The 57,671-nt window shown below is 40.1% G+C and carries 54 protein-coding genes (1 of these 54 cut by a window edge); 32 read left to right on the plus strand and 22 right to left on the minus strand.

The annotated features are described in order from the left end of the window. Positions 1 to 63: 63 nt before the first annotated feature. Positions 64 to 1,473, plus strand: coding sequence for an MATE family efflux transporter (locus WKV44_01755; GenBank protein ID MEM5947259.1), 1,410 nt, complete (start codon positions 64 to 66; stop codon positions 1,471 to 1,473). Between the two features lie 193 nt (positions 1,474 to 1,666). Here WKV44_01755 and WKV44_01760 read toward each other — a convergent pair whose 3' ends face one another. Then, positions 1,667 to 2,683, minus strand: a complete 1,017-nt coding sequence (locus WKV44_01760; protein MEM5947260.1) for a potassium channel protein — start codon at positions 2,681 to 2,683, stop codon at positions 1,667 to 1,669. Positions 2,684 to 2,955: 272 nt separating this feature from the next. After that, positions 2,956 to 4,095, minus strand: a complete 1,140-nt coding sequence (locus tag WKV44_01765) for a M23 family metallopeptidase (protein ID MEM5947261.1) — start codon at positions 4,093 to 4,095, stop codon at positions 2,956 to 2,958. Between the two features lie 94 nt (positions 4,096 to 4,189). Here WKV44_01765 and WKV44_01770 point away from each other — a divergent pair, with 94 nt between their 5' ends. Beyond that, positions 4,190 to 5,320 carry a CapA family protein gene (locus WKV44_01770; GenBank protein ID MEM5947262.1) on the plus strand — a complete coding sequence of 377 codons (1,131 nt, stop codon included), beginning with the start codon at positions 4,190 to 4,192 and terminating at the stop codon, positions 5,318 to 5,320. A gap of 54 nt (positions 5,321 to 5,374) precedes the next feature. Here WKV44_01770 and WKV44_01775 read toward each other — a convergent pair whose 3' ends face one another. Beyond that, complete coding sequence (locus WKV44_01775) at positions 5,375 to 7,699, minus strand: Tex family protein (GenBank protein ID MEM5947263.1); 2,325 nt, start codon at positions 7,697 to 7,699, stop codon at positions 5,375 to 5,377. Between the two features lie 257 nt (positions 7,700 to 7,956). Between WKV44_01775 and thyX the strand changes: the two genes are divergently transcribed. Together thyX and WKV44_01785 are read left to right on the plus strand one after the other, a co-directional pair. Next, positions 7,957 to 8,808 (plus strand): FAD-dependent thymidylate synthase, encoded by an 852-nt coding sequence (gene thyX, locus WKV44_01780; protein ID MEM5947264.1) that lies wholly within the window; start codon positions 7,957 to 7,959, stop codon positions 8,806 to 8,808. A gap of 210 nt (positions 8,809 to 9,018) precedes the next feature. Further along, entirely contained in the window at positions 9,019 to 9,456 is a 438-nt protein-coding gene (locus tag WKV44_01785) for a histidine phosphatase family protein (GenBank protein MEM5947265.1), read from the plus strand. A 115-nt stretch (positions 9,457 to 9,571) separates the two neighbouring features. On the opposite strand, the gene WKV44_01790 is transcribed toward WKV44_01785, so the two are convergent. Both WKV44_01790 and WKV44_01795 read right to left on the minus strand, forming a co-directional pair. After that, positions 9,572 to 12,583, minus strand: coding sequence for a tetratricopeptide repeat protein (locus WKV44_01790; protein ID MEM5947266.1), 3,012 nt, complete (start codon positions 12,581 to 12,583; stop codon positions 9,572 to 9,574). Continuing rightward, positions 12,584 to 14,062 (minus strand): fibronectin type III domain-containing protein, encoded by a 1,479-nt coding sequence (locus WKV44_01795; protein ID MEM5947267.1) that lies wholly within the window; start codon positions 14,060 to 14,062, stop codon positions 12,584 to 12,586. 23 nt (positions 14,063 to 14,085) lie between these two features. Between WKV44_01795 and uvrC the strand changes: the two genes are divergently transcribed. Beyond that, positions 14,086 to 15,897 (plus strand): excinuclease ABC subunit UvrC, encoded by a 1,812-nt coding sequence (gene uvrC / locus WKV44_01800; GenBank protein MEM5947268.1) that lies wholly within the window; start codon positions 14,086 to 14,088, stop codon positions 15,895 to 15,897. Here the strand turns inward: uvrC and holA are convergent. From holA to WKV44_01820, 4 genes are read right to left on the minus strand one after another with little or no spacing between them, the layout of a single operon-like run. Then, positions 15,866 to 16,846: a DNA polymerase III subunit delta gene (holA, locus tag WKV44_01805; protein MEM5947269.1), complete on the minus strand. Its 981-nt coding sequence runs from the start codon at positions 16,844 to 16,846 to the stop codon at positions 15,866 to 15,868. The genes uvrC and holA overlap by 32 nt on opposite strands. Further along, the gene (lexA, locus tag WKV44_01810) at positions 16,839 to 17,441 is read right to left on the minus strand and encodes a transcriptional repressor LexA (GenBank protein MEM5947270.1); all 603 of its coding nucleotides are present in this window, start codon (positions 17,439 to 17,441) and stop codon (positions 16,839 to 16,841) included. The genes holA and lexA overlap by 8 nt, the downstream gene beginning before the upstream one ends. After that, the gene (locus tag WKV44_01815) at positions 17,438 to 18,811 is read right to left on the minus strand and encodes a sigma-54 dependent transcriptional regulator (protein MEM5947271.1); all 1,374 of its coding nucleotides are present in this window, start codon (positions 18,809 to 18,811) and stop codon (positions 17,438 to 17,440) included. Before WKV44_01815 ends, lexA begins: the two co-directional genes overlap by 4 nt. Beyond that, positions 18,808 to 20,256, minus strand: a complete 1,449-nt coding sequence (locus WKV44_01820) for an ATP-binding protein (protein ID MEM5947272.1) — start codon at positions 20,254 to 20,256, stop codon at positions 18,808 to 18,810. The genes WKV44_01815 and WKV44_01820 overlap by 4 nt, the downstream gene beginning before the upstream one ends. On the opposite strand from WKV44_01820, the gene WKV44_01825 reads away from it, so the two are divergent. After that, entirely contained in the window at positions 20,249 to 20,515 is a 267-nt protein-coding gene (locus WKV44_01825) for a hypothetical protein (protein ID MEM5947273.1), read from the plus strand. The two genes, WKV44_01820 and WKV44_01825, sit on opposite strands and share 8 nt — an antisense overlap. 55 nt (positions 20,516 to 20,570) lie before the next feature. On the opposite strand, the gene WKV44_01830 is transcribed toward WKV44_01825, so the two are convergent. From WKV44_01830 to WKV44_01855, 6 genes are all read right to left on the minus strand, one after another. Then, complete coding sequence (locus WKV44_01830; protein ID MEM5947274.1) at positions 20,571 to 21,080, minus strand: hypothetical protein; 510 nt, start codon at positions 21,078 to 21,080, stop codon at positions 20,571 to 20,573. Next, the gene (locus WKV44_01835; protein ID MEM5947275.1) at positions 21,077 to 21,343 is read right to left on the minus strand and encodes an HPr family phosphocarrier protein; all 267 of its coding nucleotides are present in this window, start codon (positions 21,341 to 21,343) and stop codon (positions 21,077 to 21,079) included. The genes WKV44_01830 and WKV44_01835 overlap by 4 nt, the downstream gene beginning before the upstream one ends. A 14-nt stretch (positions 21,344 to 21,357) precedes the next feature. Next, the gene (hprK, locus tag WKV44_01840) at positions 21,358 to 22,338 is read right to left on the minus strand and encodes an HPr(Ser) kinase/phosphatase (GenBank protein MEM5947276.1); all 981 of its coding nucleotides are present in this window, start codon (positions 22,336 to 22,338) and stop codon (positions 21,358 to 21,360) included. Next, entirely contained in the window at positions 22,335 to 22,649 is a 315-nt protein-coding gene (gene raiA / locus WKV44_01845) for a ribosome-associated translation inhibitor RaiA (protein MEM5947277.1), read from the minus strand. Before raiA ends, hprK begins: the two co-directional genes overlap by 4 nt. After that, positions 22,639 to 24,033: an RNA polymerase factor sigma-54 gene (rpoN, locus tag WKV44_01850; protein MEM5947278.1), complete on the minus strand. Its 1,395-nt coding sequence runs from the start codon at positions 24,031 to 24,033 to the stop codon at positions 22,639 to 22,641. The genes raiA and rpoN overlap by 11 nt, the downstream gene beginning before the upstream one ends. A gap of 234 nt (positions 24,034 to 24,267) precedes the next feature. Beyond that, entirely contained in the window at positions 24,268 to 25,512 is a 1,245-nt protein-coding gene (locus WKV44_01855; GenBank protein MEM5947279.1) for a hypothetical protein, read from the minus strand. Between the two features lie 145 nt (positions 25,513 to 25,657). Here WKV44_01855 and WKV44_01860 point away from each other — a divergent pair, with 145 nt between their 5' ends. Continuing rightward, entirely contained in the window at positions 25,658 to 26,305 is a 648-nt protein-coding gene (locus WKV44_01860; GenBank protein MEM5947280.1) for a hypothetical protein, read from the plus strand. An 11-nt stretch (positions 26,306 to 26,316) separates the two neighbouring features. Here WKV44_01860 and WKV44_01865 read toward each other — a convergent pair whose 3' ends face one another. Further along, positions 26,317 to 27,315 (minus strand): tRNA-dihydrouridine synthase family protein, encoded by a 999-nt coding sequence (locus WKV44_01865; GenBank protein ID MEM5947281.1) that lies wholly within the window; start codon positions 27,313 to 27,315, stop codon positions 26,317 to 26,319. Positions 27,316 to 27,406: 91 nt separating this feature from the next. Between WKV44_01865 and WKV44_01870 the strand changes: the two genes are divergently transcribed. From WKV44_01870 to WKV44_01900, 7 genes are all read left to right on the plus strand, one after another. Then, on the plus strand, positions 27,407 to 29,614 hold the full coding sequence (locus WKV44_01870) for a methyl-accepting chemotaxis protein (protein ID MEM5947282.1): 2,208 nt from the start codon (positions 27,407 to 27,409) through the stop codon (positions 29,612 to 29,614). 7 nt (positions 29,615 to 29,621) lie between these two features. After that, a complete protein-coding gene (locus WKV44_01875) occupies positions 29,622 to 31,283 on the plus strand; it encodes an adenylate/guanylate cyclase domain-containing protein (GenBank protein ID MEM5947283.1) in 1,662 nt (553 codons plus the stop codon). Positions 31,284 to 31,587: 304 nt separating this feature from the next. Next, positions 31,588 to 33,018: a pyruvate kinase gene (gene pyk, locus WKV44_01880; GenBank protein MEM5947284.1), complete on the plus strand. Its 1,431-nt coding sequence runs from the start codon at positions 31,588 to 31,590 to the stop codon at positions 33,016 to 33,018. Positions 33,019 to 33,101: 83 nt separating this feature from the next. Beyond that, positions 33,102 to 35,423: an MFS transporter gene (locus tag WKV44_01885; GenBank protein ID MEM5947285.1), complete on the plus strand. Its 2,322-nt coding sequence runs from the start codon at positions 33,102 to 33,104 to the stop codon at positions 35,421 to 35,423. Between the two features lie 101 nt (positions 35,424 to 35,524). Further along, the gene (gene leuC / locus WKV44_01890; protein MEM5947286.1) at positions 35,525 to 36,928 is read left to right on the plus strand and encodes a 3-isopropylmalate dehydratase large subunit; all 1,404 of its coding nucleotides are present in this window, start codon (positions 35,525 to 35,527) and stop codon (positions 36,926 to 36,928) included. 9 nt (positions 36,929 to 36,937) lie between these two features. Continuing rightward, entirely contained in the window at positions 36,938 to 37,534 is a 597-nt protein-coding gene (gene leuD / locus WKV44_01895) for a 3-isopropylmalate dehydratase small subunit (GenBank protein ID MEM5947287.1), read from the plus strand. Positions 37,535 to 37,684: 150 nt separating this feature from the next. Next, on the plus strand, positions 37,685 to 38,806 hold the full coding sequence (locus WKV44_01900; GenBank protein MEM5947288.1) for a peptidase M17: 1,122 nt from the start codon (positions 37,685 to 37,687) through the stop codon (positions 38,804 to 38,806). A 19-nt stretch (positions 38,807 to 38,825) separates the two neighbouring features. Here the strand turns inward: WKV44_01900 and WKV44_01905 are convergent, their stop codons facing one another. Together WKV44_01905 and trxA are read right to left on the minus strand one after the other, a co-directional pair. Further along, complete coding sequence (locus tag WKV44_01905; GenBank protein MEM5947289.1) at positions 38,826 to 40,055, minus strand: hemolysin family protein; 1,230 nt, start codon at positions 40,053 to 40,055, stop codon at positions 38,826 to 38,828. Positions 40,056 to 40,143: 88 nt separating this feature from the next. Next, entirely contained in the window at positions 40,144 to 40,500 is a 357-nt protein-coding gene (gene trxA, locus WKV44_01910; protein MEM5947290.1) for a thioredoxin, read from the minus strand. A 128-nt stretch (positions 40,501 to 40,628) separates the two neighbouring features. Between trxA and WKV44_01915 the strand changes: the two genes are divergently transcribed. Further along, entirely contained in the window at positions 40,629 to 41,165 is a 537-nt protein-coding gene (locus tag WKV44_01915) for a tetratricopeptide repeat protein (protein ID MEM5947291.1), read from the plus strand. 2 nt (positions 41,166 to 41,167) lie between these two features. After that, positions 41,168 to 41,338: a hypothetical protein gene (locus WKV44_01920; protein MEM5947292.1), complete on the plus strand. Its 171-nt coding sequence runs from the start codon at positions 41,168 to 41,170 to the stop codon at positions 41,336 to 41,338. A 203-nt stretch (positions 41,339 to 41,541) separates the two neighbouring features. Here WKV44_01920 and pyrH read toward each other — a convergent pair whose 3' ends face one another. Beyond that, positions 41,542 to 42,228: a UMP kinase gene (gene pyrH, locus WKV44_01925; protein MEM5947293.1), complete on the minus strand. Its 687-nt coding sequence runs from the start codon at positions 42,226 to 42,228 to the stop codon at positions 41,542 to 41,544. 93 nt (positions 42,229 to 42,321) lie between these two features. Here pyrH and WKV44_01930 point away from each other — a divergent pair, with 93 nt between their 5' ends. The 8 genes from WKV44_01930 (at position 42,322) to WKV44_01965 (ending at position 49,841) form a co-directional block, all read left to right on the plus strand. Continuing rightward, positions 42,322 to 43,071, plus strand: coding sequence for a UvrB/UvrC motif-containing protein (locus WKV44_01930; GenBank protein MEM5947294.1), 750 nt, complete (start codon positions 42,322 to 42,324; stop codon positions 43,069 to 43,071). An 87-nt stretch (positions 43,072 to 43,158) separates the two neighbouring features. Beyond that, the gene (locus WKV44_01935; GenBank protein ID MEM5947295.1) at positions 43,159 to 43,812 is read left to right on the plus strand and encodes an outer-membrane lipoprotein carrier protein LolA; all 654 of its coding nucleotides are present in this window, start codon (positions 43,159 to 43,161) and stop codon (positions 43,810 to 43,812) included. Positions 43,813 to 43,833: 21 nt separating this feature from the next. After that, the gene (locus WKV44_01940) at positions 43,834 to 44,961 is read left to right on the plus strand and encodes a helix-turn-helix domain-containing protein (GenBank protein MEM5947296.1); all 1,128 of its coding nucleotides are present in this window, start codon (positions 43,834 to 43,836) and stop codon (positions 44,959 to 44,961) included. A 14-nt stretch (positions 44,962 to 44,975) separates the two neighbouring features. Beyond that, a complete protein-coding gene (gene rimO / locus WKV44_01945; protein ID MEM5947297.1) occupies positions 44,976 to 46,313 on the plus strand; it encodes a 30S ribosomal protein S12 methylthiotransferase RimO in 1,338 nt (445 codons plus the stop codon). Between the two features lie 5 nt (positions 46,314 to 46,318). After that, positions 46,319 to 46,684: a hypothetical protein gene (locus tag WKV44_01950; protein MEM5947298.1), complete on the plus strand. Its 366-nt coding sequence runs from the start codon at positions 46,319 to 46,321 to the stop codon at positions 46,682 to 46,684. 3 nt (positions 46,685 to 46,687) lie between these two features. Beyond that, a complete protein-coding gene (locus WKV44_01955) occupies positions 46,688 to 48,739 on the plus strand; it encodes an ATP-dependent helicase (GenBank protein MEM5947299.1) in 2,052 nt (683 codons plus the stop codon). Continuing rightward, entirely contained in the window at positions 48,732 to 49,538 is an 807-nt protein-coding gene (locus WKV44_01960) for a hypothetical protein (GenBank protein ID MEM5947300.1), read from the plus strand. The genes WKV44_01955 and WKV44_01960 overlap by 8 nt, the downstream gene beginning before the upstream one ends. A gap of 9 nt (positions 49,539 to 49,547) precedes the next feature. Beyond that, positions 49,548 to 49,841, plus strand: a complete 294-nt coding sequence (locus WKV44_01965; protein MEM5947301.1) for a hypothetical protein — start codon at positions 49,548 to 49,550, stop codon at positions 49,839 to 49,841. Here the strand turns inward: WKV44_01965 and WKV44_01970 are convergent. Further along, positions 49,807 to 50,055, minus strand: a complete 249-nt coding sequence (locus tag WKV44_01970) for a ferredoxin (protein ID MEM5947302.1) — start codon at positions 50,053 to 50,055, stop codon at positions 49,807 to 49,809. The genes WKV44_01965 and WKV44_01970 overlap by 35 nt on opposite strands. Before the next feature lie 88 nt (positions 50,056 to 50,143). On the opposite strand from WKV44_01970, the gene WKV44_01975 reads away from it, so the two are divergent. The 6 genes from WKV44_01975 (at position 50,144) to WKV44_02000 (ending at position 54,191) form a co-directional block, all read left to right on the plus strand. Continuing rightward, the gene (locus WKV44_01975; GenBank protein ID MEM5947303.1) at positions 50,144 to 50,365 is read left to right on the plus strand and encodes a hypothetical protein; all 222 of its coding nucleotides are present in this window, start codon (positions 50,144 to 50,146) and stop codon (positions 50,363 to 50,365) included. Positions 50,366 to 50,434: 69 nt separating this feature from the next. Beyond that, positions 50,435 to 50,860 (plus strand): 50S ribosomal protein L13, encoded by a 426-nt coding sequence (rplM, locus tag WKV44_01980; GenBank protein ID MEM5947304.1) that lies wholly within the window; start codon positions 50,435 to 50,437, stop codon positions 50,858 to 50,860. Positions 50,861 to 50,871: 11 nt separating this feature from the next. Continuing rightward, complete coding sequence (rpsI, locus tag WKV44_01985) at positions 50,872 to 51,267, plus strand: 30S ribosomal protein S9 (protein MEM5947305.1); 396 nt, start codon at positions 50,872 to 50,874, stop codon at positions 51,265 to 51,267. Next, the gene (locus WKV44_01990) at positions 51,221 to 51,871 is read left to right on the plus strand and encodes a regulatory protein RecX (protein MEM5947306.1); all 651 of its coding nucleotides are present in this window, start codon (positions 51,221 to 51,223) and stop codon (positions 51,869 to 51,871) included. Before rpsI ends, WKV44_01990 begins: the two co-directional genes overlap by 47 nt. A 63-nt stretch (positions 51,872 to 51,934) precedes the next feature. Next, positions 51,935 to 52,585, plus strand: a complete 651-nt coding sequence (locus WKV44_01995) for a sensor histidine kinase (protein MEM5947307.1) — start codon at positions 51,935 to 51,937, stop codon at positions 52,583 to 52,585. Between the two features lie 238 nt (positions 52,586 to 52,823). Beyond that, positions 52,824 to 54,191: a B12-binding domain-containing radical SAM protein gene (locus tag WKV44_02000; GenBank protein MEM5947308.1), complete on the plus strand. Its 1,368-nt coding sequence runs from the start codon at positions 52,824 to 52,826 to the stop codon at positions 54,189 to 54,191. On the opposite strand, the gene WKV44_02005 is transcribed toward WKV44_02000, so the two are convergent. Beyond that, the gene (locus WKV44_02005) at positions 54,181 to 55,323 is read right to left on the minus strand and encodes an NAD(P)H-dependent glycerol-3-phosphate dehydrogenase (protein MEM5947309.1); all 1,143 of its coding nucleotides are present in this window, start codon (positions 55,321 to 55,323) and stop codon (positions 54,181 to 54,183) included. The genes WKV44_02000 and WKV44_02005 overlap by 11 nt on opposite strands. 102 nt (positions 55,324 to 55,425) lie before the next feature. On the opposite strand from WKV44_02005, the gene WKV44_02010 reads away from it, so the two are divergent. Beyond that, positions 55,426 to 56,799, plus strand: a complete 1,374-nt coding sequence (locus WKV44_02010; protein ID MEM5947310.1) for a serine protease — start codon at positions 55,426 to 55,428, stop codon at positions 56,797 to 56,799. 107 nt (positions 56,800 to 56,906) lie between these two features. Next, positions 56,907 to 57,668 (plus strand): RluA family pseudouridine synthase, encoded by a 762-nt coding sequence (locus tag WKV44_02015; protein MEM5947311.1) that lies wholly within the window; start codon positions 56,907 to 56,909, stop codon positions 57,666 to 57,668. Here the strand turns inward: WKV44_02015 and WKV44_02020 are convergent. Further along, positions 57,654 to 57,671: the end of a bifunctional diguanylate cyclase/phosphodiesterase gene (locus tag WKV44_02020; GenBank protein MEM5947312.1), read on the minus strand. The gene runs 1,575 nt beyond the window's last position; 18 of the gene's 1,593 nt are visible here — the last part of the coding sequence; its start codon lies beyond the right edge, outside the window; its stop codon occupies positions 57,654 to 57,656. The genes WKV44_02015 and WKV44_02020 overlap by 15 nt on opposite strands.

Raw genomic sequence — 57,671 nt, forward strand, 5'->3', positions numbered from 1 at the left:
GCAACATATGGCTATATTGTGTTTTATTTTTGCGGGGTGTAGACTTGCCAGCCTGGAGGATGTATGCGTATTTTGCCGGTTTTAAAGCCGTCTCCGCTATTTTTTAAAAGGGTTTTTGTTCTTGCACTTCCAATTGCCTCACAAAATCTGCTTTTTTCTTCTCTTAATATGCTGGATATTTTTATGATTGGACAGCTGGGGACAGATCCTGTAAGTTCTGTATCACTTGCCAACCAGGTTTCTTTTATTGTTTTTCTTTTTATTTTTGGTATTGGTACAGGCTCGTCTGTATTTTGGGCTCAGTTTTGGGGTGCGGGAAATAAAAAGGATATGCATGCTGTTATGGGGATTGCTTTGACAGCAGGTCTTACTATGTCTCTTTTTGTTTCTCTTCTTGTTTTTATGTTTCCTGGAGATATATTTTCCTTTCTTTCTCCTGACAACAACGTAAGAAAGTTGGGTGCAGATTATCTCAAGTGGATGTGGCCAACCTATCCCTTTACTGCGGTTTCTCTTATCTATGCGATTGCTTTGCGTTCCACGGGAAATGCCAGATTGCCTTTTCTGATTTCTTCTTTGTCACTTCTCATCAATACTGTAGGAAACTATATTCTTATATTTGGCAAGATTGGTTTTCCTGCCATGGGTGTCGAGGGTGCTGCTATCGCAACTCTTATTGCACGTGCAACAGAGGCCTTTCTGACTGTTTTTTTTGTTTATGCAAGAAAGACGGCATTTGCAGCACCTCTCAAAAATCTTTTTTCTGCTTCTACGCATCTTATCAAAGATTATATAAAAAAAGTCTGGCCTGTTGTTACTAATGAGCTTGGCTGGTCTCTTGGTATGAGTGCATATCAAGTGATATTTGCCCGTGTTAGCACAGACATGGTAGCTGCCAACACCCTTGCTGGTACTCTTATCAATTTTGCAGTTGTATTCTTTGTGGGAAGTAGCAATGCTTGTGGCGTTATGATTGGCAATGCTCTAGGTGCTCATAGGACAAAGCGTGCAAAATCCTATGCAAAGGCCTTTGCTGTATGGGCATTTTTGTTGGGTGTTTTTTTTGGTTTGCTTTTGATTCTTGCCTCTGATATTTTTTCCCGCTTGTTTAACATTTCTACAAACGCGCGCTATCTTCTTAGAGTTTATATCATTCTCTTTGGTTGCTTCATGGGCTTTAAGATTTTTAACTGGCATACGGTTGTGGGAATATTCCGTTCTGGTGGTGACACCTCCTTTTGTATGCTGATGGAACTGGGCTCTGTCTGGTTGATTGGAGTGCCGCTGGTCTTTTTGTCTGCTCTCATATGGGATTTGTCCTTTTTCTGGATTATTTTTCTCATGCAGACCGAGGAGCTAGTCAAGTTCTTTATAGGCCTATGGCGTTTTGTATCGGGCAAGTGGATAAAGATGGTAGGTGGAAAAATCATAACAGAACCCTACGAGCCTCACGAGCAAATGCTGGAACCTTGATTATTATTTTATACCGAACGCATAGGGGTCCGTTTGCCCCCTATGCTGCCTTCGGCACAGAAACTAGCTGCTAGGCTCTATCCTTTTTGCTGCATATCTGTCCACATCAGGAGGAGCTATGCCAATTTTGATTTTTTTCTGTCATGTCACAGCTCTGATGTTGGGTATGATTTTTTATAGAGAAAGCAAAGTTTCAAGTATTTAAGAAGGTTTCCAATTTCTTTAGCTGCTCATCGTTTCCGATTGCTATGAGGCTATCACCTTGTTGCAAAGCGATACCAGCTATATTTTCCCGTTCGTTACTGTTGGATCTCACTTTGCCGTGTTGGTCTGCTATGGCAAGGATTATTGCTCCGGTCTGCCTGCCTATATCGGTTTCTTTGAGGCTTTTTCCTATGAGTTTTGATTTTGCTGGAATTTTGAATTCTTCTATTTTGAGTGTTTTATCGGGGTCCTTATCCGATACAATATCCAGAAAGTGGGTAAGGCTGGGTTTTAAGAGGCTCTGGACTATTCTTTTGCCTACAATCTTATAAGGTGTTATGACGATGTCTGCTCCTACGCGGCGCAGTTTTTTTACAGACATTTCTTCTGTTGCTTCTGTTATTATCTTGATATTGGGGTTAAGCTGGCGTGCTGTCATTACCAGGAATAGGTTGCCCACATCATCATTGAGTGTGGCTATGAGGCTATTGGCATTTTCTATATGGGCATCTTTAAGGACTTCTTCGTCGTTGGCATCTCCTGCAATGGGGATAGAGTAGCCGGGGTTATTTATGATTTCTTCTGGCATATTTTTGTCTATTAGAACATGGTATATTCCGGCACGGTTGAACTCTTCTACGACTTCTTTTCCAATTGCACCGTATCCGCATACTATATGATGGTTGTTGAGTCTTTTTTTAAGTAATTTCATCTTTCTCTCCTTGAGGGTTTGCATCATTGGGCCTTCGAATATATAGCCAAAGAGGGTTGTAATTGCAAATCCCGCAGAGCCTATGCCCATGATAATGTATATTATTGTAAAAAGTTTGCCGGTATTAGAGAGAGGGGCAACTTCTGAGAATCCTACGGTGGTAAGGGTTATTATTGCCATATATAGGGAATCTATGATGTTCCAGCCTTCTATGGTGCTGTAGCCCAGGGTTCCCACTCCAAGGAGAATGGCTATGAGGCTCACTGCAAGCAGTATCCTAAGTGTTATATTCATGCCGGTATATTTTCCCCTCTACAGGTTATTGTGTTGCCCAGATTGATACATTTTTTTCTTTTGAGATTATAGATTGTCAGCCTGATTGTTTACAAGATATAAAGACGGATATTTTGTTAGCCGCATCTGTCATAATGTTGATAAGTCTTTTTGCTTTGTCTTTTATACAGTATATGTGCCCTTGGCAGGAGGAGCTGTGTCAATTTGCTTTTTCTTGTTTCCTGCAGCTCCGACGTTCGGTATGATTTTGTCTGTAAAACAGGTATTTTCTGCTATTCTGTGCGTTTATAGGTATAGCGGTATCCGTATCTCCAGGATGCAGCACCTTCTGTGGGTCTTAAGATAGTGAGAAAGCGTTCTGTGAGCGGGGGGAGTGTGAGTGTAATCTTTTTTTGTGTGCTGGCTTCCATGTTGGTAAGCAGCAGTTCTACTGTGATTTCCACAGGATAGTCAAAGCCGTTGCCTATAAATACTACTGTAGTGCTGTCCACATCCTCTGTTCTAAATATTATTTTGTCTTTTTTTTCTATGACGGCTTGGTAATCTGTAAAGTGCTCATTTTTTAAGAGACTTCCCAAAATAACCTTAAAGGGCTCTTTGCCTGGGTGCAGGGCGTAATAGTATTCGCCTTCTTGAGGGATAACGGGCTTAGCGTCATAGTTGAGAAACTGTATGGGTATAGACTGAAGTCCGTGTGTTGTGGGTATGCGCACGTCAAAGTGCAGATGTGGTCCCGAGCTCTGTCCTGTGTTACCGCTGTAGCCTATGACTTGCCCTGCTTCTACTCTGTCTCCAGGCTTGACTATTGCTCCATCTTTTTTGAGATGCACGTAATTTCCAAAAGTTCCGTCCGCATGATAAATCAATATGTAGTTGGCATCATTGGCATAGGATGCTGATGGCCCTCCGGTGGAAGAATCTTCCTTTACGTATGCAACAATCCCGCTTCTTGCAGCGCAAACAGGAGTGCCTATATCCATGGCAAAGTCTATGGCATAACGATTGTCGTTTTTATGGGTAAAAGAACCATTAAAGCCCTGATCCACTCTGTGTTTTGTTCCATGCTGGAAAGGAAATATATATAGAAAATCCTCGTCTGGATGGTTATCCGTGATGCTTCCCGGCATGCTTATCCATTTGATACTCAGCTTTTTGCCTTCCTGCTGCTTTATGCGGCCTATTGCCTGATTTTTTGCAGAAGAGGGAATAGGTGGGAGAATAAGCGGGAGTTCTTGGTTTGTATCCGCTCCCTTGAGATAAGTTATGACAACGGATACAGGGATATCCAGATTGTTATTGGCTTTTATTGTTACATAGCCATCCTCTTGGACAAAAGAAAGCTCTGCAAAATCCTGTGAGAATATGCCCAGAGCTGTGGCAAAAAATATAAAAAGCAAGACAAGTTTTTTCATAATAAAAAACATAATTCCGACAGAGCAAAAAAGCAAACAACAGGATAAAATAATGGACAGATACTACAAAGCAATGCATAATTTTGCTGTGAAAATGAGTAGAAAGATATCTCTTATTGCTTTTTTTATAAGTTTTTCCTGCTACAGTCTATATAGCCCTGTGGATCTACCATTAAGACAGCTGCCGGAGCTTGCTCCTTATGTGTTTCTTACCTTTGCAGGCGATCTTATGGCTCACAACGTCAATTATGAGACACCAAACTACGATGAGATATACAAGGATATAAAATCCATAATAAGCAGCGATGATATAAGCTTTTGTAACCTGGAAACTGTGCTACAAAAAGATAAACCCAACTCCACCTTTCCTTTTTTTTCCGTCAAGCCAGCATATGTGGAAGCAGCAATAAAAGCTGGCTTTGATGTTTTTTCCATAGCCAATAATCATAGCTGTGATCAGGGTAAAACTGGAGTATTTTCCACCATAGATAACCTTATGGAGCTTGCCAAAACCTATAAAATAGCTTTTAACGGAGCTGTAGAGGATAAAAAAGACTTGTTTGTTCCTACAGAGATACGTATAAAAGATATAAGCATAGGCTTTCTGGCTGTAACAGCCTTTCTAAATGCGCAAGACGGTGCAGAATATATCAACAGAAAATATTTTTATAACAGCAAACTTAAGAAAGAACTTCTTGAACAGATAAAAAAGAACAGGAGTAAATACGATCTTTTTATTCTTTCTGTGCATGCAGGCACAGAATATGCACAAAAACCGGATAAGAAGAAAGCTGATTTTTTTAAAGAAGCAATTCTTGCAGGTGTGGATATAATCTGGGCCCATCATCCTCATGTGCTCCAGCCTTATAAAATATATATACAGGACAATAGAATAAAAGGCATTGTGATGTATTCTATGGGGAACCTTATATCCGGACAAACCTGGTTTATAACACCTGGCGATTATAAAGCTGATAGAGCACCTACAGGCGACTCGCTGCTTCTTGGCATCAAAGTCAGAAAAAACTTGCAGGAAGTTGAGATACTACCTGCAAGAATATATCCCATAAGCCATTATATAAAAGGCAGGGGCGTCTATATCAAAACATACAGAACTCTTCTTGATGATAATTTTAAACAAGACACCAAATGGAAAGAATATTACAAAGAAAGATACAATGTCCTACTGGATTTTTGGAATCCAGAGATAGAATATCTAAAATAAACCGAACGGAGCAGGGCAAATTGCCCTGCTCCTTTTTTGCAGATAAATACAAGTCTATTTCTTTAGATTCTTAAAAGCTTCTGCAAAAGGATTGTATGTCAAACCATCGTCTTTTGTGGAAAAAGACGAGCTGTTTCTCCTCCTTTCACTGTCGGCACTCTTTTTATCTGAGGTGGAGGAAGAAGAATTGCTGGTTATTCTTGACTTGTTATCTGTCTGCCTTTTTCCAGCATTGCTTTTGAGCGACAGGCTGATGCGTCTTCTATCTCTATCCAGCTCTATTATGGTAAACTCTCTGATATCGCCTACCTTTAATACATCCATGGGATTTCTGACATAGCTATCTGACATTTCGCTTATATGGATAAGAGCTGTTTCCTTTATCCCAACATCCACAAAAGCACCAAAATCCACAACATTTTTGACCTTGCCTTTTATCTTCATACCCTCATTGAGGTCTTCAAAAGATAAGATACCCTTCTGCATAACAGGGGCAGGATAATCCTGACGTGGGTCTCTGTTGGGCTTTTTTAACTCTTCCTCTATATCCGCTATTGTAGTATCTCCTACGCCATATTTTTCCTTGAGGGCCTTACGTTCTGCCGCCTCAAGCCTGCCTTTTTTCTTTATTATCTCGTATATCTCTCTTGCAATCTCGTAGTTCTCCGGATGTACCCATGTATTATCCAGAGGGTCTGGACTCTCTGCAATCTTTAGAAATCCCGCACATTGCTGAAAACTCTTGGGACCCATTCCCGGGACCAGAAGCAGCTCTGCCCTGCTTTTTATCTTGCCTTTTTCTTCCCTGTATTTTACCAGGTTTTTGGCAAGTGTATTATTGATACCTGAGACATATTTAAGCAGGGAAAAACTTGCCGTATTGAGATTGACCCCTACATTATTTACAACAGATTGTACAACCTCATCCAGACTTTCCGAGAGTTTTTTCTGATTGACATCATGCTGATAAAGCCCCACACCGATTGACTTGGGATCAATCTTAACAAGCTCTGCAAGCGGATCCTGAAGCCTTCTGCCTATAGAAATAGCTCCTCTTATGGTTAGATCCAGGTCAGGAAACTCTTCTCTTGCTATATCGCTTGCAGAATAAACAGATGCACCGTCCTCGTCTACAACAGTGTATAGAACATCCAGATTGTTTTCTGTAATCATCTGAGCTACTAGCTCAACAACTTCGTGGCTGCCTGTACCATTACCCACGGCTATTAGTTGCAGGTCGTATTTTTTTATACCTTCCAGTAGTGTTTTCTTTGCTTCTTCCGGACTGTTTTGATGTATTACAAAGCTGCCAAGGTACTTGCCTGTCTCGTCCAGTGCAGCACATTTTGTACCTGTTCTGATACCCGGATCTATACCAAGCACCCGAGTTCCTTTGATAGGCTGCTGCATTAGTAGATTCTTGAGATTTTCGCCAAAAACGGAAATACCGTGCTCATCGGCCTCAGCGTTTTTATCACCCCTTATCTCTCTTATTACAGCTGGAGAAAGCAACCTCTTGAGTCCGTCTTCTATTGCTGTTTTATGGTAATCGTTATGTATCTCATACTGCCGCCACAAAAGTTCTGTAGCGGCATTCTCATCCACATCTACTGTAACAGAAAGCTCACCCTCGCGTTCTCCTCGGTTTATTGCAAGAATTCTGTGGGGCTTTATCTGTGATAAAGGCTCATTAAAATCCCAGTACATCTTGTATGTGCTGGTCTTTGCTTTTTCCTCATCTCCTCTGCCCTTTACAATTATCCTACCGTCTTTGAGATAAAAATCTTTAATTCGTTTTCTGTTATCAGAATCCTGCGCAACCTGCTCGGCAATGATATCCATTGCTCCCTGCAGTGCTTCATCAATGCTTGAGACAGAAAGCTCTGGGTTTTCCTTGTTCTCTTTTACAAACTCTGCAGCCTTTATCCTGAGTGCAGACTCCTCCATGACCTTCATTGCCTCTGCAAGAGGAGCGAGCCCTTTTTCCTCTGCAATCATGCCGCGTGTTTTTTTCTTTTTCTTGTATGGAGCGTATATATCCTCCAGCTCAGTGTGAGAGGAAGCCTTTTTTATATTCTTATAAAGCTCTTCTGTAAGCTTCCCCTGTGCAAAAATCGCTCTTATTATATCTATTCTTCTTGTCTCAAGATTGACCGCACTCTTAAACATGTGGTCAATATCTCTTACCTTTACCTCATCCAGGCTGCCGGTAACCTCTTTGCGATACCTTGCAATAAACGGTACTGTGCACCCTTCTTTAAAAAGACCTATTGTTGCGGCAACCTGAGCACTGCTAATCTCAAGCTTCTTTGCAATTTCTGTAATTATTGCTGACTCGTCTATGGTCAGGCTGTCTATAAAATCCTGTGTTATTTCCATGCTGAGATTTTGCACTGTCAGACCAAAAAAAGTAAAGCCCTGTAAACAAAAAATCATAATATTTTATCCCGAACGCACGAGCTGCAACAGCAGCCCGTGCTGCCTCAGGCAAGAGAATGCAAAACAGGCAGTTTTCCTCTTAGCGCCGCAGGCAGGACTCACCGCGCATTTCTTTTTATGCTGCCCTTTATGGCGCGGGGAGGACGTTCGTCTTAAAATCTGATATAATAAAGGGCATATTTTTTGCTGGAGGTTTTATGGCTCATTGTATTGTAAAAGAGGCTGAGGAGATTCTTGATAAGGAATTTAAGGTGCTTGATAAGGGTTTTGTCAGGCTTGTCGATTATATGGGAAGTGACGATAGGATTGTTCAGGCTGCACGGGTTTCTTATGGGGCAGGTACAAGGTCGTACAGGGAGGATGCAGCTCTCATAGATTATCTTTTGCGCAATGAGCATACGTCCCCTTTTGAACAGGTTGTGCTTACATTTCATGCCAGGATGCCTATTTTTGTTGCTAGGCAGTGGGTAAGGCATAGAACGGCAAGGCTCAATGAGATATCTGGTCGCTACAGCGTGATGGAAGAGGCTTTTTATGTACCCCAACCGGCTGTTGTGTCGCCTCAGAGCAAGGATAATAAGCAGGGCAGGGCTACAGAGAGTTTCTCCGAGGAGATTACGGAGGACATCATAGAGCGGCTTTCTGAGGGACAAAAAAGGGCATATGAGGAGTATATGGAGCTTGTGGATATGGGGCTTGCGCGAGAGCTTGCGAGAATCAATCTGCCGCTTAGCCTTTATACTGAGTGGTATTGGCAGATTGACTTGCATAATCTTTTTCGTTTTTTAAAGCTCAGGCTTGATGCTCATGCTCAGTATGAAATACGCGAATATGCCAGGGTCATGCTGGATATTGCCAAAAAGGTTTGTCCGCGGGCTGTTTCTTCTTTCGAACAGCATATTCTCGGCGCTGTTAAGTTTTCAGAAAAAGAGTTTGCTTTTTTACAGAAAAAAGGGATTGATTTTTCACAGGAGGAGAGGCCAGAGGATTTTTCTGAGAAAGAATGGGCACGGTTTCTTGCCAAGTTGGAGGACGGAAGACAGCGCTAGAAAAAAAGAGTATATATGTTTCTGTGCTGTTTTAAGTTTTTTCTCTAGGATATGCTTGTCTTTATGCATGAGTTGAAGACAATGTTTTTATGCCTGTTGTCTGCCTTGTTTGGAAGCGTCTTTTCTGCAGTCAGTGCTGGATTTGTATCTGGCTTTTGTTTTTTATTGTATTTTTTGAGGGTAAAATATAGACTTTAAGGGAGGTGTGTTATGCGATTTTTACTCTGCCGCCATGCCAAGGCTGTTTCTGCTTCTGGAAGCACAGGGGATTTTGAGCGTGTTTTGTCAGAAAAAGGACGGAGAGATGCTGTTGTAGTAAGAGGCAGGTTAAAAGAGCATGGCTTTTTGCCAGAAAAGGTTTTTTCTTCTTCTGCAAAGCGGGCTGTTGAGACCGCTTCTATCGTGTTTCCTGATACGGACATTGTTCTCATCGATGCTCTTTATCATTCTTCCGGAGAGGGAGTTGTGGAGTTTTTACGTTCTATAGATAACGATTGTTTTGCTGTGGTAGGGCATAATCCCTCTATGGAAGAGGCGGTTTTTTCTCTTACCGGGCGCCTTTATTCTATGGGAACTTCCGATTGTATTGCTTTTGAGGGTGATTGGGAGAATGGTTTTGAGTTTTTGTGGCGGGTTGGTAAGGATTAGGTTTGTAGATTGAGCTTGTTATTTTTTTGTGCTATGCATTTTCCTAGCTTTGTGCCGGGTAGAAGTGGAGATTGCTGTTCTTACGAGGTTTTTTACAGGTATGTTTCTCTATTGTTTATGTACTTTTGCTTCTAAAATCGTTTATGGCTGTAAGTAGCTTTTCCATTCTCTCTCCCATTTCCTGTATGCTTGACGGGGGAGAAGGGGAGTCCTTTTTGCTTTTTATATTAGGCACTGTATTGTTTTGTCTTGTTGCTGTTGTGGAGGATTCTGTTTTATTATCTGATACTCTCAGTAATCTTTCTTTTATTCTATCCAGCTTTGTTTTGTAGTTGCTTTTTTCCAGCTCCTGTTTCCTTGGTTCTGGTAGATATGAGGCAAGGTTTTCAAGGTAGTTGAGTAGTGCGGCCTGTTCCTGAGGGCTGGGAAGGTTATGGGCCGTTGTCACAGGAGGATTATCCTGCTGCTTTTCATGTTCTTCCGGTTCTGTTACTTCTGCGCGCGGGGTATCGTGAAGATCTGCATATTCTGGCAATTCTTCCATAGGGATTGCAGGTTGTGGTGGTTCTCCGAGGTCTGCGTATTCTGGCATGTGTTCCAACGGGATGTTGGGATGGTTTTGGGGAAGCTGAGGCTGGGTGAAGCTTTCTTCTGCTAAGGGTTCTTCTGCTAAGGGTTCTTCTGCTAAGGGTTCTTCTGCTAAGGGTTCTTCTGCTAAGGGTTCTTCTGCTAAGGGTTCTTCTGCTAAGTCTGCGGTTGCGTTGTCTTGTGTTAAGTTTTCTGTCAGGTCTTCTTCTGGCTGAAGCAGGTCTTCTTCTGGCTGAAGCAGGTCTTCTTCTGGCTGAAGCAGGTCTTCTTCTGGCTGAAGCAGGTCTTCTTCTGGCTGAAAGCTTGGTTGATTGATTGTGTTATCTTTGTGTGAAGGGTTATATGATGGAAAGGGTTGTGGATGCGTTTGATATTGCGGCTGTTGCGGTGGTGCAGTTGTCTGTTGTGCTATGCTTTGCGGCTGTGGGCTGAATGTCTGTTGTGACTGATATTGTGGAGGAGCAGCTTGCGGCGAGGAGTATTGTGGAACTTGTTGTTGCAGTATTGGTGTGGGCTGCTGTGATTGAGGAGGATAAATTGGTGGCGGTGCTTGTTGCGGGAGATTTGGTTGTGGAGGATATTGTGTGGACTGCGATGGAGGAGGATAATAGGGTTGTTGGGGAGGTGGCATAACAGGTGGAATCTGAGGTTGCTGCGGAGCTGGGAATTGAGGTGCTGATTGTTGAGGTGTCGGAGGAGCTGTTATATAAACAGGCTGTTGTGGTCTTCTCAGGGCTTCATCAGGGAGATCCAGAAGTGAAGGGCTCTGTGCAGGTATAAACTGTTGTTCCAAAGTAGGGAGTTCTCTATCTTCTTCTTTCTCTGTTTCCTCTTCTTCTGTTTCTTCTATCAATGATGCACTGCCTTCTTTTGTAAAACGCTCTTCGAAGTTAAGTAATTTTGCACCGTCATCCATTTCTGTAATAGATAGGTCTATTTCCCACTCTTCTTCCGAGGAAGAAAAATTACTTATCTTTTTTAGGTTTTCTTCCCATTTTTTATTTTCTCCTTCCATAAATGCTTTTATTGTTTCTTCATATAGAGAGAGACTTTCGTTAAGATTGGATATATCTTCTTCTGTTCCTCTTTTGCTCTGTATACTTATTATATTGTCTATAGTTTCTATTGCTTTTTCTTTTTGTCCTGATTTTTGGTATATCCTGGCAAAGGTAGAAAGAATTTGCGGGTCATCTTTGTTCTCTTCTTCAGCTTTTTTCATTATGGAGAAGGCTTCATCGATATTCCCCTGGTCAAGGCATATCTCTGCATATAGAATCTTTGCTTCTTTGTCTGATGGATTATCTGACAAGTATTCTTTTAATCTGAGTATGGCGTTTTTATAATCTTTCTGTTCTCTTAGCAGTTTTATTATTTCAAGCTCATAACTGGTATCCTTTTTTTCTGCCTTGTAAACAGAGAAATATTTACTTGCACGTTTCTCATCTTTCTCTATAAATGCAATAATACCTAGGAGCTTGCTTATTTCTGGGTCTTCTGCTCCTGCATTTTCCAGTTCAAGTAGTATTTCTTCTGCTTTATCATATTTTTTATTATCAAAAAGTAGTTTTGCATATGCCAGCTTTATGGTAATGTTTTCTGGAAAATCGACTGACAGAATAGAAAGCTCTTTCTCTGCATCAAAAAAAGACGCATGCTCTCTTAGCAGGTGTATAATATTGTGTGCTGCTGTTTGATGTTGCGGGTTGTTTTTCAATGCTTTTACAAAAAGTCGCAGAGCCTCGTTATATTGTCCTTTTCTTGCCAGTATACTTGCAAGATTATTTATTGCAGGAGCATGAGAGCTGTTTTCTTTGAGAATTATTTTAAATCTCTCTATTGCATCATTGCTTAGCCCCAGAGCTTGTTCTACTATTCCAAGATTGTTTATACATTCTATCCATTTGGGCTTTTTTTGAAGTGTTTTTAAAAAGTATTTTCTTGCCTCTTGATATCTCTTTTGTAATTGATATGTTATTCCCATGTTATATAGCAGTGATGTGTTGTCCGGGTCATGTTCCAAGCCTTTTTCCAGTGTTTCTATTGCTTCCTTATTTTTTCCTGCTTCCTGATAGAGCGTTGCCAGATTATTATATGCAGAAGTAAAATTGGGATTTATTTTTATAGCTATTTTGTATGCTTCTATTGCTTTGTCCGACTTCCCTATATCTTTATATGTATTGGCAAGGTTGTAGTAGATATCTGCTCGGGGTGGAAAATCCTGTAGAGCTTTTGTAAAAGCTCGAATGGCTTCATTGTATTTCCCTATTTTTCTGTATGCAACACCAAGATTATTAAACGCTTCTGATGTTGGTTCTAGGCTTATGGATTTATCAAAGTATTCTATTGCTTTTTGGGTTTCTCCTTTTTGCAGCTTTATAAGACCCATGAGGATATGTGCTCCGGGGCTTTTGTACATTTCTTTGAGTATGGACTTTGTTATGTTTTCTGCTACTGTCAAATCACCCAGTTGATATGCATCCTGTGCTTTTCTGAGTTTATTTTCCTGTGCATCTATCTGTATAGCTGTTTTTTCTGGCATCTAAAAACTCCCTGCACGAGCAGATATTTCTGCGGAAAATTTACTTTCTCTTTCTTTATCATCTTTTGAGAAGGTTGTAATAGAAAAAAAGTATATTTTACCAGGTTCCAGATTTTTTATCGTATAATAAGTGTCCTGTGTCTCTATAGGACTATCTTTGCCTGTATTATCAGAGCCAAAGTAATATCCACTTCTTGTTCCAAAATATATTCTGTATCCCCCTATTCCTTTCTGCTTTACTTGAGACCAATGAAGTTCTATGCCGTTTTTTACTTCCTTAGCACTTATTCTTGCGGGAGGAAGAAGAGGAGGGATATTTTTATATTTTATGGTTATATCTTTTATAAGAGGTAGTTTATCTCTATCTATCGCATCGAGTTTTATTCTCAATTGTATAAATCTTGCTTCTTTACCTTTTTGTAAAGGAAAAAATGAGATAGGTTGCCATTCTTCTTGGTTTATTTCCATTGCTTTTTTGCTTGTTCTGTAATCTATGCTTATGTTAGCATATTGAGGGATATCAGCCAGGTAGGATATATTTTCTATTATTACATTTTCTTTTTCTATTTCTAGGGGTTTTGTTTCTATATATGCCATGAGGTTTTTGTCTGTAACAGTAGTTTCATCTGTTTTTGTAGAAAATACTATGTTGTCCATATATCCTGTGAACCCATGGCCTATATAGATAAGATTTTTGCTTATTTGTCCCAGTTTAAAAAAATAAGGGATAGAGCCTTCTTTGCCGCTTGCTGTAGTATGAATTATTGCTTCTTCTTTGTTGTTAATTTTTAAAGTCAAAATCCCGGGATCTGCCTGATACAGAAGGGTTATTTTATACCATTTATCAGGTAGAATCCTCGATTGGCTTTCTATGTCTATTATGTTTATTGATGTTTCTTCCTGAGAAGAAAAAAAAGTATTTATAAATCTCCAGCTTATCTTTTGGTTTCTTATTGAGCATTCTATTGTCTGCGGTATTGTTTTATTATATATTTCCAGTACACCCTTCCATAGAAATATTCCGGCTTCTTCTTGAAACGGAATCGTCTTTATCCAGAAGGATATTTCTGCTTCCTGCCATTCTGCTCCAGGATAAAAAAGCTTGCTGTGTACAGGTTTTAATATAAGATTGGAATTGGTTTCTAGGCTTATACTGTTCTGTCCTTCTGGAGAGTTTATTTTTCTTATTTCTGGGATGTTGACAGCAATAAAATTGCCCACAATATCTGTTGCAGAATTTTCAAAAGAAAGAAGCATATCCGTAAAATTGTCTGGCTTTTTTTTTGTGGATATGCTAATGCCAAGGGTTTTTTCTTGTCCTCTTATGGTGGTCGTTATTATACTTGCGTTATTCTGGGTCTGTAATATTTTTTCCCAGTCATATGTCCCTTTTCCTATGATTATTTCCTCTGCAAAGCAAGGATATATTATAAAGAGGCATAATAGAGGAATATAGATAAGTATTTTTCTTATTTTCATTTTCTATTACATTATATATCGGAATGACAGAGGAAAAATACAGTCACAGTAATATACAAAAACAGATTTCAATAGCCCCTTTTTCTCCCGGTGTATATCTTATGAAGGATAAAAAGGGCAAAATAATATATGTAGGCAAGGCAAAGGTCCTAAGAAACAGATTGAGGTCATATCTTTCTGCAAAAAAAGATATAAAAACTACACATCTGATGCAGCATGTTTTTTCCATAGAATGGATAGTAACTCCTGCGGAATACGATGCCTTACTGCTTGAAAATACTCTAATAAAAAAATATCAGCCTAAATACAATATAGATTTGAAAGATGGGAAAACTTATCCTGTCATAAGGATAACTTCTGACGATTTCCCTAGAATTTTTAAAACCAGAAGAATAGTTAAAGATGGCTCTTTGTATTTTGGGCCCTTTGGAGGAGCAGCCCTGCTTTCTCTATATCTTGATTTTATAGACAAATTTTTTTCTCTGAGGAAATGTAAAGGCAAACTAAAAAGAAGGGATAATCCATGTTTATATTATCACATAGGAAGATGCCCTGCGCCATGTGTAGGTAAAATTTCAAAAGAAGATTATGCAAAAATTGTAGAAGATATTAAATCTTTGCTTTCCGGTGATACGGCTGAGTTTAAAAGATTATTGACCGTTCGAATGAATAAAGCGGCAGAAAAAATGGCGTATGAGGAGGCTGCAAAATATAGGGATGCTATTTCTGCGTTAGAAGAAATAGAAAGAAACGAACAAAAAGTAATGGATTTTTCCTTTGATAAAAGAGACTATGCAGCATATTCTAGAGAGGAGCCTTATGCTTGTTTTTCTGTTTTTAAAATGAGGGATGGCAAGCTGGTAGGTAAAGATTCTTATATCGTTAATGTTTTTGAAACCGAAGAAGATGATTTTACCAATTTTCTTATACAATACTACTCTTCAGCTGTATCTCTTCCTTCTTCTGTTTTTATAGGACAAAAAGCGGATATAGATAGTATAAAAAGATACATAAAAGAAGAGAAAAATGAAAAATTAGAAATTAATTTTATTAATAATGATGTACTTTTTAATATGGTTCTTGAAAATGCAAGAGAAGAATTGTCAAGGCATATGAGATTGCGGGGAAACCCGGAAGCGCTTCTTGCTTTGCAGGATGCACTAGAACTTCCAGAGCCTCCTCTGAGAATAGAAGGCTTTGATATTGCTCATCTTAATGGAAGTTTTCCTTATGCCTCTATGGTGCAATTTTTGGGAGGAGTCCCTAATAAATCTGAATACAGACTATTTTCTATTAAATCTTTAAAGGGGCTTATTGATGATTATCAGTCTATAAAGGAGGCTGTTGCTAGAAGATACTCCAGGTTGTTAAATGAGAAAAAAGTTTTGCCAGATCTTATTCTTATAGATGGAGGGAAAGGGCAGGTAAATGCAGCATTCTCTGTCTTGGACTCTATAGGGCTTTCTTATATTCCTGTTATTGGGCTTGCAAAAAAAGAAGAAGAAATCTTTATGCCTAATATTTCCAAACCCCTTGTATTAGATAGAAGAAATCCGGCCTTAAAACTTCTACAGTATGTAAGAGATGAGGCTCACAGATTTGCAACAGGAGCAAATACAAAGGCAAGAAAGATAAAAATGGATTCTTCTCTGCTTGAGGCTGTGGATGGTATAGGCAAAAAGAGAGCAGCATCCTTGTTAAAAGAGTTTTCTTCAATAAAAAAAATAGCTTCTGCTGACGAACAGAAAATAAGCCTAGTTTCTGGACTTTCTATCGAAAAAGCTGCTGAGCTAAAATCAATGCTTAACGAATTTTTAAGGACTCATGAGTTATGATTTTATACAGTGTTTGCAAGAAAATATTTTCATGTAGTTCTTTTCTGTACAGTCGCAGCTTTTTGTCACAGGATATGACAAGAGAAATTGCTTGTTTTATTTCTTTTGTGCTATAATTTTTATCTGCATTGAGTATGTCTTTTTTTAGAGATATTCCTCTTATTCCGCATTTTAAAAGAGCATCGTCTCTATGATAGCCTCGAGCAGTCATTTTTTTTATGGCTAAGACCTTTCTCAACTGCCAGAGTAATCCCCCTGTTATTTGATAGACTCCGGATGTGCTCTGGTTTGTAAGGGTTTTTGCTGACTCCAGTGTTTTGTTTAAATCTCTTGCTGCAATAAATGAAAAAAGAGAAAAGATAGTTTCTTCTCTGGAGTGATATAAAAATCTTTCTATGTCTTTTTCTGTAATATTGTGTCCTTTTGGGAAGAAAGATGTTAATCTAGAACATTCTTCTTTTATTTGTTCTGATTGAGGAGCTATGAGCTCAAGGAAAAGCTCCAATGCTTCCCTATCTATTTTTAAACCGTTATCTCTAAGTATTTTTTGAATGATTGATATTCTGTTGGATTCTCCTAGTTCCCAAAAAATTTCAAAAGGATATTTCTTTAGTTTTTTTTCTATTCCAGTCCCTAATTTTGTTTTCTCCGATAAAAATATAACAGTAGTTTGTTTCCCTGGGGTATCCAAGTATGACGAGAGGAGAGAAACGTCTTTTCCTGTTATAGAATCTGCGTTTTCTATTATTATGAGATTATGAGCTGAAAAAAGACCAGTAGTTTCAAGCTTGGGGAGAATTTCAGAAAAAGAAATTTCGTCCGCATAGAAATGTTCTGTTTCTATCGGACCTTTTTGCTTTTTTAATATTAATTTGATTTCCTCTATTTTCTCTTTTTTCTGCCCTGTTTCTGGGCCTAGTAATGTATATATTGGACTTATTTTAGCCATATTGTCTCACCAGAAAAATCAGTTTGCCCAATATTTTAAGTGAGGATGTATATATTGGGTGGTATTTGGGATTGGCTGCTTCCAGTCTTACTCTATGTTTTTCTTTGTAAAACACCTTGAGTGTTGCATAATCTTCTATAAGAGCTGCCACAATATCCCCATTTTCTGCAGTATCCTGTTTTTTTATTATTGCCGTATCTCCATCCAGAATCCCTCGTTCTTCCATGCTGTCTCCTTTTACTCTGAGGGCAAAGAACTGCCCACCACCCCTTGGCAGCATTGTTTCCGGAAGATTTATTTTTTCCTCCATGTTTTCTTCTGCAAAGATAGGTTTACCTGCTGCTATACTGCCTATAAGGGGTATGGATACGAATGAAGGGGTTTCTTCTATTATGTCGATTGCTCTTGATTTATTGCTATATCTTTTTATGTATTCTTTTTTTTCCAGAGCTTTTACAACCTCATATGCAGCTCTTTCGTTGATTGAAAAGTGTTCTGCTATCTCCCTGTATGTGGGAGAAAAACCATGCATGGTTTTATAACTCATAATATATCCAAAGACTTCTTTCTGTCTTGAGCTGAGTTCTTTTTTCATTTTTTTATCTCTATGTTATATTTTTTTATTTTTGCATGAAGATTGCTGGAATAAATCCCCAAGCTTGCTGCTGTCTTTGATATATTGTAGTGATTTTCTTTTAATTTTATCTCTATCATTGTTTTTTCGAATTTATCTTTTGCTTCGTTTAAACTTAGTTCTAACAGTCTATCCAAATATTCGCTTGTTTTGTTTTCTGTTGATGGTTGAGATTTTCCTATGAATTCCAGTATGTCCTCTTTCTCTATTTCATTTTTATCAACCAATACGCAGATTCTTTCTATTGTGTTTTTTAACTCTCTTACGTTACCTGGCCAGTGATAATCTTGTAGTGTTTTTATAGCTTCCTCTGTTATACTTTTTGCCTGATTGGAATCCGTAGTAAATTTTTCTATAAAATATTTTGTCAGAAGAGGTATATCGTCTATTCTTTCTCTCAGAGGTGGTACTGTTATGGGAATGACATTTAACCTAAAGAATAAATCTTCTCTAAAATTGCCCTTTTTTACTTCTTCTTCCAGATTTTTATTTGTAGCGGATATTATTCTTACATCAACATTTATAAGATGTTCTCCTCCAACTCTGGAGAATTGTAAATCCTGTATTGCCCGCAATACCTTTGCCTGGGAAGCCAGACTCATGTCTCCTATTTCGTCTAGAAACAGAGTTCCCCTGTGGGCCATTTCGAACTTACCTTTTCTTGAGTTATGTGCTCCTGTAAACGCACCTTTTTCATGTCCAAAAAGTTCGCTCTCCAGAAGTGTATCCGGTATTGCAGCACAGTTTACTTCTACAAAAGGCATGTCCGCTCTGTTGCTCATTTTATGTATTTCTTTTGCTACCAGTTCTTTCCCCGTACCGTTTTCTCCCAATATCATTATTCTTGCGTCGCTTGATGCACTTTGTATAATCTTTTCTTTTACTTGTTGTATTGCAGGAGAAGAGCCTATCATAAGATCTTCTTGCACTAACTTATTTTTAAGTCTGCTATTCTCCCTTTTTAGACTGTTAAGTTGCAGGACGTTTCTGGTAACAGTAGTTATCCTCTCCATGCTAAGTGGTTTTTCCAAGAAATCATAAGCGCCTGTTTTTACGGCTTTTACTGCAGTATCTATGTTACCGTGACCTGATATTACTATCACTTCTGTATGGGGAAACCTTTCTTTTATTTCGGGAAGAATTTCCATTCCGCCTTTATGTGGAAGCCATAAATCAAGAAAGACAATATCTATATCATACTTTTCCAGTATTTTAAGCCCTTCAAGCCCGTCTTCTGCACTTATGACTGTATAACCTTCATCCTCCAAGATGGCTTCCATAGTGAGCCGTATGTTTTCTTCGTCATCGATTATTAGTATGTTTGCTTTCATCTTTCTAATGGTAATTCTATAAAAAATGTTGTTCCTTTTTCCGGTTCCGATTTAAACCATATGTTTCCATTATGGTCAAGAATAATTCTTTGTACAATAGCCAATCCCAGGCCGGTTCCATGTTTCTTGGTTGTAAAGTATGGCACAAATATTAGTCTCTGCCTTTCCTCTGTTATTCCTTTTCCCTGATCGCGTATTGCTATTGTCAGGATTTCTCTATTGTTTTTTACTGATTTTGTAAGATTTATACTTATAATCTGTTTTTTCCCCTCACCAGCATCTATTGCATTTTGAATTATATTGCTTAAAGCCTGTTTTATCTGTTCTTGGTCTGCTCTTATATTTATTTCCTTTTCATCTGTTTTAAGCTCTATTGTATAAGGGGCATCCGGGGGAGCATATCCTGCAACAATCTGTCTAAAAACAGCAAGTATATCAAAGTCCCTAAAAACAGGTTCTCGCAATCTGGAAAAGTCCCGGAATTCTGCTATAAGCCTTGTGAGCCTTTCTACCTCTCTCAATATTATATTGCTAGAAGACCTGATAATCTCAGACGTCCTATCATCGCAGTTTTCCTCTGCTTTTTTTCTTATTCTTTCTGTTGCAAGTCTTATTGGTGTTAATGGATTTTTTATCTCATGGGCTAGCTGTTGAGCTATATCCTGCCATGTGGATATTTTTTCCGCATGCATTATTTTCTCTCTGTTTGCTTCTATCTCTGCTAGCATTCTGTTAAAGGCCCTTACCAGAAAAGACATATCACTTTTTCTTGTCATGAGTATCCTGTATGAATAGTCTCCTATAGATATTCTTTCCATACCTTGTTCTATTTGCATGAGAGGTTTAAGAACTTCTTCACTGAGAATAAATCCCAATATAAGAGCGATCATGGTAAGTGGAAGAGCAAAGAAACCATAAAATGCTGTAAGGGATAAGATAAAACGATTTTTATAAGTATCAAGAAGTAAAAACTTTTCTCTTGTCTCTGTCAGATTTTTTGCACTGTTTTCAAACCAATCAGGTATTTCTATGGTGGTTATTGCAAGATATGGCGTATTATCTATGGAAAAAGCCCTTTTTATCCTGAGCATGCTTTTCCCATTACTATCCTCTCTGTATACATCCGTTGTACTTTTTTCTTCTCTCTGCGGATTTTCTACTGCCAGGCTTTTGTCCCCTGCTATATAAAAGGGATTGTTCCCTTTTAATATCTCAAGAGTGGAAACTCTGGAATATATAGAGGTAATAAAAGACCATACATCCTCGGGGGATGTGTCCGCAGTTCTAAGCTTTTCCATGTAAATTGGACTGTTGTTTATATTACCCAGTATGTTTATCTTATCCGTATAATATTCTATGGCCAGCTTTACTCCTCCAGAGAGTGCCTGGCTTACTCCCGACTGAAACCAGTTGTTTATAACTTCCCTTATTATGTTTATGGCCATAATTCCCTGGGGAATGCTTCCTATGATTGTTATAAATGAAAAAAACAAAATCAGTCTGAGTTTAAAGAAAATTCCGGGTCTTCTGTTTTTTAATTCTGATATGGTCTGGGTTATGTATGCAATTAGGACCAGGATAAGAGCAACAAGAAAAACAAAGGAGCTTATCAACAGAAACATCCCTGATTTTCCAGTTGAAAGAGGTATTCTGGATAATGCCTGCTGTGCTAATATGATAAGCAGAATCAGTAAAACAATATAAAATAAAATCAGGCTTATTACGGTTCTTTTTGAAAAAAGGACAGATGGAATTCGCATCACGGTTCTCCTATAAGCAGAATCTCTGTGCGATATACAGCTTCTCTCTTTAGTATATCCGGTATGATAGAAAACACCCCCTTGAAATTTATCAGGTCTAGTCTTACTGTGATTTTCAAGTTATTTTCTGCTACTGTTGCAAGATTGGAAAAACTTAAAAAGTCTAATACTGCTTTTTTTTTGTCTTTATATATCCGGGAAGTTTGACCTGTAATTATTCTGTATTCTTCGTACATTTCATAATACTTTATGGTTTTTGTGTATGATACGCTTTTTCTTTCTATAGGCAGATTACTGTTTTTTTCTTCCAAAGGTGAAATTCTTATTGAAATAGTTGAGGAAAAACCTTTATTGAGATTATCAATAAGAGCGCTTTCTAATTCTTGTGATATTGTTATCCTGATGTTATTTTTTTCTGCCGTAATGCCGATTTGTTCATTGCTGTTATTGGTGCTGCATGCTGTAAAAAAGAGTGTAACCATGCATGACAGAACCCATATTTTTTTCATTCTTCTTCGAATTTTCTTTCGAAAAGGTCTGCCAGAGCCTCTACTGCTTCCTTCTCGTCTTCTCCCTCTGCAATTATCTTGAGTACTGTATTATAGCCTGCTCCAAGGGTAATTATGCCCATTATTGATTTTGCATTGATTTTCTCATCTTCCTTTTGCAGATATATCTGAGAAGAAAACTTACCAGCCGTATTTACTATAAGTGTTGCCGGTCTTGCGTGTATACCGGCCCTGTTTTTAATTGTAACCTCTTTTTCTACCATAGTTTTCCCGTATCCTATATGGAATTATTATGAAAGTATATGTTGCGAACATTCTCGCTTTCAAGCCATCTCATAACCTGTTCGTTAAACTCTCTGGAAGAATGTACTCCCAGTTGTTTTAATCTTTCGTTCATTGCTGCTGTTTCTATGAGAATAGGAATATTCCTTCCCGGCTTTATGGGTATGTCCACGCAGGGTAGACGCACTCCTAGTATCTCCTTGGTCTTTTTTTGGGCTCCAAGTCTGTCGTATTGCTTATTGCTGTCCCAGATTTCCAGATTGACAACAAGTTCTATTCTCTTTTCGTCACGTATAGAACCCACACCGAAAAGGTGTGTTATGTTTATTATTCCCAATCCGCGTATTTCCATATGGTGCCCTAGCATCTTGTTGGCGCCCATTCCCATAAGATAATTCCCTCCCACACATCTTATTTCTACCGCATCGTCAGCAACTAGCCTATGTCCGCGTTCTATAAGCTCCAGTGCTGTCTCACTTTTTCCTACTCCGCTTTCTCCTGTAAGAAGTACACCTATACCAAAGACCTCTATGAGTACGCCATGTACTACCTCTCTGGCTGCAAAGATATCGTTTAAAACGCGCAATATCCTTGCTGTAAAATTGGCAGAAGGAAGGCTTGTTTGTAGTACGGCACATCCTGCTTCTTCTGCAGCATCCAAAAAATCCTTTGTGGGCATGAGATTGTGGGTGAATATGGCACAGGGAATATCAAAGGTAAAGATTTTCTTTATATTCTCTGATTTTTTTTCTTTTTCGAGTTTTTTAAGATATGCATGTTCTCCTCTGCCAAATATCTGTATCCTGTTGTAGGCAAAACTCTCAAAAAATCCACTTAGAGCCAGTCCCGGTCTGTTGACATTGGGCACTTCTATCTTTCTGGCGAGCCCCTTCCTTCCTGCTATGCATTTTAAATCCAGGTCGTTATGCTCCTTAAGTTCCAGGCTGAGGAGCTCAAGAACAGTAAACTTTTTCATATCTGTTCCGGTTTTTCCTTATGATGATTTTGTATTTTTTGTTTTTCTTTGGAGAGCTTATAATCAAGCTTGTCAAAGAGTTTTTCTATGGCTTCTATGAGATCCTTGCCATCTTCTTTTATATGAAAGAGCTCCTTCCAGTGGGTATGAACATTTACCTCTGCTGTATAAGAACTCTTTTCCTTTGTCAGTGTAATATGAAGGTCTTCTACGATCTTTTCCGCATAGTTTATCTTAGAAAGCTTCTTATCAAGAAATTCCTTGGTGGGTTCCTTGATGTCAAAATGTACGGATTTGATGTCAGTCTTCATGAATCCTCCTCAAAGATTCCCGTTCAAAGGATGAACGGATATTTAATTCTTTTCTATATTTTGCAACGGTTCTCCTTGCTATGGAGATACCGCGCTTTTTTAACAGCTCTGCAAGTTTGCTGTCAGATAGACTTTTGCCGCTCTTTTTTACTTCTTCTTCTATTATGTCCCTGATTATATGTTTTACGGATTCTTTTGAATACCTTGAACCTCCGGAGCCCGAGCCGCTTATGGAGTTGGTAAAAAAGTGCTTGAGCTCAAAGATTCCCCATTCTGTCTGAACGTACTTGTTGGTGGTTACTCTGGATATAGTTGTCTCGTGCATTTCCACGGTTTCTGCTACATCTTTCAATGTAAGAGGCGCAAGATACTGAGGACCGCGTATAAAGAAATCCCTCTGAAACTCGACAATTGCTCTTGCTACCTTAAGAAGGGTGCTGTTTCTATTATATATGCTATTTATGAAAATCTCCGCCTCTCTTACCTTTTCTTTTACAAACTTCTTTACCTCTTTGGAGTCCGAGTTCTTTATGGATGCAAAGAAGTCATTTATGCCTAAAACAGGAATTTCCTCATCGTTAATAATAATGACAAGGCTCCCGTTCTCATTTTTTACCTCTAAGTCTGGAATCACATAGTGAGGTTTGCTTGCTGAGTAAAGAATACCAGGAAAGGGATTGAGTAGCTTTATATAAGTCAGGCATTCCAAAACCTCATCCGTGCCTACTCTCAGCTTTTTTGCTATTTCTTTATACTTACCCTTTTCCAGAAGGCTCAGATATTTACCAAGGACATCCTCAAGAATCTCAGGTGCATCGCCCCTTAGTCTTGCCTGTATAATGAGAGATTCTACATAATCTTTGGTTGCACAGCCTTGTGGATCTAGCTCTTGTATAATGCCAATAAGCTTTTCTGCAATCTTTTTTTCCTGCTCTGTTTTTACCAGCTTTGAAGGCTCTTCTATATGAAAACCACGTTCATCCAAGTTGTTGATTATTAGCTCACCTATCTCTATCTCTTTCTCCGACAAGTCCTTTCTCAATCTTAGCTGCCAGATAAGATGCTCATGAAGGCTTGTCCCTGCGGCAAAGGCTCCTTCCAGAAACATTCTCCTGGAATCCTCTTCAGTATTACTCGAATGGGAAAATCCCGGATCTGAAGAATCCTCAAAATATTCGTAATTCTCCGGTTGTTCCTTTGCTGCATCCAAAGACAGCTCGCCTTTCTCTTCCTTTATTTCCAGTGCAGGATTGATTTCCACCTGCTCGTATATCATTTGCCGTAAATCGGCAAGAGGCAGATGCAGTATCTGTATACTCTGCAGAAGCTGAGGGGTGAGTGTAAGTTTTTGTGTCTGTGTGAGCAGATTTCTCTGTGACTGCAAAATATCCTCCTCTTTTATTATCCTTCGCAGGAGGGGGCTTTGTCAACGCGCATTATTGGCCTTATGTGGATTATGAAAACTGCTATACCGAACGCAGCGGGATGCTGGGCACCCCGCTGCTGCCTCCGGCGGTATAAAATAGAATAAGATTCCCTGTTGCATGTGCGCCGCAGGCAGCACAGGATGTATGTTTTTCTATTATTTGGGCTGCATCCTGTGCGTTCGGTATAAAAATCAGAATATGCTTTTTACCATAAGAAGCTGGACTCTTATGCCGCCGTTGCTAAAGCGTCCTATCTTGCTTGTGATTATGCCTTCCACCGGTTTTGGGTTGTAGTCCTCAGGAAGGATAAATGCACCTGTGAGTCCATGGTGTTTTTTTGCCAGGTGTTCTAGTATACGGTCATAAAGTTCTTTTCCCGCTGGTATGCGTTCTCCATATGGCAGATTGCTGAGAAATATGGCTTTTCTGCGGGTGGGTACAAGGTCGCTTTTTTCTGTGGAGAAGAAATTGGCGCTGTTTATCTCAGAAAAATCCTGTAGTCCTGCACGTGTCAGGTTGGCTTTTGCTGTTGCTACTGCATCTGAGTCCTTGTCCCTGCCAATAAGTTTTATTTTTGTTGCTGCAAGGCCTCTTGTTTCTATGTTTTGCTTGAGATATTCCCATGTTTTTTCCTGGTGCCATGGAAGCTTTTCAAAGAGGTTTCTGCGGTTTTTCCCCGGTGCATCCCCGGTTAGTATTATGCCGGCTTCTGCAAGTATTGTTCCTGAGCCACAAAACGGGTCAAGAAAGAACAGCCTGTCAGGAAGCTCCGGATACATGTCTTCCTCTTTTAAGAGTCTTATGATGCATGATGCTGCAAGGTGTTCCTTGATGGGAGCGCCTGTATGTTGTGTTCTGTATCCTCTGTGTGCCAAATGTTCGCCTGTTGTATCTATGTATACTTTAGCCGCATTTCTTATGCCTATGAGAAGAATACGTTGTACAATCTGAGTCCTATCTTCTGTTGCAAAGCTCAGTCTTATATCGGAGTCTTCCAAAAGAGGTTCAAAACGCTTGGAAATGGCGTCTCTCAGTGCTCTTTCTGCTTCACCCTCATGACTGACAGGGCTTTTTTCCAGTTGTGTCTGTATACGTATGGGAATAGCCGGATTTATATAAAGCTCCCATGGTATGTTTACGGCACGCCGAAATATCTGTTCCCTTGCTGTTGCATGGAAACGTCCAGCCATGAGAAACACTCTTGATGCTGTAGAGGAAAAAAGGTTTATCCTGTAGATATCTTCTATCTTTCCTTCTATTTCAAATCCGCCGTATACCTCCTGTGCCGTATACCCTAAGTTAGTAAGTTCCATATCCAGTTCTTTGAAAAAAGGCATACTGCCTCTTACGAGAATCTTATGAAGCTTTGCTTTGATGTCTCGCTTTATATGTCTTTCAAAGTTCTTTGATTCTGTATATTGGGGAAGTTTAAACATGTTTCTATGCTACATTAAAGAGCATAAAAAAAGAAGTGGCATGATGAAAAAAGCTGTTATATATACAGACAAGTTTTGCTTTTATTATATGCTTCTTGTTGCTTTTTCTGTTATGGAGTAAAATTAATATATTGAAGGAGGAAGAATGAGACGTCTTTTTGTGCTGTGTGTGTTCCTAGTTGTTTTTGTTTTTTCTGGATGCAAGGTTGAGGTTGCCCTTTCTGTAGAAAAGAACACAGCATCGGGCACTGCTATTGTAGACGTAGAGTCTTTTCTTGTCGCTTATTGGAAAGACCTTTCTGTCAATCCGGATGCTTCTGTATTTGACACCGAACGTCTTGCAGATATAGACAAGCAGTATAAGGCCCTTGATATAACAGGTATTGATATTCCTTCTGATAACAGGATTGTTCTAAAATTTGTTATCAATGATTTCTCTCTTCTTACAGAAGAAATTGCAAGGATATCCGGTAAAAAAGCTTTTAGAATAGATGGCAATAACTTTGTTGTTGATGCTGACAGGGAACTTGTTTTGTGGTTTCTATCCATGATGCTTGGCGATATTACCACTGCGGAAGGATTTCTTCCTCCATCCGATATATCAGAGGAAGAATCAGCAGAGTATTTTACCTGGGTTTTTGAAGATTATGCCGCAAGAGATGAAATACTTTCTATGCTTAAGAATACCGGTCTAAGTCTTGAGTTTTTGGGAAGTAAGAAGAGCGCATGGATACCTTTTATGCCTGTTATATCTGGAAAAAGTAAGACTTATAAAATAGGACTTGCTAGGTAGAAAGTTTTTTCCTATTTCTCCTCTTTTATTTTTTCCTGAGGGTTTTTTAAAAAGTATTCCAGGAAATGTTTTTCTATTTCTTCTGTTGTGCTGGAGTTTTTTATTTTTATAAAAAGGTTGTGCCCCCAAAATAGGTTTTTAGTGTAATATAAAAAAAAGCGTTTTATGCGTGAGAGCCAAAACTCAGGAGGCTGGTATCTCTTTATTAGTTCTATTGCTTTTATGCCTTCTCCTTCTATGTCCACTGTAAAAGGGGATTTATCTCCGCTCATTCTTTTTCTTGCTAAGGAAAAGAACCAAGGGGATTGGATCGCTTTTCTCCCTATCATGATTCCCTCTGGTTTGTATTCCTCTTTTCTGGATAACAGTGTGCTGCAGTCTGTTATATTACCGTTTGCTATAAGGGGGATGTTTATAAACCTTTTAAGTTCTTTTAGATGTTGCCACCGCGCAGGTCTGTCATGTTTTTCTTTACTTGTTTTGGGATGAATGCTTATAAAGTCAATTCCGCTGTTACATATCTTCTGCAGGAACATGGCAAAATCTGACATCTCTTTTTCTGCCGGCAATCTTAATTTGACGGAAAGTGTTTTGTTTTGTGGCATTGTATTCTTGATTATTCTCAGCATGTACAAGACTTCTTTTTCTCTTGTCAGCCATGCACTGCCTCCGCCTTTTTTTCTTATCTCCGGCGCAGAGCATCCCATATTGATATCTATTCCGGTTATATCGTATTCTAGCAGTATATCAGCTGCACGTATTATGTCTTCTGTAGTGCTCCCTGTAATCTGAGCTATTGTTTTGGAAGGTGTTGGGCCAAAATCCGTGTAATACCTTTCGAATGGGCTGTTTGCCCTGAGTCCCGATGCGCTTATCATCTCCGTAAAAAAGACAGAACAGCCTCCCCATCCATGTATTAATTCTCTTATTCCCCTGTGACTTAGCTCTGCCATAGGAGCAAGGATAAGAGGATATTCCTCCCCTGACAATATGTTCTTTTTTATTTGCATATTGTATGCCTTTCTAGTAATATGGTTATAAGGGTATATATCCGTATTATGCCTTTTTTGCTCGTATTTTTTCTATAGATGGAGTACTGTAATGTCTGTTATTTCTATTGCCATATCCATTGTCTTTCTGATTGTCGGTTTTTTTCTGGGATACGTTCTTGTAAACATAAGGCTTAAAAACTCTATAGAGCCGACACTCAAGCTTATTGACAGTGTTCATAATACTCTTACTGAGATTGCTCAGGGCAATCTGGAGGCAAAGGTTAGTTTTGCTAACTCCCATTTTCTCTCGCTTACTGCAAAGCAGTTGAAGCCTATAAATACGGGTATTTTTGAGATAGCCAGGGAGATAAACAGGGTTACGGGCGAGCCATTGAGGCGTGCTTTTTATGTAGGGAGTGATCTTTTCTTGGAAGGAGTTTTTGCAGCAGAGGACATATGTGGCAGACTTGGCGATGGAGACAGTATTCTATGTCTTGTCCAGAAGAAACATCATGTTGGAAATATGCTGAGGATTTTTGGGTTTAAGAGTCTTATGTCTCTTAAGTACTCCAAAATCAGGCTTGTTGGTCCTGTGGAGACAGGGGGTAAGGATGATGCTGCATATTCTGCAGTTCTTGCCGAGCTTAAGAAGAATTCCCATATCAAAGCGGTTTATAGTGCAGATATTTCTACTACGGAGTCTGTTTGCAGGGCAGTAAAGGACTCCGGAAGGGCTTCTTCTCTTTATGTAGTTGTCCATGAGCTAAAGGAAGGTCTCCTTCCATTTATAGAAAGCGGAGTGTTGGATGTGGCTCTTGACCAGGACCTGATTTTTCAGGGCTATAATACGGCTGTGCACCTTTTTAACCATATCGTTACAGGCTGGCTTCCATCTTCTTCTCGCATACTAACGACTGTGGATAGAGTCTCTGTGGAAAACTATAGGGATTTCTGGGAAAAGGGAAGGGGAGCAAAGATATCCAGCAATAGGCTACAACGGCGGGCAAAACCCATAAAGAAGGCTGATAAAAGGGTTAATATTCTTTTCATTGGAGATGAGAGATATGAGGTTTTTGACCAGATAAAGCAAGGACTCTTGCAGGCAGCTCAAGAACTGGGCAAGTATAACCTTAGCATAGAATGGTTTTGTCCACCGGAGCATAAAAAGAGAGGTGCCCGTATGCTTAGTGTGGACAAAATGATAGCCTACATAAAGCAAAAGCTGGCAGAAAAACAGTGGGACGGTATAGCCATAACTGTTAAAGACAGAAGGCTTTTTCCTTTTCTTAATAGCCTTATTGACAGAGGTATTCCCGTAGTCACCTATAACACGGAGCCACTAACCTTGAGGGGTCTTGTGGCTCAGCTGCACGATACTGCAAGCAGCCTGCTTGCTCTAAGTGCGGAGCTGGCTATGGGAACAAGCGAGTCAAATATAGCTGCACAGGACATACAGCAGGCAATAACAGAGGTAGCTGACGGCGCATTTACTCAGCAAAACACTGTCAAAGAGGGAGCCGAGGCGGTCTCCCATCTTATGAACTCTATTTCCAGCGTTAGAAAAGGTGTTGAAACACAGGTAGAAGCAGTAGAGGCCTCTTCGGCCCTTAGAGGAGAGCTGAGGGAGGCGGTGCGTTCTCTTGGTAAACAGATAGATACTCTTAACGATGTTAAAAACACCATATATGATGTAGTTGGCAGGATGGAACAGCTGGGGAATTATTCTGTTACAATAGGGGAAGTTGTTTCATCAATAGAAAATGTTGCTGTAAGAACCAATCTTCTTGCTCTCAATGCGGCAATAGAAGCGGCTCATGCCGGCGAGGCTGGAAAAGGCTTTGCAGTTGTTGCAGATGAGATAAGAAAACTTGCACAGCAGTCGGGGCAGGAAAGTTCCAGAATAACTGAGATGGTAGGCCAGATACAGGAACAGATACAGCTTACCTCCGGAGGCATGGAAAATTTGTCCAGAGAAATACAGGAACAGATGTCAGCATTGTCGGCGCTTATGGAGAGCTTTCAGACTGTCATAGGCAGATTTTTGGATTCTGTAGAGCAATTGTCTACTGTTATAGAAGAGAACAAAAAACAAACAGAGCTCATGGATAATGATGCAAAGCAGGTTTCTGTAATGATAGATGAGGTTGTTGCGATAAGCGAGCAAAATAGGGCTTCTACAGAACAGGTCTCTGCTGCTGTTCAAGAGATGTATGCTCAGGTTCAGAGTGTTATGAAGACAGCTCAGATATTATCTGAGACTGCTCAGATGTTGCAGGGAGCGCTTGTGCAGTTTTCTCCTGTTGATAAAGAAAGGTAGGCATCGTATGAGTATAAGGGTCAAGGTCCTACTGGTTGTTCTCCCTATACTGGTCCTTTCTCTTTTTGTAACAGGTATGTCTTCTTATTTTCTTGCTACATCTGGGATAACAAGAATAGCACGCTCTTTTTTGAGTTTTAAGACGGATGAACTTGAAAAATACATGCAAAGTCAGTGGAAAACCCTTGTGGACAGTGGCCTCTCCGAACGAGAAGATATGAGGGCTGCAACCAAGGCGGGGATAGCATCATTTGCTGCCAGCATCATAAGAAGCAGTACGGAGAATATCCTGGCAGTAAAGGATGACGGAACTCTGGAGTTTTCTACCTCTCCAATAGACATATCAGCTGATTGGGATAATATAAAAAGGTCTTTTGATTCGGAGAGTCTTACCATACTGTTTAAGACTCTGGTTATAGATGAAAAAGAAAGAGTCCTAAGAGGTTTTTATTTTTCTCCTTTTGAGTGGTATGTGCTTGTTACTGAGGAGAAGAATACTTTTTACAGTGATGTTGATAAAATAACCATGCAAACAACATATATATTGGTAGCAAGCATTATAATTGCTTCTCTTCTTATTCTGTTTTTTGTAGGTTATCTTCTTAGACCTCTTGCAAGTGTTGTAAATACTATGCAGGGCATAATTTCCTCTACTGATTTATCCTCACGTGTACCTGTGGAATACCATGACGAAATAGGAGAAATGTCTCACACCTTTAATATCATGGTTGAGGGTCTGGAGAAGGCATACAACAGCATAAAAAACTATGCACTGGAAGCAGTGATTGCAAGAAAGAATGAGATGAAGGTCAGAAACATATTCCAAAAATACGTACCTCAGGATCTTATAGACCAGTTTTTTGAGCATCCCGAGTCACTGCTTGTTGGTGATAACCGTGTTCTTGCGATTCTTTTTTCTGATATTAGAAGCTTTACCACCATATCAGAAGGTATGATGCCCGATGAGCTTGTTAATTCTCTCAATAAATACTTTGAGAAAATGGTGGATATCATAACCTCTAGAAATGGGATAGTAGATAAGTATATAGGTGATGCGATTATGGCTTTTTACGGGGCTCCCGTAAAGAGACCGGATGATGCTTACAATGCAGTTATGTCCGGGCTTGAGATGTTGGAAGGGGTGAGAGAGTTTAACAAGCATCAGATTGCAGAAGGTAAGCCGGAGTTTAGGATAGGTGTGGGTATCAATTATGGACTTGTTACGGTGGGGAATATAGGCTGTGAGAAAAAGATAGATTATACTGTCATAGGTGACATGGTTAACCTTGCATCCAGACTTGAGGGGCTTACCAAGCAATACCGTCAGGAGCTAATCATATCAGAGAGTCTGCACATGAAGGTAAAAGATCAACTGCCATGCCGTCTTCTCGATACCGTAGCGGTTAAGGGAAAAAAACGCGGGGTGCGTATATTTACAGTAAAGAAAGAGCTAAATCCCAAAGAAAAAGAGATATGGGACATGCACAACGAAGCCATGGAGCTCTATTATGCACGACGCTTTGATGAGGCCAGTGTGCTTTTTAATCGGGTGCTTGAGCTGTCTCCCGATGATTTCCCAGCTCAGGAGCTTTCTCATCGTTGCAGGCTCTTTGTTGTGGAGCCTCCTCCTGAGGACTGGGATGGAGTCCAAAAGATGCTTAGCAAATAAAATCTCTTGTTCTATTCTTTATACCGAACGCAGGGGATGCTGAGGCGTCCCCTGCTGCCTACGGCAGAAAAAACAAGCGGCAAAATGGCCGCCCACATTATGCGCTGCAGGCAGGTTTATCCGCGTTTTCTGCATGGATATTTGTGCTTGCGGATAAACCGTTCGGTATTTGTTAGAAAAATATTTATTTATATTTTAAATCAATGGTTTTTAAGCGGTTCTCTTTTGTTTTTTTATGTGTTAAAAATATGAAAAACGTATTTAGGACTTCTTTAGTTATAAAATATTTTTTTTCGGAGGGATTGTGAAAAGTAAAAAGAAAAATAGCAAGGTAATTGCAACTATTTCTGATATGCGTTGCGATTATGAGTTTATTTCCACCTTGATAGAGGAGGGTGTGGATGCCTTCCGGCTTAATACAGCTCATCAGACGCCGGAGACTTCTCTTAAGGTTGTCAATGCAATACGTGAGGTTTCTGACAGGGTGGCTATAATACTGGATACAAAAGGGCCGGAGGTTAGAACAGTCTTGTCAGAGCCACTTGAGGTCAGTCCGGGAATGATAGTGGCTATAGGCGATTGTGATACTCTGCCATGTATAGGGACAAGTTATGAGGGTTTTGTCTCCGAGGTGCCGGCGGGAGCAGTTGTGCTTGTGGATGATGGTGATATAGGGCTTAAGGTTAAAGAAAAGCGTGAGAATGCTCTTATCTGTGAGGTCGAGAATGCAGGTGTGATAAAAAATAAAAAGAGTGTAAATGTTCCCAATGTCCATATAGGACTGCCTGCTCTTACAGACAAGGATCGAGAGTATATAAGGTTTGCAGTTGAGCATGAGATAGATTATATTGCGCATTCTTTTGTTAGGAACACCGAGGATGTTGAGGAGCTAAAAAGCAGCATAAGAGATGCTGGAGGATCTCCAGATGATATTGGCATTATAGCCAAGATAGAGAATCGAGAAGGTGTGGATAATGCCGAAGAGATTATCAAGGTTGTAGATGGTATTATGGTTGCAAGGGGCGACCTGGGTATAGAAATCCCTGCAGAAGAAGTTCCTGCCATACAGAAGAGGCTTATAAAAATATGCATGGAGCATGCAAAACCGGTTATAACGGCCACACAGCTTCTTCACAGCATGATAGAGTCGCCTAGGCCAACCCGTGCAGAGGTTACTGATATTGCTTCTGCTGTTCTGGATGGTACGGATGTACTCATGCTGAGCGGCGAAACAGCATATGGTAAGTATCCGGTGGAAGCTGTTTCTACTATGACAAAGATTGCGGCAAAGGCAGAGAAAACAAGGCCTGAGCTTGCTGAGCATGAGATTGTCGGCTTTACCAATCCGGTAAGACACTTTCTTGCTCAGACAGCAATGAAGGCAAGCTTCAGACTTCCTATATCCGCCATAATCGTGCATACGCATACCGGAAGAACAGCCAGGATCGTTTCTTCTTTCCGGGGACAGACACCTGTATATGTGTTTTGTCATGATAGAAAAGTGGCAAGAAAGCTCTCTTTATCTTATGGAATATACCCGGAAGTCGTAGATATCCCGGTAAGCACCGATGAGCTTGTTATGGACAGTGTTTCCCTGCTTCTGGAAAAGAATCTCATAAATTCTGATGATCTTATACTTGTGTTGGCAGGTTCTCCTCCTCTCAACAGTAATAGTTCCAACTTTATTGAAATTAATACTGCTTCTGTTTATCTGGAGTATAAGAGGGGTTGTTAGAATTTTGGATTAGAAACTTATAAAAAAGCAATCCTTAGAAAGGATTGCTTTTTTTATGCTTTCTTCTTGACCTATTTTTCCCAATGGTAGATAAAAGAATTATGGTAAGTCAGAAAGAAATAAAAAGGAGTATGCGCTACTCGCTTTTAAGCGGAGTGGCCTTTGTTTTCTGGTTTCAGGTTGCTTCTCCACAATCACTGTTTAACGTTTTTGTCAAAAACTATCTTGATGCTGGTGCAAGCGGTTTAGGACTTCTCATAGGTCTCATATCCGTTATGGGAATTTTTCAGATTTTTGCTGTTCCTCTTTTTAATATGCTGAGGACCCCAAAATGGGTCTGGATTATAGGGCATGTTCTACACAGATTAAATGCCTTCTTTCTTGCTGCTGTTGCTTTTTGGGTTTCTTCTGGAGGGGATAAGACAGTAGGTTTTAATATTATTCTTGTGGTTATGGCTGTAAGTTGGGTGCTTACCAATCTTACAGGGAGTGGCTGGTGGGCATGGATGGCTGAGCTTTTTCCGGAGAATATACGGGCTGAGTTTTTTGGTAAGCGCTCTGCTTTGTCAAATATATTCAATATGCTCTGGTATTTTGCTGTTAGTGTTTCTCTTGATCTGGTCTCTTCCAATTCTGTTTATATCTTCTGGGGGATTGTTTTTGTCATAGGTGGTATTGGCGGACTTGTCGATATCTTGTTGCATATTCCTATGCCTGCCTGCGAGAAAGAGCCTGTAAGTGATGGTTTTTCCTTTAAGGGGCTTTCTGAGCCTTTGCGTGATTCGAGGTATGTTTCTTATCTTTTTGTGATAGGTGCTATTTTGTTTGCAGTTAACATTGCCATGCCTTTTCTGTCGCCTTATATCGTGTCTTCCGACGGAATAGGTGCTCCCAATTTCTGGCTCGGAGTGCAGTTTGTTCTTATGCAGATTACTTGGGTTATCTCTTCTCCTCTTTGGGGTACTGTCATGGACCGTTTTGGCCGTAAGCCTGTTGTTGTCATGGGTGTTTTTGCCAGGCTTGTCTGGGTGGGGTATCTTATAATGAATCCCTCCAATTATATGCTTGTGATTCCTATTGTTTCCCTGCTTACCGGGGTCTTTGGTCCTGCTTTGTGGGATGGTATGCAGCAGTTTATGTTGAGTCTTGCTCCCGAGAAGAGCCGGGTGTCTTATGTATCATGGTTTTGGCTTGTTTGGGGGTTTGCTTCTGCGATTGGTTCTGTTTCCGGAGGCTGGATAAGCGATTTTGTGGACAAAAATGGATTTGTGATAAGAGGTGGTGGATTCAATGGTTTTCAGGTAGTTTTGTTTCTGTCTTTGCTTGTGTGTGCTGTTGCCCTTATGGTTCTTATGAATATAGAGGAGGGTAGGGCAAAGCCGGTGCGATATGTTCTTGCCCGTCTTGCCAACCCTGGTGTAGTAAGAACTTATGTAAATATGGGTATCATACGTAGCTCTTCTTCTTCTGACAGAGTTCTCTCTGCTTTGCGTTCTGTCACCAGTGAGAGAGACAGTCTTCTTCTTGATGATGTCAAAGAAAGGCTCAGTGATCCGGATGAATCTGTCAGGGCGGAGGCTGCTATGGCGTTGGGGAGACTCAAGGCTTATTCTGCTGTGGATACGCTTGTTGCGGAGCTGCTTGATGAGGATTCTCCCATCAGACTTGAGGCTGCGAGAGCTTTGGGGGCAATAGGGGATGCACGGGCTGTCCCTGCGCTTATCAAGGGATTGTATTCTGACAGGGTAGATGTGCAGCGCGCGTGTTTATCTGCTCTTGCTGATATAGGTGGGGATGAAGCTGCAAATACTCTTATGGAACTTATACGAAATGAAGAAATTTCTGAGTCAGTAAAGGCTTCTGGGGTAAGTGCTGCTTCCAAGCTTGGTGTATTTGAGGCTGCTTGGGAGATTGTTCCTATGCTTTTTAGAACGGATAATTCTGTTCTAAGGGTGCAGCTTGCAATTTCACTGGCCAATTTGCTTGGAAAGCCTGGTGAGTTCTATACGCTTGTTACGGGAAACAGACAGGAAGAAATGAGAGAGAGTTTTTTTGCTTCTTTTATTTCTTCTTGCTCGGATGGGCTTGATAGGTTGGGTATATCGGCTAAAAAGAGAGAGCATCTTACAGGGCTTCTATCCATGGCTGTCCAGACTTTTGAATGCCATGATTATGAGAAAACAGCGGTGCTTATGTATGATTTTGGCAGGGACTTTATAAGCGAGCTAGGGAGATTAAGAGGTATAAGTGCGATGGGTTTGGATAAGCTTTCTTGTAAGATTGATGATAGGCTTTCTGCTTGGTGGTGGCTTATTGAGCTTTGCAGGGAGAATACTTATCGCCCAGAACTGCTGCGTCTTGCTTTGCTTGTTGCTTTTTATTCTATACATGCAATGGAGCTTTGATAAAAAGCAGGCTCGCGATAGCGGGCCTGCGTTCGGTATAATTTTATATGGACTTGTTTGATAATTTTTGATATTTTTAGTAAACTATTGTGAGGTTTTATATGGCAAGAAAAACACTTTTTAACAAGGTTTGGGATTCTCATGTCGTAGGTGATTTGCCTACGGGGCAGAAACAGCTTTTTATCGGTCTGCATCTTTTACATGAGGTTACAAGCCCTCAGGCTTTTGCTGCTCTCAGAGAAAAGAGGCTTTCTGTAGCTTTTCCTGATAGGACGTTTGCGACGGTGGATCATATTGTTCCTACGGATGACCAGAGAAGGCCCTTTTCCGATCCTCTTGCGGAGAAGATGATGCAGGAGCTTGAGAAGAATGTAAGGGATTTTGGTATCAGATTTTTTTCTCTTGAGTCAGGCAAGCAGGGAATTGTCCATGTTGTTGGGCCGGAGTTGGGGCTTACTCAGCCGGGTATGACTATTGCTTGTGGAGATTCTCATACATCAACTCATGGAGCTTTTGGTTCTCTTGGCTTTGGTATTGGTACCAGTCAGATACGGGATGTTCTTGCCACAGGTACACTTGCTATGGACCCTCTTGGGGTAAGGCGGATAGAGGTTAATGGTGCTCTAGGGACTTTTGTTACTCCCAAAGATGTGATTCTGTTTATAATCAACAGGCTTGGTGTAAAAGGCGGGCTTGGTTTTGCTTACGAGTATGCAGGAGATGTCTTTGAAGATATGGATATGGAAGGCAGGATGACTGTTTGCAATATGTCCATAGAGGGTGGTGCGCGTGTAGGATATGTTAATCCGGATGAGAAGACGTTTGACTATATCAAAGGCAGAGAGTTTGCTCCAAAAGAAGATGCCTGGGATAGGGCTGTTGATTATTGGAAGAGCGTGGCTTCAGATTCTGATGCGGAATATGATGATATAGTGCGTTTTTCTGGAGAAGATATAGAGCCTATGGTTACATGGGGAGTTACTCCTGGCCAAAGTGTGGGAGTCGATGGATGTATTCCTGAGCCAGCATCTCTAGAGGAAGAGGAAAGAGATCTTGCAGAGCTTGCTTTGCGCCATATGGGCTTTAAACCTGGACAGAAGATAGCAGGTACTCCCATAGATGTCGCTTTTATAGGGAGCTGTACCAATGGTAGGCTTTCTGATCTTAGGGCAGCTGCATCTGTTTTAAAAGGCAGAAAGGTTGCAAAAGGGATAAAAGCCTTTGTCGTGCCTGGTTCTATGGAAGTAAAAAGACAGGCTGAGGCAGAAGGGCTTCATGAAATTTTTATTGATGCAGGTTTTGAGTGGCGTGGAGCAGGCTGTTCTATCTGTCTTGCCATGAATACGGACAGATTAAAAGGTAATCAGATTTCCGCAAGCTCCAGCAACAGAAACTTCATAGGCCGTCAGGGAAGCCCCACGGGAAGGACTTTGCTTATGTCGCCTCAGATGGTAGCTGCGGCAGCAGTTGCCGGTGAAGTTATGGATGTAAGAAAGCTAGGTTAAGGAGATATTATGCTTAAAGAGATACATAAAATACAAGCAAAGCCAGTTGCTGTCAGGGGAAACGATATAGATACGGACAGAATAATTCCCGCCCGCTATCTCAAGGAAACCAGCTTTGAGCGTATGGGAGAATACGCCTTCTATGACGAGCGTTTTTCCCAAGACGGCAAAGAACTTGACCATCCCTTTAACCGTTATAAGGGAGCTGGTATACTTATAGCCAACCAGAACTTTGGCTGTGGCTCAAGCCGCGAGCATGCACCACAAGCCCTCATGCGCTGGGGAGTTATGGCAATAATAGCGGAATCGTATGCAGAAATATTTGCAGGGAACTGCACTATGATTGGTGTCCCTCCACTTACAGCGGATAAGAAAACAATAGAAGAGCTACAAAACCTTGCAGAAAGCGCTCCATCGCAAGAGTGGGAAATAGACCTGGACAGTCTCAACCTGTCTGTAGCTGGTAAAACTTACAAGCTGAGTATGCCGGAAGGACGCAGAGAAGCCTTTATAAAAGGGTATTGGGACTCCACATCGCTTTTACTTTCTAACCTGGAAAAAACAAAGAAAGTGGCAGAAGCTCTTCCCTATGTAAAGGGGTTCTAAAATGTATAGAAAAACATACAAGATATTTTTATAATATACCGAACGCCGCCACTGCCGTGCAGTGTCGGCTTTTTGTTTTTATGGAGAGCAGATATACCTATTATATCAGCAAAACGCTTTTGCGTATAAAATATTATTTAGGGAGTTCTTATGAGTTTTGACAGAGTTTTTGACTACCCAGAAGTATTAAAAAAACCCGCAATGGCAGCAATGCAGCATGCCATGAAGCTAAAAGCAAACGAAAAAGTATTAATCATAACCAATCCGGTAAGGGACGTTGCTCTAATTTCCTCTGCCCTATATGATGCTGCGGTAGAACTTGGAGCAATACCCACGATAGTAATACAGCCGGTTAAAACACTAGTGGATTTTGCAGAGCCTGCAGTCATAGCGGCTCTGGAGACAGAACCCGATGTGGTATGCTCCATATCGGCAGAAAAACTTGGCAAGGACAAAAAACGCCTCACAAATCCGGAAGAATATAATGGGCAAAAGTACTATCACATACATGATTTTCTGAGAGAAGGCAAAAAGACAGTAAGGAGCTTCTGGTCTCCTTCTATAACAATAGACACCTTTGTGAGAACCGTAGCTATAGACTATATTGAGTTGCAAAAAGACTGCAGCAAAGTTGCTGAAGCAATAAAAAACGGAGAAAAAATAAGAGTTACAGCTCCAGGAGGAACCGATATTGAGTTTTCTATAGCAGGAAGAAAGCCATTTGTAGATGACGGGAACTTTTCCGAAAAAGGAGAAGGCGGCAATTTACCTGCTGGAGAAGTCTTTATATCACCTGCTCTGGAGTCTGCAGAAGGCACAATCTTCTTTGATGGCAGTATTTCTCTTGTAGAAGGTGTAGCCGTACCCAGAACACCAGTCAAAGTAGAAATAAAGAATGGCTATGTTAGCAGCATAACAGGCGATGACACTGCGGCAGAACAGCTTGAGGCCTCATTAAAAAGCGGAGAACAAACGGCTCTAGAAAGAATAGAAAACGGCAGTTTTGATAAAAAAACAGGAGAACGTTTTGCAAAAAATGCAAGACACTTGGGAGAGTTTGGCATAGGCTTAAATAGAGCAGCAGACATAGTTGGCAACATGCTGGAGGACGAAAAAGTTTACGGCACATGCCATTTTGCAATTGGCAGCAATTATGACAACGATGCGGAAGCCCTAATACATCTTGATGCCCTTGTAAAATCTCCTACAATAGAAGTGATAAAAGAAGGAAAAAGTATAACCATTATGAAAGACGGAGAACTTATCCTGTAAAAAATATGCGGCAGGCAAATTAAGCCTGTCGTTTTTTTCTTATAAATTCTACAAGCTCCACGCTTGTTTTATTAGCCTTTTTTATAATAAACTTTCCCAGCTCTGTTTCTATCTCCTGATTTTCATAAGGTATGCTTCCTGACTTTTCTGTAAGATATCCTGCAACCGTGGATGAGTCCGTTGACACCTCTACCTCAAAAAAGTCCTGGAAATCATGTATTGCTGTATTTCCGTTTATCCTGTAGCTGTTATTTCCGGTTTTTATAATATCTGATTCTTCTTTTTTTTCATTTTCATCATACAAGTCTCCCACTATCTCTTCCAGAATATCTTCCATTGTTATTATCCCTGCCACACCGCCATATTCATCCAGAACAATTGCCATCTTTGTTTGAGCCTGACTTAACTTGCCAAATGCAACATGCAGTTTTGTTGTTTCCGGAAGGAAAACAGCAGGCCCTGCTATATCGGAAAGCCGGGTGTTTTTTTTTGAATCTATATATGCAAGAAAGAGATCTTTTATATGCAGTATAAGAGAGATATCTTCCGTATCTTTTTTATATAAAGGAATACGTGAGAAAGGCACTGTTCTTACAATCTCAACGGCTTCTTCCACGATCATATCTGCTGGTAGTGAGAAAATCTTTTTTCTATGGGTCATAACGCTATGCAGATTCACCTGGTTAAAGCGTATTATTCTGCTCATCATACGGGTCTTGTACTCTTCAAGGACCCCAGTACTTTTTGCAAGAGTAAGAGCACTAAGAATTTTCTCTTGGTCGAGATCCGGCTTTTGTCTATACGGAATAAAAACAGAGGTAACAATAGAAATAAACTTGCTTATAGGCAAAAACAAAACAGAAAAAAGAGTAATTATTCTTGCGCTGTGAGTTGCTATAAATAGGCTATGACTTATTGCAAGCCTTTTGGGGATGATTTCTGAGAAGATGAGAACAACAAGTGTGAGGATTCCGGTGGCAATACCAATATAGTTATCTCCGGCAATTCTAATAGCTACAGTTGTTGTAAGTGCAGAAGCACTAAGATTTGCTATATTATTTCCTATCAGGACTGTACTCAGAAATATATCTGGATTTTTAAAAAGTTTTTCTATTAATTTTGCTTTTTTAGGCTTTTTTTTCCTGAGGCTCTCTATATCAACCTCTGATATAGAAGTAAAAGCCGTTTCTGTTCCAGAGAAAAAAGCGGATAATAGCAGCAGAGATGCAAGAAATACAAAATCAAGCATCTCTTACACCCCGCTTATATGATAAGTAAGGATCCTCTTCCATAAGACACTTAGAATCTAACAAAGAGCAATTATATTTTCAATATCCTTATTCTACCTTGAGAACATCCTTAATAGCCTGTTCTATTGCTTCTTTTGGAAGTGCTCCAACTGCCATTTGAGGCTGCTCGTCCTTGGGGATAAAAAGCAAGGATGGAATGCTCTGAATACCAAAGGCAAATGAAAGCTCCTGTTCCTCATCCGTATTAACCTTATAAATCTTTAGCTTGCCCGCGTATTCCTCTGAGATCTCTTCCAAGACTGGAGAAACCATCTTACAAGGACCGCACCAATCAGCATAAAAATCTATAATTGCAGGCATATCCCCTCTGTAATTCCATTCTTTTTCGTTTTGGTAATCAAAGATCTTTTCTTTGAACTCCTGGGTTGTGATTTTTTCTGTCATAATAACCTCTTAAATTGTTTTTATAAGAATATAATATTTTTTATATATAGCGTCCAGTTCTGCTATATTATTTGCAAATTATAAATCAACTGTTTACAATATTAATATAGCCTTTGCATGGGGGTAATATGAGCCAGGTTAAAATAAATCAGATAGAAATAAATAACAGGGCAGCTCAATTTATAGAAGATAAGCAATATGTAGAGGCGATAAGATTGCTTGAAAATAATATTGGACTAACATCTTCCAATACGGCACTTTTGTATAATCTCGCCATCGCCTATGAGGGGGTAGGGGACTATAGTCAGGCTATGGATTTTTTAAAAAAAGCACTTGATTCTGAAAAAGAAAAAAAAGCAGAAATCCTAGGTGAGATGGCGTATTGTCTTTTTAAACAGGAAAATTATGATGAGGCAATGGATATGTGCGAATCTGCTCTCAGCGTGGATGCTGCTTGTTCCAGAGTCTGGAATCTCAAAGGAGTTTTATTATTTCTTGGAAAAAGTTATGAGCAGGCCTATGAGTGTTTTGAAAAATCAGTAGAAATAGACAGTAGCTGTGCAGATGCTTGGTTTAATCTTGCTGATACTTGTGAGCTTCTTGGTAAGAAAGAAAGAGAAAAACAGGCAAGAGCTATGTATGATAAGCTCATCAAAGGAGAGTAGATATGACAGAGCAAGAAAAAGAAATCATGGAGTTAAATAAAAAGATAGAAAAATGGAAAGAACAAATACAGCATGACAAGAAGCTTATAGAAAAATACGAGCAGTATATAGCCAATGCTGAGGCAAGAATAAGCTATCTTAAACGTCATTTAAAAGAAAAAGAAGAAAAATAGCAGAAGGTTTTGTTTGACAATCTGCTATGTCGGGAGTACAATTTATATTAGGAGGAGATATGACTCCACCTGATGTTTTTTGCCGGCTTTGAGCCGGTCATTAGGTTTCTTTTATTTGTTTTTTTAAAAGGGATGGCTTGGTTATGAGATTTATTCTCCTCTGCCAGCCTGAAAAAGCCAGCCATACAGCTGGCTTTTTTCTTTTATTGTATTATAGTGCCTGTAAATTCTTTTTTGTCTAGAATATTAGAAAGATTTTCCAAATTTCTTCCTGACGCAAGTATTACCTTCATTCCGAGTTCTTTTGCTTTTTTTGCAGCAACAGGGTCAAAAGGAACGTTTTTGCCGGGTGTCCACTCTTCTCCTATCATGGATATAAAATCATTCCAGCTTATGGAAGAGATTTTTTTTGCCTTGGGATTTTTTCTGGGGTCTTCACTATACAGCATTTCTATGTTGGAAAGGTTTAAAATTTCTTTTGCTCCAAATCTTTCTCCAAGTACTACGGCATCAAAATCAGTGGAAAATCCTGGTTTCCAGCCGGCTGCTATTAGTATTTTCCCTGTAAAGTTGAGTTCTTCCGTAGGATCTGTTACCACGGGGTCTTTGCATTCGTTGTAAAAAACAGCTTTTATAAGTTGTGCATTAAGTCTTGTGGCAGCTATACCTATCCAATCTTGAGCATCAGAGTTGTTTTTCCCTGTTATTTCTCTGTAGGCATTCTGATATTTTCTTGCCGGGCCTCCTCCTCCCACAACTAGGATAAACCTTAGCTCTTTGTTTTTTTCAAGATGAGAGGCTATGAGGTGATAAAAGGATTTTATAAAATCGATATCGATGTTGTCGGGAACTACAATGGAGCCACCCAGGGATATTACTACGGTTTCCATCTATAAATCTCCTATTTTATTAATCTCAGATTATAGTATATATTTTTACACGTAAAGGTGGTATATGTCAGAACAGATTATTATTATTAAAATATGGATATAAGCTATATATTGGAATCTTGGCCATATGATCCTGAAGATAATGTGAGAATAATAAAGACAACTGATAACAGAGATGTTGTTCAGGTTAGGCTCCCTTATGGAATAGAGCAGTATGAACTTACAAATAGGCCTGACGGTCTTAAACCTGATGGGTTTCTTTCTTATCTGGATAAGGTAAAAGCTGCCTTGTCAGAATATGTAAAAATCAATGGGAGTTTAGATGGTTTTTTTCTTAGTGCGGATGATTTCCGTGCTTTGGAAGAAGAAGCTACTCTGTATTATTATAGATATGTCCATCTTTTTAAGCTTGGAGAATTTGAGTTTGTAGTTGCGGATACTGGGCATAATATAGATATATTGGAAATGGTGAGGAGTTATTATTCTGGAGATGACAAAATAAATATGCTGCAATATTCTCCTTACATTATAAGAATGCATTCTGTAGCTTCTGCCATGCTTTTGTTGAGAGAGCAGGATATTGTAAGCGCAGAAAGAGTGTTAAAGGATGCACTTGATATGATATATTCTACCCCGGACGAAGATTCTCCCATCTATTTTTTTGAGAAGCTTAGATCCGTATCCTATATCAATTCTTTTGTTTCTCAGCTCAAAGATATGGAACCAGATCCTCTGGAGGAGTTAAAGAGGCAGCTTAAACTTGCTATAGAAAAGGAAAACTATGAAAAAGCTGCTGAGATAAGAGATAGATTAAGACGACTGTCTTCTGATTCTTCCCATTGACAAATCAATATTCTTAAGGAAATATGTTATATTAATATTTCTTATGGGGTTTTTCCTGTGTTAAAAAAGAGCTTACTGTTTTTTCTTATGTTTTTATTTGTTTTTTCGGTATTTTCTCAGGATGTTGTAACTGCGGAAGATTTTTTTTCTGCTTTGTCTGACAGATATGCACAGCTCAAAGATTATGTTGTTGATATCGTTATTACAAAAGAAGACGATGTGATGAAAGGTACTCTATATTACAAGCATCCTGATAGGCTTAGAATAGATTTTTCAGAGCCTGAAGATCAGGTCATTGTTGCAAATAGAAAAGAACTATATATATATGTGCCTTCGGAAAGGATTGTTCTTCAACAGACTTTATCAAAAGGAAGCAGTTTGTCTGTAGTAACTTCCAAAGGTTTGTCTATTCTTGATGATTATTACTATAAAGCATATCTTTTTAGTCCTGATTATGTTCCTCTTGATGAGGATACGGAGGGAAACGGAGCCTCTGCAGAACAGGTTATAAAGCTTAAGCTCACATGGAAAACTACGGATGTAGGATATCGCTCTCTTGTCATAAGTGTCGCAAAAGATGGATATATAAGAAGAATAGAGGGTGTGACTATTGATTATGAGAAGATACAATTTGATTTTATTAATCTAAGAGCAAATCAGAATATTCCGGAATCCAGGTTTGAGTATGAGACTCCTGCTTCTGCAAACGTTTACTATAATTTTTTATTTGATTCCGAATAAGCTAATGTTATCGGAGGTGTGATGGAATCTCTCGGGCGGATATTAAAAGAAACCAGGGAATCAAGGGGGCTTTCTCTGGTCCAGGCAGAAAAAGAAACTTTTATTCTAAAATCTTATCTTGAGGCGCTGGAACAGGAAAACTTTTCTGTTTTTCCTGGAGAAACATATCTTCTTGGTTTTTTGCGTTCTTATTCCGAATATTTGGGACTTGATGCTGCCAGGATGGTTTCTTTATATAAAAATATTGTAAAACAGGAACAGGAACCCCCAATAGAAGAGCTTGTAGGTCAGAAAACTTCGTTTTCCCTTGTGCATATACTTGGCATATTTGCAGCTGCAGGAGCAGTGGCTTTTATTGTCTGGTTTTTTGCGTTTAGAGAGCCTGTTGTTGGTCAGACTGCTGTATCGGAATCTCAAGAGTTATCTTTGCTGGATTTTACCGGCGGAGTAATGGAAAAAACTTTTTCCGAAGGTAGCGGAGTAAATGTTCTTATAAATGATAGTTCTTATCCTGTTGTTTTCAAAGAATTTGCGGATTCTCATGTCGTTGCGGAGTATTCTGATGGTAAGTTTGTAAATATTCCTCTCAGGGGTGAGCTGAAGCTTGATATAACAGGTGATGGGGCTCCTGATATAAAGATTATTGCAAGAGATTATATGGAAAAAGCTTCTGGTAAGGAGCTTGTTATAAGAATTGACAGGGCTGTAAACATGCCGAGTCCTCAGGGGCCTTCTGATATGCTTTCTGTAGAAGAGAATGAGATTATTGCGAATAGCGGGGATTCTCTTCTCTCTCCTATAGGTTCCACTTTGGAATCTTCCAGAAAGCTGGTTTCTTATTCTGTTCTTACTTCTTCTGAGAAAGAGATTATGTTGCTTGATCTCGGTTTTAGAGGGCCTTGTGTTGCTCGGATAAAGATAGATGATGGAGAGCCTGTAGAGAGGTTCTTTAAGAAGGGTGATGTCTTTAGAGAGAGTGTTAAGAATAGGGCTTTAGTCTGGGTTTCTAATGCGGGTATTGTTTCTGCTCGCGTTTCCAACAAAGAGCTTCCTCTTGGTGAGGAAGGAGAACCTGCTGTCTGGATGCTGACATGGGTGAGAAACAGGGATGACGGACAGTATCAGCTGGAAATGGTTCCTGCTTATTAACGGGTGATATTTTTATGCCTAGTTTTTTTATAGACTCTTTGGGTTGTGCAAAGAATCAGGTGGATTCTGAGTATATCATAGCTTTGTTGCAGGATAAGGGATGGGTCCTTGCTGATTCTGCGGAGATTGCAGATGTTATAATAGTAAATACTTGTGGATTTATAAATTCTGCAAAGCAGGAGTCCATAGATACTGTTCTTGAGTTTAAATCGCTTTTCCCTCAGAAAAAAATAGTTGTTGCTGGTTGCCTTTCTCAGCGCTATGGAAAGGAGCTTTATGAGGAGATGTCAGAAGCCGACGCGGTTGTGGGAAATTCTAATCTCATACAGGTCGTGGAGGCAGTGGAGAAGGTTGTTTCTGGTAGACGGGCACTTGTCCTCTCTGATGATAGGAGAGAGCTTGATATAAAAAGACGGAGCAGATTTTCTTTTCCTGGTTCTGCTTATGTCAAGATTGCGGAGGGGTGTGACAATCGTTGTGCGTATTGTGCTATTCCCATAATACGTGGACCTTTGCTAAGCAGATCCGTGGAGAGTGTTCTTGATGAGGTGGATTTCCTTCTCTCTTCTGGAGTAAGGGAGCTTAATCTTGTAGCTCAGGATCTTGCTTTTTTTGGTAAGGATAATGGTCTTGACGATGGTCTTGTTAGGCTTGTTTCTTCTATTTTAGAAAAGAAAGGTGATTTCTGGTTGAGGCTTTTATATATACATCCTTCTCATTTTCCTAGAGAACTTATTTCTATCTGTAAAAACGATAAGAGATTTTTGCCGTATTTTGATATTCCTTTTCAGCATGCTTCTTCTTCTGTGTTATCTGCAATGGGGAGAGGTGGGGATAGGGATTCCTTTCTTGATCTTGTTTCTTTTATCAGGTCAGAGATCCCGAATGCTGCTTTGCGTTCTACTTTTTTGCTTGGTTTTCCCGGTGAGAAAGAGTCCGATCTTGTGCTCCTTAAGGATTTTTTAAAAGAGGCTGCTTTGGATTGGGCCGGTTTTTTTGTGTATTCTCCGGAGGAGGGGACGCGGGCTTATAATTTGTATTCTGCCATGCCAGAGGATTTGCGTTCTGAGCAGTCTTCATTGGCAGAAAGGTATCTATTGGAGTTGCAGACTATTCAGGAGTCTGTTTCTTCTTCTTGTCTTGATGCCAGAGTGGGGAAAATAGAGACTGTTCTTATAGAGGAAAAAATAGAGGGAGAGGATTTGTATCTGGGTCGTGCATTTTTTTCTGCTCCAGAGGTAGATGGTTTGGTTGTTGTTCATGGGGATGATTTGCCTGTGGGTGATTTTGTTAGATGCAGGATTGTTGCTCGTAATGGGATTGATTTAGAGGCGCTCTATCTGTCAGAATGATTTTTATGAAGGCCTCCAGATATTTTATTGTTTTTTTTATTCTTATCCTTTTTTTTTCGTGTTCTTCCAATAATCCACGTGATGTCGCAAGGGCTTTTTTGTCTTCTCTTGTGGCTTTGGATTTTGAAAAGGCTTCTCTATTTGTTACAGAGGATTCTCGGGGTGATTTTGATATGTATGTGGCTTTTCTTTCTCTTATTCCTGAGGAAAAGCGAGGACAGCTGGCTGTCCGAGCGTTCGGTATTATCGATGTTGCTGTTGAAGGTGATAAGGCCAGGGTGCTTTATAAGATAGAGGATGAGGCTGTAGACGAGCTTTTTCTTGTAAGAGAGAATGGTTCTTGGAAGGTAGATTGGTTTATGGAGTTTTGAGTTATGTTTGAATATCTGGAATCGTTGAATCCCAGTCAACGGGAGGCTGTTCTTCATGCCGGCTCGCCTCTTCTTATTCTTGCCGGTGCAGGGTCAGGGAAGACAAGGGTGATTACTGCAAAGATTGCTTACCTTGTAGATGCTGTTGGTGTTCCTGCCAGGCAGATTCTTGCTGTTACTTTTACCAATAAGGCTGCCAGGGAGATGTATGAGCGTGCGGTCAGGTTTTCTCCTAGGGCTCAGGGGGTGATGATACGGACGTTTCACTCTTTTGGTGCGTGGGTGCTGCGTTTGTATGCTGCCGAGGCTGGCTTGGCTGAGGGGTTTTCCATATATGATGACGATGATTCCCGGGCTCTTCTTGCTTCTTGCCTCGAGGGGGAAGAGAAAAAAAGGTTGTCCAGATATGCGTGGGGAATTGCCAGGGCTAAGGATTATGCTCTTCTTCCGGATGATGATTTGTCTGTTATTATGGATGATGATGAGTTTCCCGATGTATATCGTCGTTATACAGAGAGGCTTAGACAAACAGGTAATGCCGATTTTGGCGATCTTATTTTGCTTCCTCTGCTTCTTTTGCGTGATCATGAGAAGGTAAAAGAGCGTCTCAGAAGGCATTTCTCTGTGATTATGGTTGATGAGTATCAGGATTCCAATGTTGCTCAGTTTTTGCTGTTGCGGGAGCTCGCAGGTCCTGATACTTATGTGTGTGTTGTGGGAGATGATGATCAGTCTATCTACAGGTTTAGAGGAGCGGAGGTTAAAAATATTCTATCTTTTCCCAATGTGTTTGAGAATACGCGTGTTATAAGGCTTGAGACCAATTATCGTTCTTCTGCTACTATTCTTGAGGCTGCTTCTTCTGTTGTTGCCAACAATGTTGGAAGGATGGGAAAAACCCTTAAGCCTGTGCGTGATAATGGTGAGCCGTTGAGGATTATGTGTTTTGATTCTGCCGAAGAAGAGGCTGATTATTGGGCAGATTTTATTGCAAAAAATGGTTATGAAGATACGGCTATTCTGTATCGTTCCCATTTTATGTCCCGCCTTTTTGAACTTGCTTTTTCCAGGAGAGGAATTCCTTATACTCTCGTAGGCTCCTTGCGCTTTTATGAAAGGGAGGAAATCAAGGATTTGCTTTCTCTTATACGGCTTGTCCTCAATCCTTATGATAGAGTTTCTTTTCTCCGGATTATCAATAAGCCTGCCAGGGGGATTGGCGCGCGTTCTCAGGATAAGCTGGTTAATTTTGCTGTTTCCAATTCTGTTAGTTTTCTGGATGCCTGTGATGCTGCAGATTCTTTTCTTTCTGCCAAGGCTGCTTCTTCTGCTAGGGCTTTTTCTTCTTTTATAAGGGCTGCTTCTTCTGATATCAGAGCAGCCTCTCTGGATGAGTGGATGCTGGGACTTGTGCAGCGTAGTGGGCTTGGAGACTATTATATGGGTTATGATGATATAACTGCCAGGCAGAAGCAGGAGAATATACGGGAATTTGTTGCTTCTGCTCGTGATTTTCCTTCTTCTGTGGACGGACTCGTTGCTTTTCTGGAAAATACGGCACTTGAAGGTGCTGTTGACAGTGGAGAAGATGATGGTGTTATGCTTATAACTATGCATACGACAAAGGGTCTTGAGTTTTCTCGTGTGATTATAGTAGGGCTAGAGGAAGGTGTTTTCCCGCCTTGGTCTGCTGATTCTCCAGAGGATATTGAGGAGGAACGCAGACTTTTTTATGTTGCTTTGACCAGGGCCAAGGATGAGCTTTTTTTGAGCTGGTCAAAAAGGCGTGTGATTTATGGTAAGTCAGCGTACCAGCAGCCCTCCCGTTTTCTGGATGAGATTCCCCCGTCATGTGTGGAAAGGGCTTTTTCTGCCTATGCAGATAGTGAGTATTCCGTAGGTACTCCTGTGTATCATGACGATTATGGCTATGGTGTTGTTATAAAAAGCTGGTATAATGGAGATAATCTTGTCGTATCCGTACGTTTTGATAGTGGTTCGGTATGTCAGTTTTTGCCGCAGTATATGACGCTTGAGAGGTTGAGTAGTGATTGATGGCGCATATGAAACAGAGCTTCTCAATTTTCTTCCTCGCATAAATAGGGCAAGAGGCTGGAGAGTTTACGATAAACAGGGAAACAGATTTATAGATCTAGGAATGGATGGTGCCCGTGCAGTTTTAGGATATCGGCCAGGGTTGGTAAACAAGTATATAAAGAATGCTCTATCAAAAGGGGTTACCACGCCTTTCCCGAGTGTGTATTCTTTTAAACTTAAGCAAGCTCTTAAAAAATGGATTCCTGGTCTCAGGAATATTGTCATATTTAGAGACAGCTACAGATTATTTTCTTATTTAAAATCGGAGATGGGTATTGATACGCATAGCATCTCTGATCCTGCTCTTACAGATTATGCATCTGCTGTTTCTTATGTTAGGCCTTTTTTATCTCTTCCTGATAGTGATTTTTTTATTCCGGTTTTTCCTGTCCCTGGTTTCTTGCTCCCTGCAGTTTTATGCAGCAGAAAGGATGTAGAACTTCCTTCTGATGAGCTGGCTAATCCTGTACTCCTTTCTGCTATGACCAGAAGTGTTTTTGATATTATTTTGGCAGAGAAAAAAAATGAGTTTTGGCAGGTGACTTTGGAATGTCCAGACTTTTTTACACAAAAAGGGCCGTATCTGGTATTTGCAAGAGAGTTTTCCGATTATCCTGCTGTATTCAGGTTTTTTCTTGATAGTGGGGTTATTCTGCCTGTTTCCTCAGAACTTCCGGGGGTATTCCCAGGTGAGATTTCTGATGGAGAGCTTAAGAAATTACAAAGGCTTTGCTTGGATGCTGCTAGTCGCTTTTAGGAGGATTATATGTATGATGAGATAATGATTTCCATATCGACACTGTGCTTTGTTTCTGTTGCGGCTTCTCTTGCAATTATTGTATGGACCAGAACGAGAAGTCTAGCATGGCTTCTTATCGTGGTTGGGGTTTTTACACTGTTTTTATCTTATACGTTTATATTGCTACAACGCTTTGGATTTTTATATTCTTTGCCTGATGTTTTTGGCTTTCCTCTTCTCGATGTACTTGTTATAAATCTGCCTATAATATTTTTTATCCTTGCTTTTATTGTTTTTCTTTTACAACATAGAAAGAAATGACTTTATCTTTATAATTATCTTTGTTTTCTTTTATTTTTAGTGCTCCTGCAGGGCAGTCTTCTTCCAATTGTCTTATAAGAATGGTCTTTGTTTCTTCTGTTATAACAGGTTTTTTTATAATAGTTATATTGTTTTTTATCTCAAAAATATCCGGTAGAGTTTCTTCACATATACCGCAGAGTATACATTTTTCTTTGTCTATATCAATCAACATGGTCTTCTCCTGCTTTTAAGATATTTATTTTTGAATATATTGACAATATGTATTATATTATGCTAGAGAAAAGTAAGAGGAGGGACAGATGCTTGCCATACTTATAGGGTTTGTATTAATAGCTTTTGGTCTTTATTTTGTTTTGCCTTTGAGTTGGACACTCAATTGGTGGAGTGATTTTCTTATTCTGCTAAAGGGAGGAATTCCGTTTTTCCTCTTTTTTATAGGACTTATTGCCATAATGGTAGGAATAGCGGATATTAAAGACAGAGCAACGGCAAAAAAGCTGGAAAAGAATAAAGATAAATAAGCACTGCACTTGACAAGATTTTTCTTGTATGAAAATATGTAACTCCATAATATGTGAATGAGGATAGGGATGAAGACTATATTTGTGAAACCGGAGACAATAAAGCAAAAGTGGTATGTGATTGATGCAGAAGGGAAGACCTTGGGTAAGGTGGCCGTACAGGCTGCTATGATCCTCAGAGGAAAGCATCGCCCCTATTATACGCCGCATCAGGCTGTAGGTGATTATGTTGTTATTGTTAATGCTGATAAAATAAAAGTAACTGGTGGTAAAGAAGAGAAAAAGCTTTATTACTGGCATACCGGTTATCCCGGTGGAATCAAGGTTGCAAGCCTTGAGAAGATGATGCAGAAAAAGCCTACTTTCCCTGTGGAAAAGGCTATAAAAGGTATGTTGCCCAAGAATCGTCTGGGAAGAGAACTTTTTAGACATCTTAAGGTTTATGCTGGTCCCAGTCATCCGCATGCAGCACAGAAACCAGAAGTTCTACAGTAAGAGGTGAGATTGTGGCTATCGATAATTTGGCTTTGACGACAGGAAGAAGAAAAACAGCAGTGGCAAGGGTCTTTTTAAGAAATGGAAATGGTAATATTGTTATCAATGGCAAGAGTCTAGACGAGTATTTTAACAGAGAAGACCATAGGATTATAGTAAAGCAGCCTCTTGTTGTTACTGATAATGAGGGAAAATTTGACCTTTATATAACTGTAAAAGGTGGCGGTATAAGCGGGCAGGCCGAGGCTATCCGTCATGGGATTGCAAGAGCACTTGCAGAGTATGACGAGACCAATGTTGCTTCTCTCAAGGCAAATAAGTTCCTAACGAGAGATCCCAGAATGGTAGAAAGAAAGAAATATGGACATAAGAAAGCAAGGAGAAGCTTCCAGTTCTCCAAGCGTTAGTCTGAGAATAGTATCTGTTACCAAAGAGGGAGCACCTTCCGGATGTATGGCTGTGCATGCGGATGATGGCTCCCTTTTGTTTTTGTCACATTCCTGTATAAAAAAGCACTCCGTAAGTGAGGGCTCTTTTTTTTATTCTAAGCAGCTTTCTTCTATTGCTGCAGAAGACGAACGGTATAGAATCAGTCTTTATGTGGACAGACTTCTCAGAAGGTTCTCCTATCCTGTGTCCGTTCTAAGGAAAAAGCTGCTTAATCGTGGCTTTTCTAAAGATGTTGTGGAGGATTTCCTTGTCAGCTTGAATAAAGCTGGTCTTGTTGATGATGAAGCCTATGCAAGGATGTGGGTGCAAAGTAGGATGGAGAAAAGCCCACTTTCTCCTGTATATCTTAAAGCAAAGCTTGTACAAAAGGGAATAGATGCAAGTGTAGCTGATAGAGTAGTCAATAGCTTGGAAGAGGATGTTGTGATGGACTCTGCTTTTGATTATGCAAAAAAACTTGCCAGGCAGGGACTGGATATAGAAAAAATTGCCTCTCGCCTTAAAAACAGAGCGTATCCATATAACATGATAAAAAAAATTTTGCATAAAATAAAAGCATAATCTTGTTTATATTTGTTATATATTTTACGATGATATAAATATGACCGCTTTTGCGGAGTTGTTATGAAAGATGATTATCTTGTAGAGGGATTTATATCAAAAAAGAATTTGCTGGAAGAAAGCAAAAAAGATCTCTACACAAGCGAGCTGTATCATAGAGTCAAAAATGATATCACCCTTCTTATGAGCTATCTGTCTTTAAAGGAAAATGAGCTTTCTTCTGATGCTGATAGGCAGGTACTACGTTCTGTGATATCCCAGTTTAAGGCTCTGACAGTAATGTATGACTTTATTGTCTCTTCTTCCAATAAAAAATTGGTTCTATTCAATGAGCTACTTGAGAGGACAATAGCTGCTACCCTTGCTATACACAGCGCTTACAGAGATATTGATATAGATTTTATGCAAGATGAGGTCTGTATGTCTTCTAGGCATGCTATGCCGCTTCTTCTGGTCTGCAACGAGCTTATTACCAATGCCATAAAGCATAGTCCTGTTGGGCACAACTTGTGCGTAAAAATAGGGCTCAAAAAAAATAGAGGTAAGGCCTGCCTTAGTATTTCTGGTGGCAATGGAGATTTTGACCCGTCTGAGAAGATGTCAGAGGGCTATGGCCTCATGCTGGTAAAGGCGCTTGCTTCTCAGGCTGACGCGGATATTAGTTTTGACCGGAGCACCGGTGCGTGGAATATAAGCTTTCTGAGTCTGTGCTGAGTGCATTTTGTTTTATTGTCTTTCCATTATTGTTTAAAAAGTCTATTTTTATACCGAACGCAGCGCATGCATATGCATACGCTGCTGCCTCCGGCGTGGATAAAAGCAGGAATAGAGATTAGATATATTCTTTTACCTGTTTGCCGAAGGCAGGAGGAGACGAGCATCTACTGTTGTTGGATGTTTTTATAGCGAGTCTCCGACGTTCGGTATGTTGTTTTTTCGGAGATAGATATTGATGAGAGATGCAAATGCTCTTTTTGTTTTCCCTCCTGTTTATGATTTTGCTCTTTATGACCTTTTTCTAAAACCTTATGGGCTTCTTAGGATTGCAGAGTGGTTTAGGTCTGCAGGCTATGATGTGCGTTTTCTAAATTATCTTGATTACGCAGATGAGGTTGTCACAGCGCTTATGGGGCAGATAAAAAGAAGGGCAAATGGTACTGGCAAGTTTTTTAAAACCCAGTGTGATTTTCCTATTGCGGGATATGGCATAGGGCGTAAATTTTACAGGTACGGGATTCCGGCCGAGAGGGCAGAGGAGCTTTTGAGGGACTGGTATGCGGATAGTGCGCCTGACGTGGTTGTGTTTCAGTCAGGGATGACCTACTGGTATCCGGGGCTTGTAGAGGCACATGCTCTTGTCAGGCGTCTTTTCCCAAATGCGCTCACTGTGACGGGAGGGATATATGCAAGTCTGCTTCCTGAGCATTGCAGAGACTTTGTGGGGACTGATGTTGTTGCGGTAGGCAGGGACGTAAAAGAGATTGTCAAGGCTATTGCTGACAGGGGCTTGCCTATCCCTTCCGGTTCTGTGCCTTATGAGCCAGCTATGGATTTCTCTGTATGGAAAGATGCTGGTGTACTGAGAATAAATACGGGATGTCCTTTTTCCTGTTCTTATTGTGCTTCTTCAGCTATTTCTTCTTATTCTTCTGGTTCGGGAGAGATGGCCTTTTCTCTTTTCTCCCGTTACAGAGAACTGCATGGCACAAGAAATTTTGCATTTTATGATGATGCGCTGCTTGTAAATAAGGAAAAAGGTATTCTTGTCTTTTTGGACAAGGTTCTATCTGCTTATGGCAGTTCTGCGGGAGAAGAGATATCGTTTTTTTTACCCAATGCAATTCACGGAAGGCTTCTTGATTATGAGCTGGCTTCTCTGCTTAAACGTGCGGGGTTTAAGGAAATAAGAATAGGTTTTGAGAGTGCTGATGATGATTTTCATAAAGAGCATGATGGCAAGCTTTATATGGAGGAGTTTGAACGGGCTGTGGATATTCTTATAGATGCTGGCTTTTTACCATCTCAGATAAGAGTATATCTGCTTGCCGGACTTCCGGGCCAGAGAAAAGAGAGCGTGGAAAAATCTTTGAGCTTCCTGGAAAATTTCCCTCTCAATATTTCTGTTGCGGAATATTCTCCTGTCCCCCGCACTTTTTTATGGGAAGAAAGCAAAAGGCTTTCTCTTTTTCCTCTGGAAGAGCCCCTTTTCCATAATAACAGCCTTTTCCCCATGCAATGGGAAGGCTTTTCTCTTGATGACCTTGCCATTATAAAGAAAAAGGTGAGGCTTAGAAATGCTAACCTATTTTCTAATCATTAAAAAAGCGCTCTTTTAGATTATCCAAAAGACCTGTAGGCTTGGTTTTTCTTAATATACCTTCCAGCATTTCTTCCATAAGATGGGTGGGATTGGCTTCTTTGTTGAGTATCCTGTATACAGCTTTTATTATGGGAACCCTGAGATTGCTGTTTTTTGCAATCCGGTATGCTTGCCTTGATGCAAAAACACCTTCCGGCAGATATCCTATTCTGTCTATCTTGCTAATAAGGTCGTCTATGTTTCTAAAGGGAGTCAAGAGGTTCTTGGTCATTATCTCTCTGCCAAAACGTCTATTTCTTCCATAAATGCTCCTACAGGTAACGTCCAAGTCTCCTACTCCAGCTATGGAAGAAAAAGTTTCCGGATGGGTTGCGCCCATTGCAATGCCCAATGTTTGTATCTCATTGAGCCCTGCGGCAAGTAAAAGCGACTCCGTATTATCACCCACAAAGCTGGTTCCAGCGTCTTTCAATGCATCCAGCACGCCAAAAGCTATTGCAATGACATTCTTGAGTGCTGCAGAGACCTGTACACCTGTTGTATCAAGAGAAGAGAAAACTAGAAGCCTCTTGGTTGTAAGTAGATTCCTTATTCGTATGCTGTTTTTTGGATTTTTGGATGCACTTATAAGCCCTGTAAGCTTCCCTCTCCCAACCTCTTCTGCATGTGATGGACCGGATACATAAACCAGATTATCTTTATAGAAAGGGGGGAGAATCTCTTCCATAGCATCCAGTATCAACTTTGGTTCGCCGAATTTATCTGGAATAAACCCCTTGGAAAATACAGCTATGACAGGCTTTCCTTTCTGTACATCCGCTGTTTTGGCAATCTGCTGAGTAAGAGAAGGGATAAAAACCGACGGAGGAACCATAAGAATATAGTCCTTTTTTGATACAGCTTCTTCTACAGAAGTAGTTGCACTTATTCTTCTTGACAATTTTACTCCGGGAAGATATCTTGTATTTTCTCCCAGATTATTAATATCTTCCGCAACTTCTTTCTCGTATATCCACAGGTTAACAGAGTAACCATTATCTGCTACAGCCTGAGCAATGGCGGTTCCCCATGCTCCACCTCCTATCACACCTACCTTTCCCTTAAATCCCGGCATACTTAGATTAACTTTCATCACCATTGCCTCCGTAAAAAAATCTTATTTTTTTTGTATTGCCGTTTATAGTAGCTAAATACTATGCTATTATCAATAAAAATTCAAATACCGGGAGACTGTATGTCTACATCCAGAATACTGATTGCTTTATTGTTGTGCAGCTTTTTTATATATCCTCAAAGCATAGAACTTCCGGGAGAACTGCTACCGGGGAAAACCGTAACAGGCAAATTGAATAATGGAGAAACAAAGATACATACCTTTGTTATTACCTCCGAATATCTTGGGTTTCTTCTACATCTTGAGGTCTCTAGGGCAGGAGTTGAGCTTATCATAAAAAAAAATACAGAGATTGTTTATAGAGAAAATCTTGCAGAGAAAAACACAACAGTAAAAATGGCATGGTGGACAAATCCTGCGATAGAACCAGGTATATACACATTAGAACTCATTTCTCAAGAAAACAGTCCCCACGATTGTCTCTACAGTCTGGACTATTATATTCTGGATAATAAACCTGATTACATAATCAATCCCGATTCTATTACTACCATAGAAATAGTTCCTGAGCAGCTTGGTTTTGCCCTCTGTGAGATATATGTTCCAGATAAAACAAACACCCTCAGAATAGATGTGCTTGATGCAGATTTTGATGCAGACCTTTTTTTATTTTCACCGGATTCTCAGAAAGAGTACTATGACTTTTCTTACAAAGCGATAAATCCCTATACAAGAGAAACCCTTATCATAGATAAACCCTCTTCCGGAAAATATAAGCTGTTGGCAGGTGACTTATCTGCAAGGTGGCCGTATTACAACAAGCTTACTCTAAGTGTAAAGCTCTCCTCTGCTCCGCCACAAAAAGTAAAGGAGAGAAAAATGTCTTATACCGGTAATAGCCTACCATACGCAGTCATAGAAATCTTCTCAGGCTCATCATCTGGTACAGGCGTTATAATAGCACCACAATACATACTCACAGCTTCTCACGTAGTATCTGACAGAGCAGTCATAGCCGTAAGCACTGATAGAGCAAAACCCGCTATAGAAACCCTCAGAGGGGAAGTCGTATACAGAGACACAATCGCGGACCTTGCACTAGTAAAGATCACAGCAGGTTTCTATGACCAACTCGATTTGCAACTGGTACCTCCTCCGCTTGTCTTGTCTGATACGGATCCCTCATATATGACAAAGTACACGGTATGGGGATACTCCAGCGATATCAGTATAACAAGCAGAGCAATCATCTCGTGTATAGGAGCCTCTGTAGCCGGTTATGAGCATGCAAGCCCGCTGGGAAAAGACCTTGAGCTAATAAGATTGGATACCGCTACACCTCCGGGGTTCTCGGGTGCACCCCTATTGGATTCTGATAAAAAAATAGCAGGAATCATAATACAAACCTTAGAAGGAGATGAAAAAAGCATCACTATTGCAGTCCCAGCCTGGTATATAAAAAACTTTCTTAAAAAAGCCGGCATAAAATTCTAAAACACACAATACCGAACGCGCCGGGAGGCTGGCGCATCCCGGCGCTGCCTTTGGCATAAGAAAAAACAGCTTATAGACCGGTGATACAAGGCCCATACGGAGAAAAGATGGCAAAAATAATCTATAAAGATGAACACTGTATAATAGCAAACAAAGAAGCTGGCGAGCTTGTTATGGACACTGGAGACAAAACAGCAGGACTTGTAAAGGAACTACAGAAGGAAGGAGGAAACATATATCCTGTAAACAGGCTGGATAGACCTACTAGCGGGCTCATTATCTTTGCAAGACACAAAAAAGCAGCCTCCCTGTTATCTGCACAGTTTGCCCAAAGAGCAGTCTGCAAACTTTACTGGGCAATCCCCGACAGCCCTCCACCTCTTCCTAAAGATATGCTGGAGAACTATATACTAGAAAACAAAAAGCTCAATAAATCCTATATACTGGACAAAAAAAAGAAAGGAGCAGAATATGCAAAAATGGCCTATCAAGTTATAGGATCGGGGAAAAAATATGTCTTTACAGTTATCAGACTTTTTACTGGAAGACACCATCAGATAAGGGCACAGCTTGCAGCACAAAACTCACCCGTAAAAGGCGATATAAAATACGGTTCCAGAAGAACTACGAGCTTTGGAGGCATCTATCTTCATTCGGCATTTCTCAGTTTTCTCCATCCTATTACAGGTAAGAAGGTAGGTGTTTTTTCGCTGCCCCACGATGACGTCTTATGGAATGAGTTTAAAAAACAGGATTGGACTTTTCTGCAAAAATCCGTTTACGGTTTTTGGGAAGAAGGAGAAGACTATCAAGAACTGTTTTATCAGGCACGAAAAAATCCCGAGAAATTAGTCTCAATCCAGTTCTGATAT

This window comes from Spirochaetia bacterium 38H-sp, from assembly GCA_039023545.1.
Taxonomy (GTDB): Bacteria; Spirochaetota; Spirochaetia; order Winmispirales; family Winmispiraceae; genus Rarispira; species Rarispira pelagica.

Bases quoted from the DNA above. Each gene is read 5' to 3' on its own strand.
- leuC (MEM5947286.1), top strand. From the start codon at position 35,525: ATGGCAAGAAAAACACTTTTTAACAAGGTTTGGGATTCTCATGTCGTA.
- WKV44_01885 (MEM5947285.1), top strand. From the start codon at position 33,102: ATGGTAGATAAAAGAATTATGGTAAGTCAGAAAGAAATAAAAAGGAGT.
- WKV44_02010 (MEM5947310.1), top strand. From the start codon at position 55,426: ATGTCTACATCCAGAATACTGATTGCTTTATTGTTGTGCAGCTTTTTT.
- WKV44_01935 (MEM5947295.1), top strand. From the start codon at position 43,159: ATGTTTTTATTTGTTTTTTCGGTATTTTCTCAGGATGTTGTAACTGCG.
- WKV44_02000 (MEM5947308.1), top strand. From the start codon at position 52,824: ATGAGAGATGCAAATGCTCTTTTTGTTTTCCCTCCTGTTTATGATTTT.
- WKV44_01855 (MEM5947279.1), bottom strand. From the start codon at position 25,512: ATGTTTAAACTTCCCCAATATACAGAATCAAAGAACTTTGAAAGACAT.
- WKV44_01820 (MEM5947272.1), bottom strand. From the start codon at position 20,256: ATGGCCATAAACATAATAAGGGAAGTTATAAACAACTGGTTTCAGTCG.
- raiA (MEM5947277.1), bottom strand. From the start codon at position 22,649: ATGAAGACTGACATCAAATCCGTACATTTTGACATCAAGGAACCCACC.
- WKV44_01790 (MEM5947266.1), bottom strand. From the start codon at position 12,583: ATGCCAGAAAAAACAGCTATACAGATAGATGCACAGGAAAATAAACTC.
- WKV44_01875 (MEM5947283.1), top strand. From the start codon at position 29,622: ATGAGTATAAGGGTCAAGGTCCTACTGGTTGTTCTCCCTATACTGGTC.
- WKV44_01920 (MEM5947292.1), top strand. From the start codon at position 41,168: ATGACAGAGCAAGAAAAAGAAATCATGGAGTTAAATAAAAAGATAGAA.
- WKV44_01775 (MEM5947263.1), bottom strand. From the start codon at position 7,699: ATGGAAATAACACAGGATTTTATAGACAGCCTGACCATAGACGAGTCA.
- WKV44_01900 (MEM5947288.1), top strand. From the start codon at position 37,685: ATGAGTTTTGACAGAGTTTTTGACTACCCAGAAGTATTAAAAAAACCC.
- uvrC (MEM5947268.1), top strand. From the start codon at position 14,086: ATGACAGAGGAAAAATACAGTCACAGTAATATACAAAAACAGATTTCA.
- lexA (MEM5947270.1), bottom strand. From the start codon at position 17,441: ATGAAAAAAGAACTCAGCTCAAGACAGAAAGAAGTCTTTGGATATATT.
- WKV44_01755 (MEM5947259.1), top strand. From the start codon at position 64: ATGCGTATTTTGCCGGTTTTAAAGCCGTCTCCGCTATTTTTTAAAAGG.
- WKV44_01760 (MEM5947260.1), bottom strand. From the start codon at position 2,683: ATGAATATAACACTTAGGATACTGCTTGCAGTGAGCCTCATAGCCATT.
- WKV44_01915 (MEM5947291.1), top strand. From the start codon at position 40,629: ATGAGCCAGGTTAAAATAAATCAGATAGAAATAAATAACAGGGCAGCT.
- WKV44_01975 (MEM5947303.1), top strand. From the start codon at position 50,144: ATGCTTGCCATACTTATAGGGTTTGTATTAATAGCTTTTGGTCTTTAT.
- WKV44_02015 (MEM5947311.1), top strand. From the start codon at position 56,907: ATGGCAAAAATAATCTATAAAGATGAACACTGTATAATAGCAAACAAA.
- thyX (MEM5947264.1), top strand. From the start codon at position 7,957: ATGGCTCATTGTATTGTAAAAGAGGCTGAGGAGATTCTTGATAAGGAA.
- WKV44_01865 (MEM5947281.1), bottom strand. From the start codon at position 27,315: ATGCAAATAAAAAAGAACATATTGTCAGGGGAGGAATATCCTCTTATC.
- WKV44_01955 (MEM5947299.1), top strand. From the start codon at position 46,688: ATGTTTGAATATCTGGAATCGTTGAATCCCAGTCAACGGGAGGCTGTT.
- WKV44_01995 (MEM5947307.1), top strand. From the start codon at position 51,935: ATGAAAGATGATTATCTTGTAGAGGGATTTATATCAAAAAAGAATTTG.
- WKV44_01930 (MEM5947294.1), top strand. From the start codon at position 42,322: ATGGATATAAGCTATATATTGGAATCTTGGCCATATGATCCTGAAGAT.
- WKV44_01990 (MEM5947306.1), top strand. From the start codon at position 51,221: ATGGACATAAGAAAGCAAGGAGAAGCTTCCAGTTCTCCAAGCGTTAGT.
- leuD (MEM5947287.1), top strand. From the start codon at position 36,938: ATGCTTAAAGAGATACATAAAATACAAGCAAAGCCAGTTGCTGTCAGG.
- WKV44_01835 (MEM5947275.1), bottom strand. From the start codon at position 21,343: ATGGTAGAAAAAGAGGTTACAATTAAAAACAGGGCCGGTATACACGCA.
- WKV44_01860 (MEM5947280.1), top strand. From the start codon at position 25,658: ATGAGACGTCTTTTTGTGCTGTGTGTGTTCCTAGTTGTTTTTGTTTTT.
- WKV44_01815 (MEM5947271.1), bottom strand. From the start codon at position 18,811: ATGAAAGCAAACATACTAATAATCGATGACGAAGAAAACATACGGCTC.
- WKV44_01950 (MEM5947298.1), top strand. From the start codon at position 46,319: ATGAAGGCCTCCAGATATTTTATTGTTTTTTTTATTCTTATCCTTTTT.
- WKV44_01870 (MEM5947282.1), top strand. From the start codon at position 27,407: ATGTCTGTTATTTCTATTGCCATATCCATTGTCTTTCTGATTGTCGGT.
- rplM (MEM5947304.1), top strand. From the start codon at position 50,435: ATGAAGACTATATTTGTGAAACCGGAGACAATAAAGCAAAAGTGGTAT.
- WKV44_01785 (MEM5947265.1), top strand. From the start codon at position 9,019: ATGCGATTTTTACTCTGCCGCCATGCCAAGGCTGTTTCTGCTTCTGGA.
- WKV44_01905 (MEM5947289.1), bottom strand. From the start codon at position 40,055: ATGCTTGATTTTGTATTTCTTGCATCTCTGCTGCTATTATCCGCTTTT.
- pyrH (MEM5947293.1), bottom strand. From the start codon at position 42,228: ATGGAAACCGTAGTAATATCCCTGGGTGGCTCCATTGTAGTTCCCGAC.
- hprK (MEM5947276.1), bottom strand. From the start codon at position 22,338: ATGAAAAAGTTTACTGTTCTTGAGCTCCTCAGCCTGGAACTTAAGGAG.
- holA (MEM5947269.1), bottom strand. From the start codon at position 16,846: ATGGCTAAAATAAGTCCAATATATACATTACTAGGCCCAGAAACAGGG.
- WKV44_01830 (MEM5947274.1), bottom strand. From the start codon at position 21,080: ATGAAAAAAATATGGGTTCTGTCATGCATGGTTACACTCTTTTTTACA.
- WKV44_01965 (MEM5947301.1), top strand. From the start codon at position 49,548: ATGTATGATGAGATAATGATTTCCATATCGACACTGTGCTTTGTTTCT.
- WKV44_01940 (MEM5947296.1), top strand. From the start codon at position 43,834: ATGGAATCTCTCGGGCGGATATTAAAAGAAACCAGGGAATCAAGGGGG.
- WKV44_01770 (MEM5947262.1), top strand. From the start codon at position 4,190: ATGAGTAGAAAGATATCTCTTATTGCTTTTTTTATAAGTTTTTCCTGC.
- WKV44_01765 (MEM5947261.1), bottom strand. From the start codon at position 4,095: ATGAAAAAACTTGTCTTGCTTTTTATATTTTTTGCCACAGCTCTGGGC.
- WKV44_01970 (MEM5947302.1), bottom strand. From the start codon at position 50,055: ATGTTGATTGATATAGACAAAGAAAAATGTATACTCTGCGGTATATGT.
- rimO (MEM5947297.1), top strand. From the start codon at position 44,976: ATGCCTAGTTTTTTTATAGACTCTTTGGGTTGTGCAAAGAATCAGGTG.
- trxA (MEM5947290.1), bottom strand. From the start codon at position 40,500: ATGACAGAAAAAATCACAACCCAGGAGTTCAAAGAAAAGATCTTTGAT.
- WKV44_01795 (MEM5947267.1), bottom strand. From the start codon at position 14,062: ATGAAAATAAGAAAAATACTTATCTATATTCCTCTATTATGCCTCTTT.
- WKV44_02005 (MEM5947309.1), bottom strand. From the start codon at position 55,323: ATGAAAGTTAATCTAAGTATGCCGGGATTTAAGGGAAAGGTAGGTGTG.
- WKV44_01825 (MEM5947273.1), top strand. From the start codon at position 20,249: ATGGCCATAATTCCCTGGGGAATGCTTCCTATGATTGTTATAAATGAA.